Raw genomic sequence first — 57671 nt, 5'->3', positions numbered from 1 at the left:
TTTGCGCGCCTTTTTGCTCGGCGAAAGGGTTTTCTGCGGCTGCTGAACCATCAGGGTTCAACCTCAGAATCGATCCCGCATGGGTACTTAAGTCCTGTCCATTATCTCGTTCTCCGCGATCGCCAACACTCATGTAGAGGTACTGATCATCGAAGGTCACCCGACTACCATAGTGGCGATTGGTCGAGGAATTGGACGTTGTTGTGAGGATGTTTCTCCAGTCGAAGAGCTTACCGTCTGAAAATGTGAAGGTAGCAAGAGTGGTATCTGAACCGCTAGCGGTGCGTTTACTATAGGTCACATACGCTTTGTTCGGTTCGAAAGGGGACATCGCGATATCGAGCAACCCTCCTTGACCGTTGGCATAAAGGCCTGCGGGGTCTTCCATAAGCTGGGTACTTTTGCCTGTAGCGATATCGACCGAGAGAATATGGCCGTTACGTTCGGTGACCAGTAACGTGTTGTCGTCGGCAAACGTCATTCCCCAAGGCACCTGTAAACCTGAAGCAATTTTTTCTGTTGAGTAGTCCGCTGACAATGCCGGACTTGTCCAGCATGTAAAAGTAACAAGCGGCAAAGCTAAGTATTTGAACACGTGGCAATGTCTCTCTAGTTCAGATAAGTGCATAAAGTGTAGCACGATAACAATTCATAGTTTTTATGTATCTATCTACGAATAAATCTTTTATTTGAGTAATATATGATCTATTATGACGAAGTGTCAAAAATGACGAATCGTCATGATTGTGATTTATCGCAATATTATGATTCGTGTTACAATTAGAAAGTTAAGGAGTAACAGACGGGTACGGATCGAAATAATCATGTTTGGCTTTAGCTGTAAAAAGAGTGATAAAAAAGACGGCGTCCGTTGTGGTTTTGGGTTAACCAAAAAACAACAGGCCATTGCCGATAGAGAAATAGAGCTGATTCTACTGGCGAAAGCGCTGGTTCAAAAGGAAGGGTGGAGTAACCTGACCATGGACAAGCTAACGGCAGCAAGCCCTTACTCGAAAGGTACGATTTATAATCACTTTAGTAGTAAAGAAGACGCGATTGTTGCGCTTTGTATTCATTCTCTGAAAAGCGAAGCTGTGTTATTCGCCCGCGCTGCTGAATTTGAAGGCTGTACACGGGAAAAAATCATAGCGATGCATGTAGGCTATCGTATCTACACACGCATGGAGCCGATTTTGTCCATGTGTGCACTAATGGCGAAAAATCCTTTCGTACTTGAAAAGGCGTCGCCAGAACGTGTTAAAGCGCTAAATGAGCTGGAAGAGCAAGTGATAGAAGGTGCCGATCAACTGGTTAACTACGCCGTTGAAAGTGGTGACCTCAAGTTCTCATCAGGTATCAGCTCAGATGCGATAGTGTTTGCCAATTGGTCGATTGCTTTTGGGTCAAATGCCCTTACGCAAAATGCGTCCAATAGCCATTGTATTAATCGCCTACAGGACCCGTTCTCTGTGCTCCATAATGCGAATATGCTGTTGGATGGTTTGAACTGGAAGCCTCTCTCTAGTGAGTGGGATTACAAGAAAACCTGGCGCCGAGTAGAGCAGGAGCTATTTAGTCAAGAGATTGAATATCTCAACTCAGTCGGACGCTAATCTGTTTCAGCCTAGAATAAAGCCCGTTATGGGTTTTATTTGACTCTCTAAATGACGAATCGTCAAAAAAGACACTCGATAAGGTTTGAATCATTCAAACACGAGCTTTGTTACTTAAGTGCCAGCGTTAGCTGGTTTTTAAATAACAACTTTTGACGAAACGTCACAAACGGAGAGTGTGATGAAATCAGCCAACTCTAGTCCAAATCAACCACATCTGTGGTTAACCTTACCCACCCGATTTAGCGGTTGGGTACTCCTACTGACATTAGCACTGGTCACCGCTGCCACGTTTGGAGGAAAGAATCTCTATTTCCGTGGTGACTACAACATCTTTTTTGACGGAAAAAACCAACAACTGCTCGCCTATGAGGAAATACAAACCACTTTCGCCAAGTCCGATAACATCGCAATCATCATTTCCCCCCAAAGCGGCAACGTTTTTGAGCCAAAAACTCTAGAACTGATTCAACGGCTTACCCGAGATGCCTGGCTAGTACCTTATTCAAGCCGAGTCGACTCCATAGCCAATTATCAGCATACCGAAGCCATTGAAGATGACCTGATTGTCGAGGATCTTCTGTTGGAAGAGTATCCTCTGACGCCAGAACGTATCGAAAAGGTTAAGACGATTGCTTTGTCTGAACCTGTGGTCAAGCATGCCCTAATCTCTGAAAAAGGCGATGTAACAGTAGTGAATGTCACCGTTCAGCTACCTGAAATTGATGAAACGACGGAAGCTCTTGAGGTGGTTGCTGGAGTCGATCAACTGTTAAGTAAATATGGTGCGTTGTACCCTCATGTTGAATTCCATAAAGCAGGGATCATTGCTATGAACCATGCTTTCATGGTCGCCGCTCAGGATGACAGCTCAACATTAGTGCCAGCCATGTTGCTGGTAATACTGGTGTTTTTGACCTTTATGCTGCGTTCTTTCCTGAGTGTGATAGCCACGCTTGTGGTGATTATCGGCTCAGTCGCCGCAACCATGGGGTTATCGGGTTGGGCTGGTATGTTCCTTAGTACAGCTACGGTCAATATTCCCACCTTAGTGATGACGTTGGCTGTCGCGGACTGCGTTCACGTTATCGCAACGATGCGTCAGAGCATGCAAAAAGGCCATTCTAAGCAGTATGCGATCGACCACAGCGTTTCGATTAACTTCATGCCGATCCTCATTACCTCAGTGACTACAGCGATTGGTTTCCTGATGATGAATATGTCGGATTCGCCAGTATTGAGAGATTTCGGTAACTTGGCAGCGCTCGGTGTGATGTTGGCGTGTTTTCTATCAGTCAGCTTGTTGCCAGCGCTACTCAAATTGCTGCCAATTAAAGTGAAGCGAAAAAAGACCGATAATGGGAAAACCAGCGACTCGATGGATAAGCTTGGCGATTGGGTAGTGAATAACCGCAAAGCCTTGCTGCCTATTTCTGTCGTTGTGATTGCGGTATCAGCAGCAATGATTCCGCTGAATAAGGTGAACGATGAATCGGTGAAGTATTTTGATTCGCGCAATGAGTTTCGCCGCGCTGCGGATTTCATGGAAGAGCGCATCAGTGGCATGACAACCATCAGTATTGCGGTGAAAACCCATGAGTCCCAAGGGATTGCTGAGCCTATTTTTCTCCAGACGATTAGCAATTTTACTGACTGGCTTCGTATGCAGCCAGAAACGGATCACGTCGCCACGCTTTCCGATGTCTATAAACGCCTGAACAAGAACATGCATGGCGATGATGACAGTTACTACAAGCTGCCTTTGCAAAGAGAACTCGCTGCCCAATATTTGTTGTTGTATGAAATGTCACTGCCATATGGCCTTGATCTTAATAACCAGATTAATGTTGATAAATCGTCGATCAAACTGGTGGTGACAATCGACAACTTGGGCAGTGTTGAACTGGTTGATTTAGAGAATCGAATTTACGACTGGTTTAAGGCGAACGGCTCGCAGTACGACGTGTTGGCTTCAAGCCCATCTCTGATGTTTGCACACATTGGTGAGACCAACATGGCTAGCATGCTGTCGACACTACCTATCACTCTGATCTTGATTTCAGCTTTGATGATTTTTGCACTGAGATCAATGCGACTTGGTGTGATCAGCATTGTACCTAACATGGCTCCGGCAATTATTGGCTTTGGTTTATGGGCCTTGCTCTCTGGTGAGATAAACCTAGGCCTGTCTGTCGTTGTCACTCTGACACTGGGTATCGTTGTTGATGATGCGGTCCACTTTCTCTCGAAATATCAACGTGCACGTAAGCAAGGGCAAAACGCGGAGCAAGCCGTTCGCTACGCCTTTCACACTGTAGGCCGAGCTCTTTGGATTACCACCATTGTATTGGTTGCAGGGTTCACTGTGCTGGCGATGTCCACGTTCAGACTTAATGCAGATATGGGCCAGTTAAGCGCCATGGTGATCTTTATTGCTCTTGTTGTTGATTTTGTTTTCCTACCAGCGCTGTTGATGCGCTTTGATACCGCAAACTACGCGCAGGAAAACGAATCACTGATATCAACTACCAATTCGACTCAGCCAACAACGGCTCCTCAGACACAAAGTTAAAGGAATACTCTATGAAACATTCAAATTATTCATTGATAACATCGGTCGCGCTGTCTGCTTTGTTGACAATCGGCGCTCAGTCTACGGCGTTTGCTGATGCTGAAAAAGGATTGGAAATTGCAACTGAACGCAAAGCACGAGATGAAGGCTGGGGTGACTCAATCGCAACCATGCAAATGGTACTGAAAAATGCACAAGGAGAGAGTAGTACTCGCGAAATGCGCATGAAGTCATTTGAAGTGGCTAATGATGGCGATAAAGGTTTGACGATTTTTGACCAGCCAAGAGACGTCAAAGGAACGGCATTTCTCAATCACTCGCACACAGTCGATGCTGATGACCAATGGCTATATCTACCAGCGCTCAAACGAGTTAAACGGATTTCATCACGTAATAAATCTGGCCCGTTTATGGGCAGTGAATTTGCTTACGAAGACTTGAGCTCGTTTGAGTTGGAGAAATACACCTTTACTTACCTCCGTGATGAAGAGTTCGGAGGAAGTAACACTTTCGTTGTCGAGCAGATACCAACAGACAAAAATTCGGGTTACACCAAACAGCAAGTTTGGCTGGATAAAGAACATTACCGACCAATGCAGGTTGAATTCTATGACCGAAAAGGTGCACTGCTTAAAACGCTCAAATTCGATGATTATCAGCTTTATCTAGATAAATACTGGCGTGCCCACACCATGGCTATGACGAACCATCAAACAGGCAAGAGCACGTTGCTTACTACTAGTGGTCTCCAGTTTCAGACTGGTTTGAGAGCAAGAGATTTTGAGAAGAATATCCTCAAACGGGTGAAATAAGGATCGCTATGAGAAAAATATCGAGTAAGACAGGTCGCCTCGCGGCCTGTGTATCGCTGACGCTAGCTGCCTTACATTGCCATGGTGTCGAGCTCTCAGGTCAGGTCAATCTTGAGCATCGACAGTTCATTTCCGACGGACTCCAGGGGCAAGGTAAAGGTCAAAGTTCAATAGTCTTACAGCCTGAATTTTATTGGGAGATTGATGATAATTCAGATTTTACCTTCACGCCTTTTTATCGTTTAGACAGCGAAGATGATGAGCGAAGTCACGGCGACATTCGAGAAGCGCTTTATTTAACTTACTGGGATGACTACGAACTGCGTGCCGGGATCGGAAAGGTTTTTTGGGGTGTTACTGAGTCCGCACATCTGGTCGATGTGGTGAATCAAACCGATGCGATTGAAGCGCTAGACGGCGAAGACAAGCTAGGGCAACCCATGTTGCACCTGACTTCAGTCAAAGATTGGGGCATTCTTGACGTCATGCTTCTTCCTTACTTCCGTGAACGTACCTTTGCTGGGCAAGATGGGCGTCTGAGGACGACATTGCCAGTCTCAGAAGATGCGATTTATGAATCTTCTCATGAGGAACAGCACGTTGATTATGCGCTGAGATACACCCAGATGTTTGGAGATTGGGATTTAGGGTTGAGCTATTTTCAAGGAACCAATCGCGATCCGTATTTCCGTCTTCAAGGGACTGACTTAAAGCCTTACTACGCGCAGGCGAAGCAAGTCGGTGCTGATGTTCAGGGCATTGTCGGCGACTGGCTATGGAAACTCGAGAGCATCTATCGTGACAGTTTTGATCACCACATTGGGTTGGTTTCAGGGTTTGAATACACCATAGTTGGTGCATTGCAAAGTATTTGGGATGTCGGGCTGATCGCAGAGTATCTCTATGATAGTCGAGGCAACAATACTCAAAGTACCGGTCAAAACGATGTATTCATAGGTTCACGTTTCGAGTTGAACGATGAGGATGGGACCGAAATATTACTCGGATTCACTCAGGATCTGGATAACAGTGATGTGTTCATTGCTAAGTTGGAAGCGTCCAGTCGATTGACCAATCACCTTAAATGGCGAGTCGATGGTTGGTGGTTTGAGAATGAAACACCTGACGACTTATTGTACTTCGCGCGCAAGGATGACTTCATTGAAGTGTCGCTAGAGTATTATTTTTAAGTGACAACTCAGTAGTACATTTTTCAATGGGTCTTTGTGGTCATTCTTAGGGGGCGACTGTGCTCCCTTTGTTGTATTTAAGTCTTTAGCATCGCGGTATTCCTCTGTACTGTGAGGTATCACGTTTGTCTCTAAAACACTCAGTTTTAGGCTTAAATGGCTGAGCGTGATGAAAGTGAACAATCATTAAGCTGATTTTTTACCCAAAGAGAGGTCGAATCCCGATTTCAGATTGGATTTAAACCTCGCTTTCGTTACTATGTACAGCTATCTTAAAATACCAAAAATCCCTCGCGGGAACCCTTATGGAAACTACCTAAAGGTAGATGAGGAAACGATGCAACATCTAGAAGAGATCATTGCTAACGCGAACGCCGCTATTGAAGCAGCAGATTCGTTAGTTGCACTTGATGAAGTGCGTGTTCAGTATCTAGGTAAGAAAGGTGAGCTAACGGCTCAACTTCAAAGCCTAGGTAAACTACCACCAGAAGAGCGCCGTGAAGCTGGTCAAGAGATCAACAAAGCGAAAGGCGTTGTTCAACAAGCGATCGCAGCTCGTAAAGATGCGCTACAACGTGCAGAGCTAGAAGCGAAGCTAGCAGCAGAAACTATCGACGTGACTCTACCGGGTCGTCGTATCGAGAACGGTGGTCTACACCCTGTTACTCGTACTGTTGAGCGTATTGAACAGTTCTTTGGTGAGCTAGGCTTTAACACTGAGTCTGGTCCTGAGATTGAAGATGCATTCCACAACTTTGATGCACTAAACATCGCAGAAGATCACCCAGCGCGTACTGACCACGACACGTTCTTCTTTAACCCAGACCTAATGCTACGTACCCACACGTCTGGCGTTCAGATCCGTACGATGGAAAATGGCAAACCACCATTCCGCTTCATCGCACCGGGACGTGTTTACCGTAACGACTACGACCAAACGCACACGCCAATGTTCCACCAAGTGGAAGGCATGCTAGTAGACGAGAACGTAAACTTCGCACAGCTTAAAGGCATCCTGCACGATTTCCTATGTAACTTCTTTGAAGAAGAAGTGGAAGTTCGTTTCCGTCCTTCTTACTTCCCGTTCACAGAGCCTTCAGCAGAAGTAGACGTGAAAGGTAAGAACGGCAAATGGCTTGAAGTTCTAGGTTGTGGCATGGTTCACCCTAACGTACTTCGCAGCGTTGGCATCGACCCTGAGAAATACTCTGGCTTCGCATTTGGTATGGGCGTTGAGCGTCTAACTATGCTTCGTTACGGCGTAAACGATCTTCGTGCGTTCTTCGAGAACGACCTTCGTTTCCTAAAACAGTTCAAGTAATCCAGGGGAACCATCACTATGAAATTTAGCGAATTTTGGCTTCGTGAGTGGGTAAACCCTGCGGTATCGACTGACGAACTTACACACCAAATCACAATGGCGGGTCTAGAAGTAGACGACGTACTACCTGTTGCTGGTTCTTTCACTGGCGTTAAAGTAGGTAAAGTGGTTGAGTGTGGTCAACACCCAGACGCTGACAAACTACGTGTAACTAAAGTAGATGTTGGCGCTGAAGAACTTCTAGACATCGTTTGTGGCGCATCTAACTGTCGCCTAGGTATCAAAGTTGCTGTAGCGACTGTTGGTGCTGTTCTACCAGGCGATTTCAAAATCAAAAAAGCGAAACTACGTGGTCAACCATCACACGGCATGCTGTGTTCATTCTCTGAGCTAGGTATCGACGTAGAATCTGATGGCATCATGGAACTAGCAGAAGACGCAGCAATCGGTACTGATTTCCGCGAGTTCCTAGGTCTTGACGACGTAACAGTAGACGTAGACCTTACAGCTAACCGCGCGGACTGTTTCAGCATCCGTGGTATGGCGCGTGAAGTTGGCGTTCTAAACCGTGCTGACGTAACTGCGCCTGCAGTTGACCCTGTTGCTCCAGCGATTGATGACACAGTGTCTATCGAAGTGAAAGCGACAGCTGCATGTCCACGTTACCTTGGCCGTGTGGTTAAGAACGTAAACGTTCAAGCTGAAACACCACTATGGATGCAAGAAAAACTGCGCCGTTGTGGTATCCGCTCTATCGACCCAGTTGTAGACATCACTAACTTTATTCTTCTAGAGCAAGGCCAGCCGATGCACGCATTTGATCTTGCTAAGATTGAAGGCGGCATCGTCGTTCGTATGGCAGAGCAGGGCGAGAAGCTAACTCTTCTAGACGGTAATGAAGCTGAGCTAAACGCTGATACTCTAGTAGTAGCAGACCACAACAAAGCACTTGCTATCGCAGGTATCTTTGGCGGTGAAGAGTCTGGTGTAACCACTGAGACTAAAGACGTACTACTTGAGTGTGCATTCTTCGCACCAGACCACATCCGTGGCCGCGCACGTAGCTACGGTCTACACACAGATTCTTCAATGCGTTTTGAGCGTGGTGTCGATTTCGCACTACAAACAAGCGCAATGGAGCGTGCAACAGAACTTCTCGTTGAGATCTGTGGCGGTGAAGTAGCCCCTGTTGTTGCAGTAGAGTCAGCAGCTGACCTACCAAAAGCAAATACAGTATCACTACGTCGCACTAAGCTAGACAGCCTACTAGGTCACCACATTGCTGATAGCGATGTTGTTGAAATTCTAGAGCGTCTTGGCCTAGCAGTATCAACAACTGACACTGGTTGGACAGCAACAGCACCAACATGGCGTTTTGATATCGCAATCGAGCAAGACCTAATTGAAGAAGTAGGTCGTATCTACGGTTACGATAACATTCCTAACCAAAACCCAGCTGCAGCACTTAAGATGCACGACCACGTTGAAGCGAACATCCCGCTAAAACGCGTTCGTAACCTACTTGTTGACCGTGGTTACCAAGAAGCGATCACTTACAGCTTCGTTGAGCCAGAGCAGCAAAAGCTTGTTGTTCCAGGTGTTGAGCCGCTAATCCTGCCATTCCCAATCTCTGCGGATATGTCAGCAATGCGTCTAGGCCTAATCCAAGGTTTACTAAACACTGTGGTTCACAACCAGAAACGTCAACAGCCACGTGTTCGTCTATTCGAATACGGCCTACGTTTCATCCCATGTGAATCTGCTGAAAACGGTATGCGCCAAGAGCCTATGCTTGCAGGTGTTATCGCAGGTACTCGCAGCGAAGAGCACTGGGACATCGAAACCAACACAGTTGATTTCTTTGACCTTAAAGGCGATCTAGAAGCGGTTCTTGAGCTAACAGCTAACGAAGCAGCTTACTCTTTCGCTGCGCTTTCTGCTGAAGACAAAGCAGCGAACCCAGCACTTCACCCAGGTCAATCTGCAGCTATCATCGTTGATGGCAAGCAGGTAGGTGTGATTGGTACGGTTCACCCAGAACTAGAGCGTAAGTTTGGTCTAAACGGCCGCACTATCGTATTCGAAGTGGAATGGTCTGCAATCAACACTAAAGTGATTCCAGAAGCAGTACAGCTTTCTAAGTTCCCATCAAACCGTCGTGACATCGCGGTAGTTGTTGACGAAGCAGTCGCTTCTGGCGACATCGTTGCAGCATGTCTTGAGCAAGGTGGCGAGTTCCTGAAAGATGCGAAACTGTTCGACGTTTACGTTGGTAAAGGCGTTGAAGAAGGTAAGAAGAGCCTAGCAATCGCGCTAACGCTACAATCTGTAGAGCGCACGCTTGAAGATGCTGATATTGCTGGTGCGGTTGACGCTATCGTAGCTCACGTATCTGAGAAGTTTGGTGCGTCACTGCGTGACTAATCACTTCTGATTAGATAGAAAAAACCCTGCTCAATCAGCAGGGTTTTTTATTGCTATTAGTAATGAACTAGTCGTTATTTGGTCTTGGCATCAGGACATAAATCAACGTCAGAATGATAAACATAGCGAAGGTGTATGCCTTCATCTGGCCATTCCATGAGTTTGCCCACATTGAGAACCACTCAGCGCCAACCACGCCGAAACCGAAATACCACACACCTAAAGCGACGGTAACACCAGCTACATAGAACGCCTGACCTTTGGAGAATCCGGCCGCTTCACGTTTGAAGAACATAATTACCGCGCCGACAACGCACAAAGCGCCTGCAAGGAATTCAAGTGCGATGATCAGATTGTAAAACACAGTATGAAGAGTTGGAGAAGTGATCGCACGCCCATACAGGTTGTCGCCTGTAAAAAATGCCTTCATTTGGTCCATAGCTAATACGTGTTGTACAAATTGGAAGTTTGTATTGTAGTCAATCACATTGTTATAGCTGACCAGCACACAGAAGATCCCCACATACATAGCGACAACGGCTTTCGAAATATCGAGAACCAAGCTTAATCTCATAGCACAACCTCATTTACAGTTATTGTTTGTTTTGAAATAGTAAATTTGTTCATTCCGATACGTTCACTTCGATTGTATTCGGCAATGGAGTGATCAAATCCATAAGCGGTTGCTGGCGCCATGTACTGCGTAACACCTTCTTTGGTGCAGGTAATATGATCATGGCCATGACCACAAATAACCTCTCTGACGCCAGATTGCTTAAGGATATTGAATATCTGTTTGTCGTTCTCAAGGCAGATGGCCTTCATCCACTCTGAACCCACACGTATGATTGGGTGATGTACGACAACAATAGGGTCTTTTTTTCTGCGAATTTGTTTTCTCAGGCGAGCTATACCGCGATTGTCTATTCTACCTGAGCCGAGAGGGTGGCGAGCATCAATTGGCTTCTGGCTTGAATCAAGGAAGATGAAATTACGTCCTGCAATCTCGCATTGATCCACCACCTGGATCAGTGAGCCTTTAAGCTCATTCTTCATTAAGACTATATCGTCGTGGTTACCTGCAATGGCATAAACATGTTTGCTACTAATGTGTTTAGAAACAAAGCTTAGTAGCTGTGTATAATCGCCTGATTTAGGGCCACAACAGATGTCACCTGTGAGTAGAATTGTGCCGCAGTTGCTATCAGAGTTTGCCACATCCAGCGCCTTCCCAAGGTTTTTGAAGCTCGACTCATCGCTCAAATGGCAATCGCTAATTTGAAACACAGTATTCATGCTTGTTCCTGATAAGATTGATAATTAAGAGAGTAGGACCCAATAGAACCAGCTGAGCGACGAGTTTTTTAATACTCGCCCAGAACATTATGTCCATTAGTAAACTGCTTTCTTTTACTCCCCAGAATGCAAGGATTAGGAATAGGTTTACGTCGGCGAGGGCGACGATCAGTGTCGCTAACGCAATTCTTATTGCGATACTCTCAATTTTCAGTGAATTAAACAGTACACCAAACAGAAACATCGAAACAAAGTAGGCGCACAGTGAGGATAAATAAATACGGTAGTTACTGAGACTGTAGATTAGGTCAAAACTCTTGTTGTAAGTCGACTCGGCGTTGACGCCGGGCAGAATCGCTGCAATGTACATCAGGCTGATAAACGACAGATAACCGAAATAGGCAAAGGTAATAGACTTGAAGTACACATCTGGAGAGCGTGTCGCCATGATGATGGAAGAGAAGAGGTAAACAAACGGATAGGTGAAGAATCCCGCAGTTAGGTGGATACCGAAGAATTCAACAGCTTTTGCTGCAGCCATGTTTGAAGCGGTTAGGAAACAGAACAGACCGAGCGTAGCAAGCATGGTCGATCTTTCGAGTACGTTCATTGATTATTGCTCCATTTGGCGATAGATAGCGACAAAGTTTTCATTACTAATATTGAGCTCTTGTCTGATTGAAGGGGTAAGCAGGCTTTTCATCGTCACAGTTACTGGAATATCAGATATTTCCATTTCGATGGTTTTGTCTTTTACATTGATCGCACGGATCCGTTTATCGGAAATCGAATACTTTCCGTTGTGAAGATCGACGTCGTGTTTATCAATATAAGCGTGGCGAAACATCTCTTTATCTATAAAACCCACCAGTCCATCGATGGAATAGAGCTGAGATCGTTTTTTTCTTATTTTGAAGAAGTTATATTTTGACATTCTTAAGCTGCATTATTGGATAATCATTATTGTGAATTATTCTATTGGAAGAGATAAATAAAAAATTATCATCTTCTTCAATGGCTTTTCTCAAGACTATTTCACCAGTTTCTGTGAGACAAATGTAGTGATTTTTATTCTTCAAAGGTGGTGTGAACTTTTCAAAAATCAATTGGCTACTTTTGGGTAAAGTATCAATAAGTTGGTTGTTTTTAATGAATATGTCGACACCTTCATGTTGAGCCAGCCTAATAATTTCAGGTTGTAACGAGTCAAAATGATGAGGTGTTTCTGCTTCATCAGAAAGATCGGAGAAAGTGATGTTGTAATAATCACAGATCTTCCCAACCGTATCTATAGTAGGGTTACTATTCTTGCCAGAATATAGACTGTACAGCGTGCTGTACTTAATGCCCATTTCTTGAGCGAGGAACTTCACACCACCTGTGTCATGCTTACTCTCTGTGATAAGCCTAATTATTTTATCTATCATTTAATTGCCAGCCAAACGTGATTTAATTCATGCTTGTAATTCATTAAAATAAATTTCTTTGATTTATTCTATTCTAATGTGTAATTTTTATATGATCCCCGAGAATCTAAATGTTTTTAGGCTATTAATCCAGAGTTAATTATAAGTTAATTGATCTGATTAAAGTCGTCACCTGTTAATCGGGACATAGTTGTATTATTGCCAATTATATTCTCCATTTTTGGAATCATAGCCCGCCTTTTGGTGGGCTTTTTTCATTCTCGCATTGAAATATCAAGTAACTGAACATTGAGAAATGCGAGTCAACAATACTCGTATTTTCGATGGGAGTTGGGCGCTAGCTGATCTCCTCATAATTCCACCAATCCACAGGTATGTGTTAGGCGCTGATATTCCACCATTGCCCAATGATATTGGGACTCTTGTATTCGCTATCTCCGATGACAACCACTTCTTTACCAAATACTTTGAGGCCAGTCGGATCGATGGCGATATGGTGTCTAGTCCCTCTGAATTTATTGCGATATCTAACCTGAACCATCTTCGCGAGTTTACTGATACAGGTGTAGCCAGGAGACGCAAGCGAAACAGTTAATAGCTTGAAAATCGAGTCGATAAAGCCTTGAAGTACTCGTAATGGAGTTAAAGAAGATGCCTATAATCATCAAGGCAGTGTCAATAGCGATACCAGAGTAATTTAAGCCTGTACCAATGGGGCTAGAGGATTCCAGAAAGATAGAATACCCCGCCTGAGGCGGGGTAGGAGTGAGCTAAAAACATGTTTTAGCTACGGGGGACTGCTTTCAGCTATGTTGTTGCAGCGTTGCCTGACTCTTGGCCGGAGCGAGCACCAAGAACTAGTGTTAGAGCAAACGCTATAACGAATGAAATAGCCATGCCTGTGACATAGTAGCCTAGCTTATCAGGCACAATCGAAATCACGCCAGGTAGACCCGCAGCACCTAATGCCTGAGCTTTGACGTTAAACAGAGTAATAAATGCACTGGCCGATGCCGCTCCGATAATCGCCGCAATAAACGGGTAACGCAGTTTAAGATTGACACCAAACATGGCTGGCTCGGTAATACCCAGTAGGGCAGTGACACCTGAAGGCATTGCAATTCCTTTAAGTTTATTGTCCTTAGTTGTAAAGCCAACGGCTAATGCTGCAGCACCTTGTGCTATGTTAGACATGGCAGCAATAGGGAAAATAAAGGTGCCACCAGTAACTGCAATATCGGCGAGCAACTGAGTTTCAATTGCGATAAAGCTATGGTGCATGCCAGTAATCACAAACGGTGCGTAGATGAAGCCGAACAGTGCGCCGCCAATGAAACCAGCAGAATCGTATAGCCAGTTGAGACCATCGCCAAGCAGGAAACCAATATCACGCGTGATTGGGCCAACCAATGTAAAGGTCAGGAAACCCGTGATAAAAATCGCCAGCATCGGCGTTAGGAGGTTATCCAGCACAGAAGGAATCACCTTGCGTAGGCCATTTTCAACCTTGGCAAGGATGAAGGCAGAAACCAATACAGGCAGAACTGAACCTTGGTAACCGACTTTTTGGATTTCGAAACCAAAGATGTTCCATGTCGGAATCGTCCCAGCTACGCTTGCTCCACCGAATCCCCAGCCGTTCAGCAGATCCGGGTGCACCATCAGCATACCCAGAGCAGCCCCGAGGAACGGGTTTCCACCAAATTTTTTACTGGCAGAAAACGCTAATAAAACAGGAAGGTAAACAAAAGGTGCGTTAGCGAATGTGTTGATCATGCTAGCGAGATCAGCAAGCCCCGGATTGGCATCAATCAGAGATTGACCGTCAATGAAGAGGCCTTTCGCTGTTAGCACGTTGAACAGACCCATCAACAGACCACCAGCGACAATTGCAGGGATGATAGGTACAAAAATGTCGGATAAACCTTTCACTGCACGCTGAATGATATTCTGTTTCTGTGCACCTGCACTGGCCACATCGTTGGTCGACATGTCTGCCATGCCCGTCAGCTTCGCCATTTCAGCGTGTACCTGATTAACGATGCCTGAACCAAAAATGATTTGATATTGTCCAGCAACTTTGAATTGGCCTTTGACGCCATCTAACTTGCTGATCGCTTCTTCATTAATGATTGAATCGTCTTTCAGTGCAAGGCGCAGTCGCGTCGCGCAGTGGGCGAGCGCTTGAAGGTTACTTTTACCCCCAAGCAACTCCAGCAGCTGTTTAGCAATTTTTGGATAATTCATTCCAAACCCCGATTATTATTTTGCTAATAATTTATAGTTCAAAAAGGCAGTAAATTTATTGGGAACGTTTGCAAAAATAAATTTTTCTCGATCTGTTAGTGTCAGTCAAAGGGTAATCAAAGGTAATGTGAGTTAGATCGGCTAAACTTTTTTGCTAAACCGATTGGGCGAAGTGGCAATTCCGTCAGATTCTGGTAACTTTTGCAAACATTCCCAATAACTTAATGAAGGCATAGACATGGCAAGCCTGCACGATGTCGCCAGACTGGCCGGAGTATCTAAATCCACAGTCTCTCGTGTGATCAACAACGAGTATGGTGTAAAAGAAGCGACCAAGTTGAAAGTCATGAAAGCTGTCGACGAAGTGGGCTATGTGGTCAATCAAGTGGCGAAAGATCTCAAATCACAGAAAACCAATTTGGTGGGTGTTATTGTGCCGCGAGTCTCATCTAATGCCACGTCTCAAGGTGTTGATGGCCTAAGCCGCATATTCGAAAAGGCAGGAAAGCATGTTTTGCTGGCCAGCACTCAGCAATCCGATTCGAAAGAGATCGAGTTCATTCGCTTATTCAATCAAAAGCGAGTGGAGGGTATTGTTCTGTATGCGACACACATTGACACTCAGTTGGTTGAGGCCATTGCTCAGTCAAGAGCTCCTATTGTTCTGATTGGGCAGGATGGTTCACTGTTTAATATCCCGAGTATTGTCCATGATGATTTGCGTGTCGGGTACGAAGCAGGAAAGCGCTTGCTCAATGCTGGATGCGAAAATATCGGATTTATTGGGGTAGCGGACTCAGACCTCGCCGTAGATAAATTGCGCTCTGATGGATTGAGGCAAGCGCTTACGATGCATAGTGAACAAGAGTTATTGTTCCATTGTCACGGAGAGTTCAGCATTGAATCTGGCTATGCCAATATGCGGCGTCTTATCAAAGAATATCCTCAGATTGATGGTGTTTTTTGTGCCACTGACCGAATTGCCATAGGTGCAATTAAAGCACTGCAGGAAGAAAACATAGTGGTTGGTGAGCAAGTTAAAATACTGGGAGTAGGTAATGATGAGCTTGGTTTTGTTGTTTCTCCAAGTTTGTCGACGTTTAGTTATCCATTTGATAAAGCAGGAGAAAGTGGTGCATCTGTGCTGCTTGAATTGATTGAGGGTAAACCTCAGGTGATGAGTAAAGTGGTACTCACTTTTCAGAATATACAGCGCGCTACCTGCTAACCTTTCCACGCCTGAACTTCGTTTCAGGCGTTTTTATTCCCCATATGAAAATCCTCTCATCATATAAGATCACACTTCTATAGATATTCGTGATGAGTATTCTAATTTTATAATTATTTTCGGGAACGTTACCGAAAATATATTTATAGTCCAATCACTATCACTGAGGTGAAGTGAATAAATCAAGAACGAGTATTGAGGTTTATAGACCTAAAAATCGACGGTTCGCATTGGTTGTGAATTAACTGGGAAGGTTTGCTGATGAATCCAAGTTATTTACTCAATGGAGAATTAGAATGAACAATATGAAGTCTTTACTTACGTGTGCTGTCACTCTGGCAATCACTCCTAATGCCTTTTCTCAAAACGATATGGCTTCTCTTGAAGCAAGGATCTCGGAACTTGAAAGCCGCCTAGCTCACACAGAACAGGTAGCGAAAGAGGCTGAAAAATCCGCAGGAAGCTTTGAGTTCCGAGGTTATGCGCGAGCAGGATTGTTGATTAATGATAGCCTGAATGGTGCGACAGGAAGTGGCCCATACATGACGGCGGCAGGAACCTTAGGTGCTCCGGTTGGACGCCTTGGTCTTGAAGATGATAACTATCTCGAAGCAAACCTTGTTCATCATCGCGTGGCCGAAGATGGTTCAAAAGCGTATTACAAAATCATGTTGGCGGACAGTGTCGAGACTAACAATGAATGGACAGCAAGCGATAGTCAGCTAAACGTTCGACAGGTGTACACAGAGTTCTCTGATTTAACCTGGTTTAGCGGTGCGTTTGAAGATGCGAAGATCTGGGCAGGTAAGAGATTTGATAGAGACAATTTCGATATCCATTTCTTTGATTCTGACATCGTATTTCTCTCTGGTACGGGGGCCGGTCTGTATGACGTGAAACTAGGTGAGGACTGGAAAGCAAACTTCTCTCTTTATGGCCGCGATTTTGGCGAAATCGATAGTTCAAGTACTGATGTGGAGAACTATGTTGCGACTATGAACAACTACTTTGGCTCATGGCAGTTAATGCTCAACGCGATGAAATCAAACGATAATGCAGACCGCTCAACCAGCTCATCGTCACCCACAGAGCGAGCAGAAGACGGCCTACATGCAATGTTAGTCTACCATGGCAATGACTTTTTCGGTGTCAGCGAGGGCTTCTCGAAGTCTGGTGTATTGATTGGCCAGGGCCTTGGTGCATCACTCAAAGGTATTGGCTCTGATGGTGATCTGAATGATGATGCTCAGGCAGTTCGAATCTTTAGTTATGGCGTCACTAAATTCTCGGATAACTGGCGCATCGCGCCCGCATTTATGGCTGAGATGAGCAAAGATCGTGTTAAAGATAACGATGAATTCCTATGGGCATCTGTTAACGTTCGATTGGCTCAAGAGCTAAATTCGAACTTTGGGATGGTTTATGAAGGCTCCTACCAGTACATGGATCTAGATAACAGCGTGGAAAAAGCAGACGGTAGCTTCTACAAGTTAACGGTGGCTCCGACTGTGAAGCTGGCGACGTCAGCTGGATTCTTTGACCGCCCTGAAATTCGCTTTGCTGTAAGTTACGTTGACTGGAGTGAAGATCTGGACAACTACTCAGTAAGCTTGGATTCAGGTGCCAGCACAATGGGACAAGGTGGTGAAACCTTGTTTGCCCTGCAAATGGAAACTTGGTTCTAGCCCTGAGTTTTCAAAGAATCATTGCTCGATTAAAAGGCTTCCGGTCAGATGCTAGCTTAGTGTTGGAAGCCATTTTCAATTTCTGAATCTCCCCGGATTCGGGGTATTTATTTTCGTTTCTATACACTCTGCCACCATCTGAATAGTCAAGGCGAGTATCTGCTGATCTTGTTCAAATCGAACAAATAGTGTATTTTGCAAACGTTCCCAATTTTTAGGTTTTAAAGATGTCGATTGAAAGCCTGATCTCCCAGTGTGGTGGTGAGACAAACATAACAAGAGTTCTGATGCCGCAAGGTCGATTGATATTTGCAATCAGAGATTGTTCGCGAGTGGCGAGCATAGTCTCAGGTTCTCAAATCAAAATTGTACTAGGTGAATATCAAGTAGAGTTCCCAATTCCAGACTCAATTAGCCCCGCGGATCTAATGTCTATAGGACAGCAGATCGGCGAAAAACAAAGATTGGAGCTTGAACACGCGCTCGACGCGGTTAACTGTCCATTTCGACCCGATTGGCATATTTCTCCACCACAGGGGTTACTCAACGATCCTAACGGTTTTGTTTATCATGACGGACAATATCACTTGTTTTATCAATGGTATCCCCATGGCTGTACCCACAAAGACAAATACTGGGCACATTTAACCAGCAAAAACTTGATTGAATGGCAGTGGCAACCAGTTGCGCTCACACCATCTGATTGGTTTGATAGCCATGGTGTCTTTTCTGGGCACGCACTCAGTCATGGCTCTGAGTTGATGCTGTTCTATACGGGTAATGTTCGTATTGGCGAGAGTCGCGAACGTCACACAACTCAGTGCCTTGCCACATCCAAAGATGGTGTGAATTTCGATAAACATGGGCCGGTTATTTGTGAGTTACCCGATGGAGTTACCGCACACATTCGCGATCCTAAAATCGTCCGACATCAAAACCAATGGTTTATGTTGTTAGGTGCACAAACTACGGTTCTAAAAGGACGCCTAGCTGTTTACACCTCAACAGATCTTAGGACCTGGCAGTTTGATGCGCTTTATGGTGAAGAGCTGGGGGATTTTGGCTACATGTGGGAGTGTCCTGACATGTTTGAACTCGATGGGCAGATGTTTGTCGTCATCGGGCCACAAGGGATTGAATCTTTCTCAAAGCACAATACGATTCCTCACCACAACGGGATTGCTAAAGCTTGTTTGGAAAATGGTTTATCTTTTTCGCAGTTTGAACATCTGGATTACGGCTTCGATTTTTACGCTCCCCAGACACTTGAAACACCGGATGGTCGGCGGGTCATGTGTGGCTGGATGGGATTACCTGATGAAGTTGATCAACCAAGCAGTGAAAATGGTTGGGTGCATCAGCTTACTTGTATGCGTGAGCTGAGTTACCAAAACGGACGGCTTAAACAATGGCCTGTTAAGGAGCTCGAAGAACTCGTTCAAAGCCAACGCCACATCGAGCTAAGCGACGAGCCGTATCGCTTGGAGCGTAATTCGTTCGATCTTGAAGTTGAGCTGGAGTGGGGGCAGAGCCTGAATTTATTTGAAAGTAGCCAGCACAAAGTTGTCTTGTACGCAGATGAAGATCGCCAAACACTGATACTGGACCGCAGCCAGACATTGAATCGAGCGGTAGATTCTCAAAGAGAACTCAAGATCGATACAGATAAGATTCAACTGCGCATTCTTGCCGATATTTCCTCAATAGAAGTTTTTGTCAACCACGGCCTAGCAGTGATGACATCACGAGTTTTCGTTGAGCAGGCAGCGACAGGTATTTCACTGTTGCATGGCTGTCAGACCGCCAGATTAAAAACACTCAAAGCAGCACGACCGCCATTTGCTTGATTAGGTAACGGACTACAGCAGTGAGTTATTTAATCGATGTTTAATTTTGAACGTCCTGACGGCTTATGATGAGTATCGTAGCAAATCTCTCTAAAACGAAGCGCATAGGAAGGCCATAAAAAGGTAGAGTGTGTCTTCAGTTGCTAAAGGAGCTCCTTCCAACCTTTGTTTGAGTAAAAGTTATGCTTTGTTGTTTCTAACGTTGATCAGTAAGCGCCTTTGTTTGCAATACTCAACTTTGTTTACGCAATAACCTTCATCATTTTTTGTATCTAATGCACACATCCCGAATGTTGATCTGTGTCACAATTGTTTATTTTAACAATTGCTTCTATATGTCTTGATTATTAGTTTGCGCTCTCTTAATAATCAAGAGAATAACTCAATGAGAATTGTAAAGCTGATCAGTTGTCTGTTTTTTGTTCTATTCCTTTCGGGATGTGTATCCAATAAAGCTATGGATATACCAACAAACTTCTGGGAGACGGGGGGAGAGAAAAATATCGCAATTGCATTTGTTCAGCCTCCAGAGATGAACGCGCACCGCAAGGGTGGGGAAGGTTTACTTGATATGGCAATCAATGAGATTGTCACTGATGGTGTTGAATCGCATATTCATACCTTATCCCATGACAAATTTGAGTTAAGTAAATCGGCGATAGCGCAAAAAATCGAACTGCGAGGTGGTACAAGTGAAGTACTTCCAGAATATTACAAAACCTCTGACGCTGATAAACTTCCAAAAGCTCAGCAAAAGGATGGTTTTTTCGGTTATGATTTAGCCGAATTGAAAGAGCAATACTCTGCAAGTCATTTGCTTGTTATTCAGGTTTTGGCATCCGGTACTATTCGGGACTATTACGGTTTCATACCGCTTAGTAAACCGAGAGGTTATGTCTCTGCGCATGTAAAGCTGGTGGACTTATCGGACAACAAGATTGTTATGGATCACCAAATTAATGAACAGGTTACTTTGCCTGAAAATGTTGACTGGGATGATCCTGATAACGGGTACCCTGAAATAACAAAGGTTGTACACCTTGCTTTAGAACGAGCTGGTGAAAGATTAACTGAATATCTATAAGTAAAAAGAAACGACGTTAGCTCGTTTACATAGATACAGTCGGAGTTTTCTAGAAGCTAATAAATCAGAACACTCTATTTTCAGACTAGCCTACTTTGCTAATTTTTAGCGGTTATGACTGATACACCAAAAAGGCAGATTTCTCTGCCTTTTTTTATCCAGAATTTCCTTCCAATTACCTCTTAATATATTCCTCAAGAGCCTGATAGGAAGGTAGAGCAGTCATAGCGCCTTTCTGTGTAGTAGCAAGTGCCCCACAGCCGTTAGCCCATTTTACCGCAGACTGAATGACTTCAAGCTGCTGCCAGTCATTATATTGAGACAACTTAGCGAGCAAGCCTCCGACAAAAGCATCGCCTGCACCTGTAGTATCAACGGGTGATACTGCTTGGCTGGCAATAAGCTGTTGTGTTTTTTCAAACAGGACTAACGCACCTTTCGCCCCCTGAGTGATTAAGACTAGTGTATTTTTAAACGGTTCCAGTGCTTCCACACCTTGTTCAAGAGTATCGCTGCCTGTCAAAAACAGCAGTTCATCATCGGAAAACTTGACGACATCGGCTAGCGCAATAGCTTCACGTACGATAGGTTTGAGCTCTTCTGGGTTTGCCCACACTTCTTCTCTTAAGTTAGGGTCAAAACTTACATATCCACCTGCGGCTTTAATCTGACGCATCGCTTCCAGTGTGCTGCTGCGACTTGGCTCGTTCGCTAGCGCAATTGAGCATACGTGCAGCCACTGACCCTGGGTGAAGGTCGGCAGGTCACTGGTTTCAAGGAATTGGTCTGCACTGGGCTTGACCATAAAGGTAAAACTTCGCTCGCCAGAATCATCAAGATCAACTATGACGGTTGAAGTGCGCTGTGCTTCGTCGAGTATCATCATCTGCGTATCGACTTGCTCTTGCTTGAGTGTTTGTTGCATAAAACGGCCAAGGGGATCTTGCCCGACACGACCAATAAAAGCGGCGTCACCTTCCAATCTGGCGATGGCGACTGCCACATTAGCAGGCGCGCCACCTGGGCATTTCAAGTAGCTGGACTCGCTATCTGGAATCAGGTCTACAACCGCATCTCCTGTTACCCAAACTCTGTTCTTCATCATTGCATCTCTTACTTAACTAAATTAAGCTAATTGTATAGCTAAAACGGTTTAGCGATCTAGGTTTGCAGATATCATTTATCACGATAAAGATCAAATTGTGATCATTATCAGAGTCTAAACATGAGAGCGCAGTGTCGTTGATTGAGCTAGCAGCAAGGCAGGCTGATAAAGACACCGAGTAGGAAAAGAGAATAATGGCAGGTAAAAAACTGAAATTGGCAGACATCGCTGCATTAGCGGGTGTTTCCAAGTCAACAGTGAGCTTTGTGCTCAATGGACACGCAAAAAAGCACCGTATTCATGAAGACACAGTGGAGAAAGTACAGGCTATTGCTGAACAGTATCATTACAAGCCAAGTATCTACGCCAGAGCGCTCAAGTCTAAGCAGACCTATACCGTAGGCTTAGTCATTCCGGATTTAGCGAACATGGGTTTTGCGAACATTGCTAAACGGTTGGAAATACTGTGTCGGAATAATGGTTATCAGCTACTTATCGCCTCGTCCGACGATGATCACGAACAGGAACAACAGGCAGTAAAGAGCCTGATTGAACGGCAGGTGGATGTCCTGCTAGTGGCAACTTGCATGATGGATGACAACTTCTATCAACCTATCAGTCCAAGCACTCCAGTCATTTTCTTTGACCGTATATTAGAAGATAGCCATTTCATCAATATCAAAACCAATGCTGAAAAAGCGACAAAGGAAGTGGTGGCTCAATTAGCCTTAAGTGGTGAAGAGTGCGTGTATATCGGTGGTCAGCTTAACTTATCTACGAGCCGAGATCGTTTTAAGGGCTATCAGCTCGGGCTTAAGGATGCAGGTGTGCGTTTTGATGATCGCTACGTGTATACCAAGGATTATCAACCTGAGTCAGGCTACGAGCTCATGGCACTGGCTGTAGAAGATCTAGGGCGTCTACCTAAAGCCGTGTATACCGCCTCGTATTCGTTGTTGGAAGGGGTTTTGCGTTTTTTGACCGAGAAGAACATGCTGGATGAAGATATTCGCTTGGCGACCTTCGATAACTACGACATTCTGGATTGCTTACCTGTGAAAATTGACTCGGTTGAACAGGACTGTGAGCTGATTGCTCAGACACTATTTGATTACGGACAAGCCATTCTAAAGCAGCCGGAGATGAAAACAGGAATTACGGTGTTGCCCGCCAGAGTTTGTTATCGTCGAAAATTTGACAATAATTTTTGTAACTAATGTATATGCGCTTATATTTGCATCGATATAATAAGAGATGTGTGATGTGTGATGTGTGATGTGTGATGTGTGATGTGTGATGTGTGATGTGTATGTTTTAATTAAATGTAATCTTTGACATATATAAAAAATTCTTATAAAAACCTCAGCTCACTAAAATCAACATTTTTATAAGTGCTTAGAATAATGATTAATAAATATAAAAAATACACATTGTTAGGTTGTCTAGGTTTGTCACTCTTTGGCTGTGGAGGTTCCAGTGGAGGAGGTAGCACAGATACAAACACCGTAAATGAACAGACAGTATATACCAATGATTTTGATGTCACATCAGTGACAAACTGGTTTGAAGTTCAGGTATATCTCAACAATAACTGGCTAACTAGTATTGGTCAATCCTCCTTGGTTGCGACATTTGATATTAATAACAGTGGGGCATACGATGACGGTGATATTCGTTTTCTGATAGGGAATGGTGCTGGCTTCGCTACCTATGGGGCTTGGGAATCTAATGCTGATTTTTTTGTCGAATACACTAAGCTCGGCACTACCTATCGTGTTCGTAAACGTACTGGAATAATAATTGCCAGTAGTGTAGTTAATATTTTTGCCAACAATATAGGTGGAGTAAGAACTTACAATTTAACTAAGGATAATGTTGTAACAGAGAGATCACTAGGTTTTAGGCTTAACAAAGACTTAAGTGTCAAAAATCACAGTAGTATATGGGCTGAGATGCAACAACAAATTCAATCCATTACATCTTCAACGCCTGTAAATATAACGATAAATGATGCTGAAACATCGCCAAGTCTAGATTATGTTCCTGATAATGGCGTATTTAGTCAACAGACAAGTGGCATTTTAGCTGATCCAAAGGATGACTATGTTGGCAGCCAAAATTGGGTTGATGTTACGCAAATTAAATTTTCTCATGGCTCACTTTAGTCGTTTTAATTATTGAAACGCAATACAGATATTCAGAGTTTCAAATCTTAAGTTTACGTTTTTTGCTTGATTAGCATACCAACAAGCAGGCATTGCGTTGAGAAAGCCTGCTTGTTTTAAGGCGTTCTTTTCTGCTTTGGTAATGGTCACATAATCCAGAAGGCTGTCGAGAATACGGCGTAATGCTCTTGGTGTGAGTATACCATCACGCCAGTAACGTTTGATTTCTCCGGTGATCACTTCGTGTGGAACCAGCGGCTCAAGCTCAGCGTGCTTAATGATAGTGAGAGAGCGGGAACGAGGGCACTGCTTGCGGGCGAGTTCCCAGTCTGGTTTACCTTTCTTGGTGAGGTAATTTTCCCGGAAGCAAAAGTAGCTGAAATAGAAGCGCTCGATGCTGTGCCAGCGTTCGGCTTTTACTTCCAGAAAAATATGTTCAAATTCAATATCGAGGTCTGTCATCGCTTCTCTCATTCATGGTCGAAGCGATATTACCGATTAACCCATGGCTACGGCAAGAGAATCTGTATGGCGTTGCTTCTTAATCGCTAGCAGAAGCTGGACAAGTAGCAACACACCTGTGACACCTAGACCAATGCCGATACCACCCCAGATGCCGCCTAAAGCAAAGTCTGGCAGTAGCAGCCATGCAGCAGGTAGGCCAAACACCCAGTAGCCAACAGCCGTCACTACAGTCGGCCCAACAACAATCTTCATGCCGCGAAGCAGGTTAATCGCCAGTAGCTGCCATGCATCAACAATGAAAGAGAGTGCGACTACCCAGAGAACGGCGACGAGCAGTGTTGAAAGCTCAGCATCCAGATTGAAAATGGAGCCGATCAGCTCAGGCCATAACATGAACACACCTGCCAGCATTACGCTGATCACTGTCGTCAGGCCAAAGCTGCGTAAGGCGGTACGCTTAATACCGTCATAATCTTCCGCACCGTAGTCCTGGCCGACTAAAATTGCTGCGGCTTGCGAGAAACCAAAGTTGATGTTCCAGGTGAAGCTCAGGCATTGCAGCAAAATTTGGTGCAATGCGAGCGCGGCGATACTGATGGTGCCTGCCATCAAGGTGCCACCGTAAATCAGGCCGTGTTCAAGCAGCGCAGCCAGTGCAATAGGCAATCCCATCGCCAGTAAAGGTTTAAGCAATGATAGCGAGTATTCTTCTGTATTTATCCACGGCGCAAACGGCTTGTATTCAGGGCGTTTAAACACCCAGTAGCCGTAGCCCATCATTACAATGAACGCTGCTAAAGCGGTACCCGCGCCAAGTCCTGCCAAGCCAAGCTCTAGCTGGAAAGCAAGCAAATAGCTGATAGGTACGTTGAGCACAACGGTAAGTAATGACATCACCATGATCGAGCGAACATTACCAAGCGCACTGGTTAAGCCGCGCAACACCAGTAGCATCAGAGACGGCAACATGGCCCATTTTAATGCGTCTAGGTATTCCATAGCTGGGCCAGCGAGCTCTTGAGGCTGCTTCGCCAGTGCCAGTAGTTGCGGTGCATATGCAAAACACAAGGTTAAGATCGCAGACAGGATCACCGTCAGTAGTACAGCCCCTTTTACGGCTAAGCGGATTTGCTGATTGCCGTATTCCGGTCTCGCAATACGTTGACCATAAGCAATGGCAATTAAATTCGCCACACAACCTACGGTGCTGCTCGCTACAATAAAGACGAAACTGTAGATAGACGCACCCAATCCTCCGGCTGCCAGCGCAGACACACTGAGTCGCGACATCATCCAGACATCAGTCAGAACCAGTGCCATTGCGATGAGCTGCGAAATTATCAGTGGAAATGCCAGAGAGAGAATTTTTTTCATTGTGTGCCTCGTGATCGTTATCACAATAAGGTACGAGTTTGCTGGCTAGCCTTCAAATGACATTTATGCCACTCTTACATGAGTTCAGATCATGCGAGTGAATTATGTCCCCTTATAACCGTCTCCCTTATTCACACAACGGATTGAAAGTCTTTGAATCTGTTGCGCGCCTTATGAGCTTTACCAAAGCAGCAGATGAGCTTAATGTTACCCAAAGTGCAGTCAGTCGTCAGATAAAACAACTTGAAGATGAGCTAAAAGCATCTCTAGTGATCCGAAAACACCGAGCGATTGAGTTAACCACGCAAGGGAAAGACCTCTATGAAGTGCTGCGTAAAAACTACATTGCATTGGATGGTTTGATTGCTCAGTGGGCGTTACCGAATAAGAAGCGTATTGTGATAAAAAGTGCACTCAGTTATGCCACGCGTATTCTGATGCCTAAGGTTGCGATGCTCAACGAGCGATACCCTGAACATGAGATTGTCATCATCCCATCGATTGAAGAAGATCCTCCGCTTGATTCTGAAGACTGCGATCTGTTGATCGTGAACACGCGAAAGCGTGAGCGATACCAGAATCGCTCAGATGTGACCTTCCTGCGCGATGAGTTTATGGCGCCGGTTTACGCTGAATCCCTCTCTAAGCAGCATATTCAGTTAAGTGACGTTCTGACGTTGCCACATTTGCATGCCACTCTCGATCACCAGGACTGGAAAAACTGGTTAAACAACGCTGATTTGCAAGGGGCGAAAAAGGGTAGGGATACCGTATTTTTCAGCTTGGATTTAGCGCTAAGTGCCTGCTTGTCCGGTCAGGGAGTAACAGTGACAGACCTGCTGTTGGTATTACCTGAGCTCAAGCGTGAGTTTCTTAAATGCCCTGAACAGCTTTCACTTCAACATAGTGACTGGCAGTACTACTGCTACCAACGTAATCACTCTCCCATGATCAGTGAGATTCTTAACTGGTTGGTCGAACAGACTCAAGATGAGCTTAATCAGCTTAAAGTGCTGTGCGACAAATTTGGCTGGAGCCAGAATAACGTAGCTTTGGGATAATGCAGCAGAGTGAGAAGGCCTCTGAGCTCTTTGAGTTGAGAACTGAAAAAGCTCAGAGTGAGTCTTATTTTAAATAAGCCCGTTAACCGCCACAGCAACTGCAGTTACGTTTGTACTTACTCATCTTGCCAATACCTGGATTAAAGGTATTGGTAGGATCCAACGAGTGGTAGAACTCCTGAAGCTGTTTTTCTGCTTCATAAAGGTGGCCAACGTTATGCTCTGCTGGGTATTTAGCGCCTTTGTGAGTTAAAAGCTCAAGCATTTTCTGTTTGATCTTTTTCGTATCTGCGCCTTTTTTGAAGATGTAATCCTGATGGAAGACATGACACATAAAGTGACCGTAGTAGAGACCCATAACTAAGTCTTTGCTGATCTCTTCAGGTAGCTGTTCCACCCAGTCAATGTCGTTTCGGCGCAGAGCAATATCCAGCGCCAGAATGTCTTCCACTTCATTGGAGTGAATGGTTTCATAGCGAATCGCAGCACCCGCAGCCGCAAAGCGGTGAAGCAGAGCTTTCTTGCCTTCATCTGCATCACAAACAAAGTACTCACATCCGTCCTGCTTAGACCAGACGTTCTCCAGGTACTCTTTCGCTTCATCGATACCACCATCACTCATTTTTAAGATCAGATGGTGTTGGTACTTGTCTCTGAACTCCAGCATGCGCTTAGGAAGGTGCTGTGGAAACAGCTTGCTGAGCCAGTAAAGCGTAATATCTGGCAAATCTTTAGATACAAACGGTATGCGCTTGAGAATCGACTCAACTTTTGCTTTTAGCGCAAAGAACTTAGGCAATTTGTCAGTGCCTAGGTGATGAATCGACAGGAAAACATCTTTACCGTAAGTTTCTGCCAAATTGAAGATGTCGCGATGCATGTATTCGCCCATTTCTGGCAAATGTTTAAAGCCACTGAGCATGTCGCGGCGCAGCATCGTCATCTTCGCTGGATCGCTACAGCCGATGTAGAAAAGCTGTTCTTTTTCAGCGACAGGGTTAGTATCGACACGGACTGCAAACACTGCCAGCTTACCTGCACAGCCACTGGCTTCAAACAGGCGTCTGGAATCAGCATTAAAACGGGAAGGGGTTTCAGCATCGACGTCACGAACGCGAGCTTCGTACTCTTTGTCTGATGCCATCGCCTCATTGTGGACAATCTTAGAAGAGTCAAAATTGCCTTGTTCAACATTGCTCAGAATCTCTTCTGGCGTATCACCAAGGCCGTCTATACCCAAATGATTCACAAGTTCTAGTTTGCCTTCTTTGGTGACCTGGCCAAATAGCGCTAATTCCGTGTACGCTGGGCCGCGTTTGACTAAAGCACCACCGGAGTTGTTGGCAATACCACCAACAACTGTTGCGCCAATTGAAGAAGAGCCAATCACGGAATGAGGCGCACGGTTGACGGACTTAAGCTTCTTCTCAAGTTGATGAAGGCTTACACCCGGTAAACTGATGATCTGTTTGCCGTTTTCAACCAAATGCAGCGAATTGATGCGCATGATATTGATCACCACAACTTCGCGGTCGTAATCGTCACCACTTGGTGCAGACCCTTCAGTTAGACCGGTTTTGGCGGCCTGCATGATCACAATGCAGTTCGCTTCTACCGCGGCCTGAAGCAGGCGCCACTGTTCAACTAATGAACCGGGAAACAAAACCGCCAGCGCTTTGCCTTTACCCGAGCGGAAGCCTGAGCGGTAATATTCGGTTTTTTTGTTATCGGTTAACACATGGTCTTGACCGACAATGTCGATGAATGTCTGAATTAGCGCTTGATTACTCATGGCGTCCCTTTTGCTTCCTTTGTGACGTGCTTGTTATTTTCTGGTTTTGCATATTTTAAATTCGAAACTCAATTCGAACCAGAAGCAGAAATTCACACTTGTGTGGTTTCTTGGTCAATAAAACACGCTTTGGAAGCTGAATCACCAAATATCAATCACTTAAGTTAGTTTTATTCTTCGATTATTGGAAGAAGTATCATTGTCTTTTTCCAAAATTGACACAATAGGTGAGGAGCTAGAGGCGTTGAGTTGTAAAAAATAAGTGATCAAACCCTCACTTGGCCCAATGATGAGTCGCGAGAGTAAGGCAAACAGTTACGAGCGAACATGACCGAATTGCCCCACCTGTTTGAGTCGTATTCATTACTTAGACTCATTTAGTCAAGGAAGACATTAGCATTTTTTTCATTACTTTTCTTACCTCCGCACCTCCAATGATGGCAAGAAACAACAGACCGCCAGGGATCAAAATTGACATCAGTATTGGTCTTAAAACGTAAGAGAAGCAAAACAAGATCGGTATGAACACTAACCACTGAACCAAAAGGGTGATGGCTTTCTTAAAAGATTCTTTCATTAGAATTTCCATATTTAATAATTGAGCGTGATCAATTATTAAATGAGCACGCTCAATTTGTCAACTCATCTGGGGACAGGTATGATCTAACAGCAATATTTGGGATGAAGAAATCATGGGAAAGAGAGAACAAACGCGACAACGGATCCTTAGCGCTGCGTGGGAACTTTTTGAAGCACAGGGCTATCAGGAAACGTCGACACGTCAAATAGCAAAGCATGCAAGAGTGGCCGATGGCACTGTCTTTAGCCATTTTGAAAATAAGCTCGCGATATTGCGTGAAGGTATGCTAGCTCAGCTTACTGAGATGGCTGAACAGGGAATATCCAACTCTGATAACGACGTAATGGCTATTGGGCTGAGGTTTGCAACAACCTATTATGGTTATTATTTTGCTAACGTGAACTTAAGTCGAGCGCTGCTCAAAGAAGTTATTTGGGATATGGATTACTACCAATCTTACAATGATGCTGTATTTGCAAACTCAAACTTGTCGACCAAGGGAGCTGAAAAAATACCGCTAATTATGGACTGTTATTTTATGACTCTGATTGCTCACCTCAGTCGACCAGAGCCGAACTTAACAGCAGCCTTGCAAGAACTTGAGGATAAGTATCGTAAAATTCTCAGTATCCTCTAGTCGAAGCGTGTATCAATGACCACACCTTTTAATACAATGCTCTGACAAAGGCTTACAAAGATTATGTACAACTTATTGAAAGTTTGCTTTATTTTCCAGCTTTATGAGATGTTTATGATGAGTACTCAACGATGAAAAAAATGCTTTTACTATTGCCATTATTGCTATCTTCAGCCGCGTTTGCAGGTAATCATCAAATCGGCTTTGGGATAGGGGGTGGTAGTACGGATGGGCCGAATGATTGGAGTGACTCGGGTTTTGCGGGCAAGATTGATTACGCGTATCAATTCCACCCCAACTTTGCCGCAGAGATCGGTTATGCTGCAGTTGATGGTATGACAAGCAACATCGTCACATCTGTTTTTGGGACGACCAAGCAAGAAGTGACTTACTCTACTGGTTTTGCTGGCTTGAAAGCGGGCGTATCTCCTGTTTCTTTCCTCAATTTGTATGTTGTCGGTGGCGCGAATTATTCTGATGTTGAGAAAACTTATACCCCTTCGGGGGGAACAGAAAGAACTGATACTCACACCGGACTACACCCATACTACGGAGCCGGCACTGAGCTGATATTTTTTAGTACCCTTGGTTTAAACTTGGAATACAGAAAGTTCTTGTTGGCTGATGACTTTGAATCCGATGTGATCTTTGCTGGTATGAACATTAAGTTCTGAACTTCGGTTAACTCAATAGCAAAAACAAAAGGGAATAGCATCAATTTACTACTCCCTTTCTGTTGGCTTTTGAACTACTTATACGGCTATGGTTAAGCAAATTCGCCTAAACTCTTTTTATGAGCGATTTTCCAGTCGCTTTTTGGACAAAAACCGTGCATAGTTCTAACCTCATTCTCTGTAAATTCAATTAACTCTTGATCAGATAATTCTAGATTAATAGGGAACTTACATGGCTGATTTACATGCCATGGTGTATCTGTGAAAACTTCAAATCTATTGTTTTCAGGATCACGAAAATATAGAGACCAAGTGGTGCCGTGAGATACAGTTTGCAAATTGATGCCAGAGACTGACTTTAATGATGAATTGAAAAGCTTTAGATCACCAATACTTTTCACTCTAAAAGAAATATGATCAAGTGGGCTTTCATCAAGCCTAGACGAGTGTATGGGACTGAGTACAATCTGGTGATGTTCTTCAGGACTGCGACTCAAAAAAACCAGACCATTTTCCCCTTCGCCTCTGTCAGTGACAACAAAACCTAACTTCCTCGTATAAAAGTCTTCCATCTTTACTATATCTTTGACATATATTTCAATATGACTTAACTGAATATTTGGAAAGATTGTTTCATCCATAATTTATAGTTTCATCCTTATACTGCCATGTTGAGATCATGTTTTCATTTCGAGTAACAAAAGCAATAAGAGCATATCCACCTATTTATTAGCAACTAGCCTCTAACATCATTGGAATATCAATCATACCTTGGCGATTTCTGATACCTTTAGTGCGCTTAAAACCAAAACGTAAATATACGCATTCCGCATTTATCGCTGAATTGACTGTAAATATCCCCTTATTGCCGTTATTTAGCGCATTTTCCTTAACCACTTCCCACAATTGACGAGATAGTCCATGGCCTTGAAAGCGATCGTTTACGAATAAATGATACAGATGTGAGTTGTCTCTAATCCCTGCTACGCCAATGACTTCATCATTTGCAGTCACCGCAACAACGTAGTGATAATTTGTCGAAAGATAATGCTCTACCTTTTCTTCTGACATGGATTTGAGCAAAACACCTTGTACTGAGGGATCACACGTTGGACAAACATACTTTTTTGCTAAAGGTAAAATCAACTCACTGATTGCCTTCGCATCACAAATTTTTGCATTTCTGAACGTTATACTCATTGCTTCTCCTAATAGCCAACATTTGAATTTCGAGTCTGCGTCACTTATCTATTAAGTATGCTTTGTGAGCAATATAACATGATAAATATTCACTAATAGATACCTTGAGTCTAATCCTCAAAATCTGAGAGTTAAGGCGTCTTAGGCCTTACTGTCTAGCCATTGTGGCGAAACAGTTCGAGTGGTTATCTTTTCTTGCTATTATCTCCTGTGCGATATTGCAACTTTTAAATAAAGCTGGTTATAATCTGCACATCACTTTACTAGGAGCCAATGCCTAAATGAACAGCTAACTTCCTGACATCCAATATAAACAACACTTTGGACACTCGGGGTTAGTGGGCGTTGCCGCAATCTTAGTACATTTCTAAAATCCATCAATGGTGGTTCTTGCCAGTTTATCTGGATTATCTCGGCATTTTATACGCTCGGCCATATCACCGCACAATGGCGACCCCTTTTTGAATTAAAAAGGAGGCGATATGCCTGCATTAATTGCATCTCAAATTTCACATCAGCTCGAAACGGGGGAATGGTTATTCCGTTCGATCAATTTATCGTTAAATCATCATATTACTGGCCTAACTGGAAAAAATGGTAGCGGTAAGTCGGTGTTGCTTTCCATCTTGACGGGGGAGTGCTTGCCTGACGCTGGTAATGTCGAACGTCAAGGGAGGGTTGCTACGTACTCGCAGCTACCTTCAGAGTTGTTAATCAGTGATATGACCATTGCGCAATACCTTGGTATCGATGACAAACGTCAGGCTCTTAGGGCTATAGAACAAGGAAGCACTCGTCTGGAGGACTTTGACCGCCTTAGCGATGACTGGGAGGTAGAGCAGCGAGCAATCGAGCTTATGGCTCAGTTGAGCATTGCGCTGTCATTGGATGACTTTTGTTGCCACCTAAGTGGAGGGCAATTGGCTAAGCTTCAGCTCTATTATTTGTTTGAGCAAAGTCCGGATATTTTGTTGCTTGATGAGCCCAGTAATCATCTCGATACCCAAGGAAAACAGTGGTTGATAAATAAACTCAAAGCATTCCCCGGTAAGATTCTATTGGTCAGTCATGATAGAGCGTTACTACGTTGTGCGGATGTTATCTGTCACCTCTCATCATTAGGTTTGAAAAGCTATCGAGGTGGCTATGATGAATTCCAGCGCCAATATAACGTAGAGAAACAGGCTTTAAGCAGCAAGATTGACAACCTCAAATCAGAAAAGAAGAAGATTGAGCGTCAGATCCAGCTCAATGCCGAAAAAGCCCAGCAGCGAGAGGCGATGGGTAATCGCGCAAGAAGATCAGGCAGTCAGCCAAAAATTCTAATGGACGCAATGAAAGACAGCGCGCAGGTCACTCGCTCTGCTGCTATCACCAATCAAAACAATCAGTTGAAGCGCAACCAGCACAAGCTGGAGACCTTAAGAAAACAACAAGAAGAAGTGAACAAACAGAGCTTTTATCTGGCTCAACCTCACAAGGTAACACGAGCTAATCTGGCTTCCATCACTGACTTCTGCGTAGATACACGTCGTTGGCAGCCTGTTAGCTTAAGGATAGGGAAGACAGACCGTATACATCTATCAGGTATTAATGGTTGCGGTAAATCGACGCTATTAAAAGCGCTGAACTCTCCCACGGGAAATCTTCACCAAGGAGTGAAACGCAAAACAAAAACGGTCTATCTTGATCAACATTTTAGTTCGCTTTGTCCGAATATGAGTATGTTGGATACGTTACGCAATTCTTGCCCCAAGCTAGCAGAGAGCGATGCTCGAACTTTGTTAGCTGGGGTTGGCTTTCGCAGAGACAGTGTTTACAACATGGTCTCAGCGCTAAGTGGTGGAGAAAAAATGAAGCTAGCGGTATTAACTGTGAGCCACCAATCTTGTTCGCCGTTACTTTTGCTTGACGAACCAGACAATCATCTCGATATCGATTCAAAGCAACGGCTGGCAAAAGCATTATCTACGTACCCAGGCCCTTTTATTTTGGTCAGTCATGATCAAGATTTTGTCGATGAAACCGGAATCAACAAAACGTTAGAAATTAAAGCCGTGTAAGGCAAATAGGGGCACACTGTGGCCCCTAACCATTTCCAACACTTTGGCCATTTGATTGAGAGGAAGTCTCCATTGCAGCATACAGCGAATCTTTTTTAACGGGTTTAAGCAGTACTTCTTTCGCTCCGTACTGATAGAACTGCTGCCTTGCGGTGTTAGTTGTGTCAGCCGTACAGGCAATTATTGTGGTTGAAATGTTGTGAAATTCAATAATCAGTTTGGTCGCTTCCAATCCAGTGAGTCGTGGCATGTGACTATCCATAAAGATGTATTCATAATTGCCCACTAGTGCCATCTCTACGGCTTCCTGCCCGTCTTTTGCTCGATCAATATTATAATAACCCAACCCTTTGAGGAATTTCGACAAAATCAGTGCATTCACTTGGTTATCTTCTGCGATCAAAATACGAGTACCGTTCGAAACCTTATCTGTATCGACATTTCGTGAAGGTCCATTTCATAACGTTGCTTTACCTTAGCCAGTCTTGTTGTGCGGATTCAATCGGGTTATCAATCGGCTGGCTTCGTGGCTATTCACCATCAGTCGGTTGACTAGTTTTTGCAGCAGTTCGATTTCAGGAATTTCCCCTTGTCTTGCAATGTCTTCTGTCTTTTTCGTCAACAGTAGAACTTCTCCCATCGAGAACTCGAGAGCGATACCTTTGATGGCGTGCAGAATAGCGTGAAGTTCGGTTGGCGTTGTATTGGAATGTAGTTCGATCAGAGAGTCGGTTTTAGTATCCAACTCAAATATTAATGATTCGAGCAATTCAACTTTTTCTCTATCCTGAAGCTCAAGCTGATTGATCAGCGGGCTCTGTGAGACTTCCTCTTCTGTAAGCGGCAACTTATTAACGGGGAAGCGGATGAGAGTCGAAATGTTGTTGCTGGCGTTTTGAGGTAACTGTTTCACGGCTTCAGCCACTTCCCGGTGGGTGGAAAACTGACGTGAAAACTGACTTAATGCGTTCTGTAGGCTGCTCTTTTGTAGAGGTTTAGTCAGGACAAAATTGGCGCCTCGGGCGATGAATTCATCGTGTGCTTCTTTGAAAACGTCGGCAGTACAAGCAAAAATGACGGTGCTGAGTCTGAGTTTGGTGCGTATATGTTCAATCGCATCCAGACCATTCATGTTTGGCATGTGGTTATCCATAATGATCAGATCATAATTGGAATGCTTGAGACGGCTGATTGCCTCCAGCCCGTCATTTGCATGATCAACCAATAGCCCCATAGATTCGCAGAACTTCCTCGCTACCATAGCATTAACACGGTTGTCTTCGACCAGTAGGACGGTGAAGTTGTCAAGTAAGGAAAGCTCATCTGAGGACTGTACTTGAGCTTCGCTTATTTCCAACTCTTTGAGTTCAAATGGGATAGTGAGGGTGAATTGTGTCCCCACATTTGGCTGGCTGAAAACGGACACTTTGCCGCCCATTATTTCGACCAACCGCTTAACAATAGATAAACCGAGTCCTGTACCGCCAAATTTACGCGTCGTGGAGAGCTCTGCTTGCTCAAATGGAGTAAAAATAGTGTCGAGCTTCTCGCGTTCTATTCCTATGCCGCTATCTGTGACGGACATACAGACATTGGGTGTTATTGAAGTGTCGAGCGCGAATTCGACCTCGATTTTGCCAGTTTGGGTAAATTTAATCGCGTTGCCGACCAAGTTAAATAGAATCTGTCGGGTTCGAGCAGGATCACCATGCAGTTCAATATTGGCTGGCACTTTATTTTGGATGACAAACTTCAAACCTTTGTTTGCCGCTTGAGGGCCTAATGTTTTTTCCAGACTGAGTACTAATTCGCCTATGGAGAATGGATGAATCTCAAGTTCCAGTTTGCCTTGTTCGACCTTAGAGAAATCGAGTATGTCATTGAGTATCGTCATCAGATGTTGACCGGAGTCGATAAGGATCTGAGCTTGCTCCTTGGTTTCCAGCTCTTGAGATTCATCTTTGATTATTTGGGCAATACCTAATACGCCGTTCATGGGCGTCCGCAGTTCGTGGCTCATGGTGGCGAGGAATATAGATTTTGCTTCATTAGCTTTTTCAGCGTTCTCAGTAGCAACTTGATAAGCTAGGTTGTTGCGCTTTAATTCTGAAATCCGACTCACAAAACCAAGCCCAGAGAGAACGACTAGCAACAACGCAATGGCATACAACACTTGGGAAATGGTATCTCTGAGCTGAGCTGAGGCGGCCGAGAGCCCACGTTCGGTTTGTTCTACAAACATCGCACTTTCATGCGAAAGAATGCGAGACAGTAGCTTTTGTCGTTGTGTGTTGAGCTGGATAAACGTCTGTGCGAAACGGGTCAATTCTTCATCTGCGCCAATAGCATTTTGATCGAGTATGTGGGTAATAAGCTGGTCCAGTGACCGATTATCTTGGCCAAATTCGCCATTTTTTGTCAGGTTGTTTTTTAGTGAGTGCAGGACAAATTCTCTGGCGACGATTAAGCCGATGGTCTGATCAAGCGCCTTAGCGAGTTCAAGAGCGGACTGGCGAAACTGTAAAAGTAGAGTTTCAGTCGGTAGATGTTGGAATAACGGGCTGTGAATTGAATCTATTTGTTGCTGTTGATGGAACGCCTGTATCTCCTTTTCGATACTGACCAGATGACTCGTCAACTCATAAGGTGAGGTCAGACCGCGAATAGAAGCACCCACGACTTTATCTTTTAGCTCAACCACTTCATGGCCCAAATTACGAACCAGATCATCATACTTCGCGAGTTTAGTTAGCTCAGAATACGCCAGGTAGACGTAGCCACACATTGATAGGAAAAGGAGAAAAAACACCACGAAGGTCAGTTTGATTTTATTCATTTTCAAACTCCTGCAAGATGGCTGGTCTATCTCCACTTAACGAATTCAGGAAAGCTTCGAGATGGGCGATGGTTTCGTCGTCAAACGTTTTTCCTAACTGGCTTTCACCCATGATTTGAATTGCTTCTGAAAGGTGTTGTGTTTTCCCATCGTGGAAGTAGGGTGGCGTCAGGGCGACGTTTCTCAAGCTGGCGACACGAAAGAGATAAAGATCGTTCTCGTCCTGAGTGGTGTTGAACCGTCCTTTATCAGAGCTGCGGTTTTCTCCAGTGGTCGACTGGCCAAAGTAGCCAAATCGCATGACCATACCGCCGCCGATGTTGCTGCCCTGATGACAACGAACACACCCTTCTTTCTGAAAGGTTTGCCATCCGAGTTTCGCTTCAGGGCTGAGTGCGTTTTCATCGCCTGCTAAATATTGATCAAACGGGGAGTTTGGTGTGCTGAGGGCATTCATAAACTCAACCAGCACCGTCTTGATGTTATGCTCTGTAATAGGAAGCTCTGCCTGCAAAAAATACTGTTGGTAGATAGGAGACTGGCTGACGTATTCGGTAATTTTTGACCAATTTGAGTCCATCTCAACTGGGTCATGAATCGGGCCATCAAGCTGCTCATGGAGGCTATTTACCCGACCATCCCAGAAAAAACGGTAATTTAGGCTCGCATTAAATACGGTAGGGGAGTTACGGGTTCCAAGGCCTTCTACTCCAGTAGAAACCGCCGTCGTTTCAGCGCCGTTAGTGCGCAGATTATGGCAGCTCTCACAACTGACTTTTCTGTTTGAGGAAAGATTAGGGTCGCGAAAAAGCACCCAACCGATCTTGGCTTGAGTTCGGTCAAACTCTGGGTTTTCTGGGATGGGTGAGACCAAGCCGTAGCGTTTGTCTTGTTCTGTTTCACTGTGTTTATGGTCGTGCTGGTGTGAGTCATGGTGATCGGGTTCTGAGGCGTGATCATGCTCTGCGTCATTGTGTTTTGAATGTGATGAGCTGAAGCCTTCATAGAGTAGAAGGCCAATAGAGGCAGCCGTAATAAAGAGTCCTATCCACAATAACGTTTTCTTTTCCATATTATGTCCACTTTTACAGGCACTTAGCACCTTCCGTGAGATCATTCTTTTTATAAATCTAGTTGCACATTATTTTCGAAGCAATGTCAAAGCAAAAAGAAGTATAGAATACTACTTTAGGGGTATCATAAATGTCTTAACCCTGCCTTAACCCCCCTGTTTGTTACATTTCTCGTACAATAGCGGGAGAAAACAACGATGACATTGCGATATTCCATTCTTGCTCTGACGCTGGTAGGCGTTATGGGCTGTGCGACGGGGACCGATGCCGACTTTGCCACACAGGCTGAGCAGAATAGTGCTCAGTCTGTTGAGCAATTACTGGCGCAGGTGGTAGTCGAGCGACAACTTTCACTTGAAGCTGGTGACATCAGCCAACCGACTCAACTGACGGATTTGATCTCTGTCGCTGAGCTTGAGCAATACTTACACGCCGCGTTTGCTCATAGCCCTAGTTTGCAGCAAAGCGTGATCGCGCTGAAAATTGTTTATGCCCAGCAAGGAGTAACGGTGGCAGATCAGCTGCCTACTGCAAGTGCCAGTTTTACCAGTCAATCCAAACAAGACACTGATGACAGCTATACTGGCGACGTGACCGTAAGTTGGGAGCTGGATCTGTGGCAAAAACTGGCAGATAGCAGCGAAGCAGCACGAAAAGATGTTGCGGCCTCTCAGGCAAGCCTGCAATCAGCAAAAGATTTGTTGGCAGCCAATATCATGCGCAATTGGTTAGAAATCAGCGTCAATCAGCAATTACTTGATATTGAGCTGAGAAGACTGGATGTATTGGAAAACAACGAGGTGTTGGTTTTAGAGCGTTATCAAGTGGGGCTAGGTAGTCTGGAAGACTTGGACAACGCCAAAACGAGTACGTCGTCGACGCGCTCAACGGTCGCTGAATATGCGGAAAACCTAGAACAGAGTAAGCGCAGCCTCCAACTCTTGACGGGGCAATGGCAACCCGAGTTGCAGCAACCTGAGGTAGCGATGACGTTTCCACAGGTCTTGAATCCTCTCGATTCCCTTGCTCAACAAAACATGGCAGGCAGACCAGACCTGCAGCAAGCTTTCTACAATATCGAAGCTGAAGCTCTTCGTACCGACGCTGCTTACAAAGCTATGCTGCCATCCTTCAGCTTGACGGCAAGTTTCACGGATATTGCGCAGTCACCCAGCGAGGCCTTGCTAACCGATCCGTTGTGGAGCCTACTCGGAAAACTATCCGCACCACTTTTTCAGGGTGGGAAGCTTAAATCTCAGGCTGACATTGCTCAACTCACTACAGAGCAAAGCTATTGGGCTTATCAGGAAACATTGTTGACGGCGATTAATGAAGTGGAAAACGCTATTGGGCAGGAGTATTCGCTTGAAAAGCAGCAACTGCATCTTAATCAAGCCTTTACTAGTTCGAAGCGTAGCTTTGTCAGCTACGAAGAAAAGTATCGAAAAGGTCTGGTCGACATCTTTGATTTACTGACCGTTCAACAGCAGACCTACGACACTGAAGCACAACTGGTTAACGCCACTTATCAACGTTTATTAAACCGAATCGATTTAGGCCTAGCTTTGGGCTTGGGAGTCTCATCATGAAGAAAAATGCCATCACTCTAGCTGTGACACTTGTCGCTGCCGGAAGCATCTTTGCCGCCATTGGCTATAACGGTAGTCACATGGCTCAGGCGGGTGAGAATAGCCAGTCTGAGCAACAAGCAACGAAGACCTTGCAGCAACCATTGGTGCAAGAAAGCTTAAACCTCCAGCAAGTCGCGGTGCAGATGACTACCAGTGCCAGTTATCAAGCTCAGGTTGTGGGTTATGGAGAAACTCGATCTCGTTATCAACTTAACTATGCCAGTGAAGTCAGTGGCCGAGTGATCACCTTGTCTGATGACTTCGAGACAGGCAAAGTAGTTACTGAGGGCACCATACTAGCAAAGCTGGATGATACGTCGTATCAGCAGGCGTTAGCTCAGGCTAAATCTGACGTCGCGACGGCAGAACTTGAGTTGTTAGAAGAGCAGCGAGAAGGTGAGCAAGCCAAATCTGAATGGCAACGTTCTGGCTTAGATGGTGAGCCGAATTCGCCTCTAGTTCTTAGAAAGCCTCAACTTGCCAGCGCTGAGGCAAACTTAGCCAATGCAAAGCAGGCATTAAAGAAAGCAGAAAAAGACCTCAAAGACACAGAGATACGTGCACCGTTCACGGCGTTAGTTGTAAGTAGAGAAGTGCAGCCGGGTAGCTATTTGAGTGCGGGCAGTATAGTCGCCACTCTTTACAGTATCGAACGTGTTGAAGTGGAAGTTTCGTTGTCAGAGCAGCAATGGTCAAATCTGCCCACATCCATCGACATCAAGAACTGGCAGGTGACACTGACAGACACCAGTGATGCCCACCAATGGACTGGAAGGGTTGAGAGAAAGTATCAACACGTGACTCAGGACACGCGCCAGCGTTCACTGGTTGTGGTGGTAGATAAACCTCTTGAGGCAGACTCACCCCTCTACCCGGGGACTTTTGTAAAAGCAACGCTGAGTGGAGCTGAAGTGAATGGCCTGTGGGAAGTGCCGGCTTCAGCCATATCTCAGCAGGGCGAAATCTGGACGGTAGATGAACAAGGTTTGCTGAACAAATCGAACGCCAGCAAAAGGTTTAGTCGTGATGGAAAAGTATATGTTACTCCGAGTTTGGCTGAAGAAAGGGCTCAAGTGGTTGTCAGACCGCTGAGTAACTTTAAGCCGGGTATGAAAGTCACGCCAAGTGAGGAGGGGTAGCATGGCGCATCAATCTAAAACACCAAAAGGCATGATCGCTTGGTTCGCGCAAAATCCGGTTGCCGCTAACCTGCTCATGTTAGGAGTCATTACTATCGGCTTATTGTCGGTTAATTCATTGCGTAAGGAAGCATTCCCAAGTTTGGAGCCGGACATCGTGACCGTGTCGGTCAATTATGACAGTGGTGATCCTATTCAGGCAGAAGAGGGGATATCGATAAAGATTGAAGAATCTTTAGAGACGGTCGCAGGAATAAAGCGCATTACGTCGACTTCAAGCGCATCGGGTAGCCATGTTTCTATCGAAAAAGAGACCAACTATAGTCTCGATGCTTTACTGACTGACGTGAAGACTAAAGTAGATGCCATCAACAATCTACCAGCTGAAGCTGACAATCCAGTAATTGATAAGGCTCGGATGCAGGATCACGCCATATGGGTTCAACTTTATGGCGACGCGGACCGCGCTACATTACAGGACTTAGCAGAGCAGCTTAAAGCCGACTTGCTTGCTGAAAGTGCGATTCGTGATCTGGAAATCAAAGCGGAAATCGATCCTATGATTTCAGTTGAGGTCAATGAGAGTCAATTGCAAGCGTATGGTTTAACGCTTACCGATGTATCTGATGCGATTAATGCTGAATCATCCACTAGTATTTCAACCAGCTTGCGTAATGACCAGAAAACTGTTCGTCTTAAGGTCTCTGAGCAGGCTTACGAGATTGAAGACTTTAAAGCGATCCCTGTTCTCACCCATTCCGACGGCAGCCAAATTACGCTAGGCGATATTGCTCGTATCACGGATACCTTTGAGGAAGACACTTTTAGCTTGTCACGATACAATCGAAGTAACTCGATGGGCATTCAGATTGTCATGGATGAGTACAGCGATGTTGTACAAATCGTAGAACAAGCTAAACAAGTAGTAGAACAATGGCGTAGCAGCAATTTGCTACCTGACAACGTCGATGTTGAGACTTGGTACGACAAAAGTACGTTGATCAAAGAGCGATTATCTCTATTGGCCAAAAATGCCCTTACAGGTATCGCTCTGGTGTTTATTGTACTGGCACTGTTTTTAAACATTCGTGTCGCATTTTGGGTTGCGGCGAGCTTACCGTTCGTCTTCTTTGGCACATTATTTTTTATGACCGACTCCTTTGTTGGTTTAACCATCAATGAGATGACCACGTTTGGTTTTATCATGGCGCTGGGAATCGTCGTTGATGATGCTGTGGTCGTCGGGGAAAGTATTTATTCGACGCGACGAAAAGATGGGGATTCGCTCAACAGCACGATTATTGGAACATTAAAGGTAGCAGCACCGACAGTTTTTGGTGTGCTGACAACCGTCGTGGCGTTTCTTTCAATTGCAGCGGTTGATGGAAAAATGGGTCAGATTTACGCTCAGTTTGCCACTGTGGTTACCATCTGTCTGTTGCTATCCTTGGTTGAATCAAAATTTATTCTGCCGTCGCATCTTGCCCATATCAATACCCATCGAAGTGAGAAGAAAGGTATCTGGAGCCACATCCAACAAGGTGCAGACAATGGCCTGGAATGGTTCAATCACAAAGTGTACAAGCAGGTAATTAAGCAGGCGTTAAAGTTCCGTTATGCTGTGGTCATGGCCTTTATCGCTTTGTTTATTCTCGTAATTGGTATGCCATTGACTGGAGCAGTGAGAATCGCTTTCTTCCCTGACATTGCCGGCGATACGGTCAGTGCTGAAATCAGCATGTACAACGATTCCAGCTTTGGTCAGACTCAAACAAATCTTCTTGAGCTGGAAGCCAATGCGGTTAAGGCCGATCAACAGCTGAGAGCGAGTAGCGAGAGCCAAGATCAGAGTACATCATACATTACCAGCCTTCAGGTCATCGCCGATGAAGACCGCACTGGAACCGTACAGGTAGAGCTTTCTGCGGATGCTACTTACAGTTCGGGTGAGTTTGCTGACTTGTGGTTGCAGATGTCGGGGAAGATGGAAGGGATGAAGAAGCTTAAAGTGCTCTCGTCAATGGAAATGGTCGATAATTTTAAAGTGGAGCTTAAAGCTAGCGATAACACAATTCTTACCCAAGCAGGCAATACATTTAAACAGGCTCTGGAACAAACACCCGGTGTGAGCGGCATTGATGACAATTTAGATCTCGGCGAACCGCAATACCGCTTTGAGCTAACCGAGCAGGGACGTGCGCTAGGTGTGGATACTTCGAGTCTCGCGAAGCAGGTATTACAATCCTTCGGCGGTGATATTGTTCAGCGCTTCCAGCGTGGCAAAGATGAAGTGAAAGTTCGAGTTCGCTATCCAGAAGGTGATCGCCAAACGCTGGCCGATATACAGCGATCGAGTGTTCGTACTCCTGATGGTACTGTGGTTCCTATGTTGTCTGTCGCGAATGTCTATTCGGATTACCAGCAAGCAGAAATTACACGTATAGACAACTTACGCGCTGTTTATTTAACCGCAGTAGTGGATAAAGACGTGGTGTCGTCTAATGAGCTGGTGGCTCAGTTGGAGAAAACATTGCTTCCAAAGCTCAAATCTGAATATCCAACGCTAAAAATTGACTTTACTGGGGAAGCGGAACAGCAGCAAGAGTCGACAGACTCAATGCAATCGACCTTTCTTATGGCGTTGATAGTGATCTTTGCATTGTTGGCGATACCGCTAAAGTCTTACGTTCAACCGCTCATCATTATGGTAGCGATTCCGTTTGGTATAGTTGGAGCAATCTTAGGTCATTGGCTGAATGATCTGACGATCAGTATCCTGTCGCTAAATGGTATCCTCGCCCTGAGTGGTGTTGTGGTCAATGACAGCTTATTGTTGGTATCACGCTTCAATGAACTGACACGCAAGCATAAGGTTCCGGTGAGTGAAGCGATTGTTGAGTCATGTAGCAGCAGACTGAGGGCAGTGTTGTTAACATCAGTCACGACCTTTGCAGGTTTGGCACCATTATTGAGCGAAACCTCAATGCAAGCACAGTTCCTCATTCCAGCTGCCGCTGCATTAGGCTACGGAATTTTGTTCGCGACGATGATTACACTAGTGCTGACCCCATCACTATTATTGATCCAATGTGATATTCACAATGGCTTCAATAAAGTGAAGGTAGCGGTGTTGGGTGATAAACATCTCGCTCAAAGTGTTTAACGTCTAAATTAATAGTAGTTTCATAGAGTAAGAGGTAGCCATGGAAAACTTGCAGCTGTTACTGGTCGAAGATGATCTGGATTTAGCTAAGGCTATCGTTGACTACCTCGCTCTGGAAGATATTCAGTGTGATCACGCTGCAAATGGATTGTCCGGATTCAACTTGATTCAACAAGGCCAGTACGACACCGTGATTCTGGATTTGAACTTGCCAAAAATGAATGGCCTGGAAGTGTGTGCAAGGCTCAGAGAGCAAGGGATTGACGTGCCTGTTCTGATGTTGACGGCAAAAGATACCCTTGATGATAAGTTAACGGGCTTTTCGAAAGGAGCGGATGACTATTTAGTGAAGCCATTTGCTATGGAAGAGCTGATTATTCGTGCGCAGGTATTGTCTCGTCGACGCAGCGGACAAGTTACTAAGCTCTCCGTATCCGATCTCGAAGTGGACCTGCAAACTCAGACAGCGACCCGATCTAATACGTCATTAAAGCTCTCGCCAATTGGCTTCAAGTTACTTGAAACTTTGGTCAGGGCGAGCCCTAATACCGTTTCTCGTGAAAAATTGATGCAGAGTGTGTGGGGAGATGAACAACCAGACAGTAATAGCCTAAAAGTGCACATGTTTAATCTGAGGAAAGCCGTGGATAGCCGTTTTGAAACCAAATTGATTCATACGATAACTGGACGCGGCTTTGCATTGAAACAAGAGGCTTCTCAATGAAAATAAGACGTAGTCTGCGGCTCTACTTTTTATTTGCCATGCTATTGACCGGTTCGTTGACGATTATCGCGATGTCTGGTGTTGCGGTAAGTTACTTCTTTTCTGGTTTGGATCTGGCTATGACAGGGTTCATGCGAACGCAGGCGTACCAAGTTGAATTGACGGATAACACTCCTGTGAAAATCAATGACCTCACGGTTGCGAGACGATGGCAAGACTTACCACAGCCAATTCAAGACAATCTGAACCAAAACGAACTGGTCCTTAATGAAGTCCTCAAAAACGTCGTCGGTATTCCTCTTATTGAACCGCCTAAAGAGGGCTATTTCGCCATGAAAATGGAGCACAAAGGAGACGTCAGATACGCTTCGGTGTTGTTTCTTGATAATGAATTTTCTCCAGGTGAGATGCCACAGTTTGTCTACATTGTTTTGGTTGCTATCGCTGCAATCTTCGCGTTTTCTTTGATACTTGTTGCCTTTATTCGCAGTGTCTCAACTCCCGTTGAGGGGCTTAAAAACTGGGCAAAATCCTTGGATAAAGAAAAGCTCAGCCAACCGATTCCGGAATTTGACTACAGTGAGCTAAACACATTGGCAGAAATCATTAGATCCAGTTTGAGCTGCGTGCAGGAGGGCCTTGAACGAGAGCAGCGCTTTTTGGGCTATGCCAGCCATGAATTAAGAACGCCGATTGCCGTCACTCGTACCAACACGGAGCTACTGAAAAAGATGATCCTTAAGAAGTTGGGTGAGGACAAGCAGCTTGAAGTCTTGGAGCGTATCGAGCGGGCAGGTTACACAATGACAGATCTAACTGAAACTCTATTGTGGCTCAATCGACAAGAAGACAAGACACTGCCATTCAGTGACTTTGCTATGGGTGATCTCGTTAATCAGATCGGTCATGAACTCGAATACTTATTGCTAGGAAAAGAGGTCAAAGTGAGTATCAAAGCAGATACTACACAGCACTCATTGCCGCATAGTCTGTGCCGGATCATATTGACAAATTTGGTTCGCAATGCGTTTCAGCATACCTATCAGGGGGAAGTGATTATCGAGCAATCTGGAAGTCGACTTATTATTACCAATGACAACGTTTCCCAAGGTGACGGAGAAAAAGAGCTGGGGTTTGGTCTGGGTCTGGAGCTCACTGAGCGATTGATCAAACAATACAGTTGGTACTATAACAATACCCCAACAGCGTCAGGTCGACTTGTTGAAATTCATTTTTCTCAGCCTGATATCACGGACTTAAATCAGCCCGATGTAAACAAGTAGGACAATTCCAGCGGTAGAGGTAAGGGCTGAAATAACCGTCGTCATGGCAATAATATTAGCGGCCAGTACCGAGTTTCCGCCCATTGAACGGGTCATGACATAGCTTGCTGCTGCCACGGGCGAGACATTCATAAAAAACAGAATCGCAAGCTCTACTCCTCTAAACCCATACCAATAGGCGGCACTGGTGACAAGCAAAGGCGCTAGGAGTAGCTTGTAGCAACTGGCAAACCATGCCGGCCCCTTTTCTTTTCTCATTTTACTCAAATCCAGTGAACCCCCGGTGCATAACAAAGCCAGTGGCAAGGTCATTTTCGCTAGGTAGCTACCTGCGTCGACAGCGACCTTAGGGACAGGTATTGAAAGCAGATTGAAGACCACTGCGGACACGATTGCAATGATTAGTGGATTCTTGGTTAACGTCCTTAGCATGACTTTCGCCGCTTCGGTGGGTGATGTGCCCCCTTTGGGAGACAGGCATATCACTGCTTGAACGTTGTAGATAAAGGTGGTGATAGCGACATACAGGGCCGCGAGTGCGATGCCTTGTCCTCCAAACGCATTGGCAACATAGGCTATACCAATGATACCAGTGTTGGCGCGATATCCGCCTTGAGTAATGACACCTTTATCGGGGGATGTTTTAAACAGCAGGTTTACGGACAACGTAGTGAAAATGAAAAATGCAATGTTTGCTATGGCGGCGAATCCAAGAAAGCGGCTGGCGGCGGAGAAATCATGTTCAGATACCACAATGCTCAGAAACAACATAGTTGGTAGCGTAACCTGAAAAACCAGTTTTGAAGCCACCTCGATGAAATTGTCATTTATCAACCCAATACGTTTGAAAAACACCCCCAATAACAACATAAGGCAAATTGGACCGGTAATTGATAGTGAGAAACTCAATTGCTGAAATAGTGTGTCCATACATGCCCTGTAAGTAAATGAATGAAGTAACGTTGCCAGTACATACTGTGTTTTACAATAGATTCTTTGATGCTTAGTAGACCGTTCACGCAGTTCGTTGACTGGTACCGTCAGTTTGGACAATTTGATGTTGTGGGTGCCAATTTTGTCTACGACAATGTTAACACTTTCTCCTGCCTGAATATTGTCAACGGACAACACAGACTAAGGGCAGCGTATGTCAAATCATCACATCCCCGGTTTTTGATCACAACTGAGAAACCGTGAACAAAGCGGACAAACATGGTATTCACCCTACGGGTTTTATATCAGATAAGTCACCTCTGACTATTGTCTCCTTGATACTTCAAGTACTCGATACATAAATTATGAAAGGCTTGTGCCTGAGGAGAAATGGTTCGGTCGCTGAGCGTGAAGATACCGATTTGTCTTTCCAATGGCGGATCGATAAGCGGTATCCACACCAATCTGGTTTCATTGGTCGGGAAGGCCAATTTCGGCAGGGTTGTAACACCGATGCCAAGTTCTAATACAGAAAATAGCGAAGTGATGTTCTCTACCGAGTAAAGTGCTTGCTGACTTAGGGCGCGAGCAGGCGTCGGATCAAGTAAAGTGCAGGTCCCGTTACGAATAAACGGCTGCTTGAGCAGCGTTTGCCACTCAATACCTTCTCGGCGAGTCGCAATCGGATTATCACTCAAACACACCACACCAATCGGATCGGACAATAATGGCGTGAACGTCATGTTGTCGTCATCGAGATGAGACGGGTTTCCCAACGCTAAATCAACCTCGCCAGAGAGCAATCTCGCTTCGACCCCTGCGGCATTGTCATCAATCAAACTGACTTCTACGTTTGGGTGTTGTTCGCAGAATGCACCTAAAACGCTGGGAATGAGTTTAGCGGCAACAGAAGGTACACTGGCAATTTTTACTCGCCCTTGCTGGCCGGCTGCGGCAGCACGCAAATCATTGTCTAGTGCTGTATAGATATTGAGAAACTGAATGATCTTCGGCAAACAGATTTCGCCAAATGGGGTTAATTTGGCTTTGTTTCCCGCTTCGAATAATGCTTGTCCCAATATCTTTTCCAGCTCTTTTATTGATGTGGATAATGCGGCCTGAGAGCGGTTGGCGCGATGTGACGCCGCGCGAAAACCGCCTTCTTCGACCACCATCACAAAATGCTTTAATTGTTGAAATTTGATGCTCAACTTGGACTCCTTACCATCCCTTTATTCACCATAGTCCCAGTAAAGTGATAAGTTTTTTTTATCGAATGTAAGAAATTTACCGTTCGATTTATCGTCTGTCAAAGTGCAAGATTTAACTACTGAGAAACAATTTGGTTACAAAAGGTTGAAAGCACGTGATTACTCACACTCAAAAACACCCAGTCAAAACATCACTGTTCGCCTCAAAGGCTCCTCTGGAATGGGCGATTGTTAACAATGGCACGCTGTACACCGCGCAAATCCCGATTGATGCCACTGGTGCTGTAGTGGAAGGGGGTATTGAAGCGCAAACCCGTCAGACATTTAACAACTTGGTGCACACCTTGGAATGCGCAGGCGAGTCTCTGAACTCTGTCCTACAAGTGCTGATTTACGTGACTGACCGCGAATACCTCAAAACGGTTAACCAAGTTTACGCCGAGTACTTTGACGCGCCATACCCAAATCGCGCTGCCATGGTCGTTGCTGGCCTGGCAAGAGAAGAGATGTTGGTGGAGTTTGTAGTTTACGCTTCAGCGAGCCAAGCCCAGTAACCCCTTATTTACGAATAACAGCCTGATGGCGAGTAAAGCCGTCAGCAAGAACAAAGGAAGCCATCATGACATCATTAAACAACGTTCAGGCCGAAAAATCGCTCTACATTGGTGGCGAATGGCAGTCAGGCATCAATACCGTTGCCAACATTAACCCATCCGACATCAGCGAGAGTCTGGGTGATTTTGCTCAGGCGAGTGAAGCTCAGGTTCAACAAGCTATTCAGTCGGCCAAGCAGGCTCAACCTGAGTGGGAAAAAACACCCATCGAGCGCAAGCAGGCGGTACTGCAAGCGATTGGTGATGAACTGATTGCCCGTTGCGATGAGCTAGGAAAGTTACTGTCGAGTGAAGAAGGCAAGCCGTTTGCTGAAGGTCGCGGTGAAATCTACCGTGCAGGCCAATTCTTCCAATATTTCGCTGCCGAAGTGTTGCGCCAGATCGGCGATAACGCTGCCTCCGTCCGTCCAGGGGTCTCTGTTGAAGTGACTCGCGAAGCCGTGGGCGTTATCGCCATTATTTCTCCTTGGAACTTCCCGACTGCAACCGCTGCTTGGAAGATTGCGCCAGCGCTGGCATTTGGTAACAGCGTTGTTTGGAAACCTGCCAACTTGACGCCAGCCAGTGCCGTGGCACTGACTGAAATTATTCATCGCCAAGGGTTGCCAGCAGGCACATTTAACTTGGTATTGGGTAGCGGTTCTCAAGTTGGTAACACACTGATTAATTCCACAGACGTGAATGGTGTGAGTTTTACTGGCTCCGTCGATACAGGGCGTAAAGTGGCAGCGGCAACAGCACCAAACTTTGTTCGCTGCCAGCTTGAAATGGGCAGCAAAAACGCCCTAGTGGTTGCCGATGATGCAGACATTCAAATTGCAGTCGAAGCAACCATCGCGGGTTCATTCTCCGGTGCGGGTCAGAAGTGTACTGCGTCTTCACGTTTAGTGGTTATGGACGGGATCCATGACGCTTACGTAGAAGCACTGATCAAACGCATGAGCGAACTTAAGGTAGGCCATGCGTTAGAAGAGGGCATCTTTATGGGGCCTGTCGTTGATGGCAATCAGCTAGAGGCAAACTTCGAGTGGATTGATAAAGCACGTCAAAGCGGTGCTGAGCTAGCGTTTGGTGGCGAGCGTTTGAACCTCAAACATGATGGCTACTATATGTCTCCAACGTTATTCCTCAACACGCAAAACAGCTGGGAAGTGAATCAGGAGGAAGTGTTTGCGCCAATGGCGAGCGTGATTCGAGTTGCTGACTTAGATGAAGCGATTGCTGTCACCAACGATACTCGCTTTGGTCTGACTGGCGGGATTGTGACGCAAAGCCTGCGCACGAGTGCCATCTTCAAGCAACAAGCGCAAACCGGCTGTGTGATGGTCAACCTACCAACTGCAGGGACAGACTACCACGTTCCATTTGGTGGCCGTAAAGAGTCTAGTTTTGGTCCTCGTGAGCAGGGGCAATACGCCAAAGAGTTCTACACCGTAGTGAAAACGGCTTACCAACGTCCGTACTAAGTCTGCATTGGGCAGCCGCTGCGCTGCCCGACATAGATCGGTTCTAAGAATTATTGAGGAATGGTTATGTACCCACAACGAATCATCATTGATGGACTGCAGTACTGCAACTGGGACAGAGAGTATTTCCAAACTCTCAAGGCCAGTGGAATCACCGCAGTCCATGCGACCATTGTTTATCACGAAAATGCACGTGAAACCCTGAGCCGATTTGCTGAGTGGAATTTACGTTTTGAACAAAACTCCGATCTCATCATGCCCATCTACTCAATGGTCGATGTGGAAACCGCTAAGCAACAAGGCAAGGTCGGCATCTTCTTTGGTGCGCAAAATTGCTCGCCAATTGACGATGAGATTGGCCTGATTGAGGTGATGCGCCGCCAAGGTCTGCTGATTATGCAGCTGACCTACAACAACCAAAGCTTGCTTGCGACCGGATGCTACGAGGCAAACGATACGGGCATTACTCGCTTTGGTAAGCAAGCCATCGCAGAAATGAACCGAGTGGGGATGATTATTGATATGTCCCACAGCGCAGAACGTTCGACGCTGGAAGCGATTGACCTTTCTTCTCGCCCGATTTGCATTAGCCATGCGAACCCGAGCTTTGCTCACGATGCGCTTCGTAACAAATCCAACACAGTGATTAAAGCGCTGACCGAGCGTGGTGGCCTAATTGGTTTCAGTCTCTACCCATTTCACTTGCCAAACGGCAGCCAATGTTCACTAGAGGATTTCTGCCAGATGGTGGCGAAGACGGCTGAGCTATTCGGTGTTGAACATCTTGGCATTGGTAGCGATCTATGCCTTAACCAACCACAACAAGTGCTGGAGTGGATGCGCAATGGGCGCTGGTCTAAGGCGATGGATTATGGCGAAGGTTCCGCAAGCAATTCGGGTTGGCCAGATGCGCTGCCGTGGTTTAGCGGAAGTAAAGGGATGGAGAACATCTACAACGGATTAATTCGCCATGGATTCAGTGAGTCCGAGGCGGGACAGATACTGGGTGATAACTGGTTTAACTTCCTGAAAGAAGGACTTGAGCCTATTTCATAAACCTTAACCCAAACATGGAGCAGCCCACCACTACAACTAAAACAAGGTGGGTCGTTGAATACACTCGTGTAGCTGGCCTGATGGCCACTACCGAAAAACTTCTGGAGTCAGCATATGTCTGATTTAACCAATAGCATGAAAGCTGCCGCAATGAACATGGCATCTGACAAATCACAGGCTAAGCACAATACGTCTGCCAATGAAAATTCGCCTGACAAGCTTGGACTGAGCAATCCCGCTTTCTGGTATAGCGGTGGGTTCATCGCTTTGTTTGTTGCTTTAGCGCTCTATGATGGCGAGCTGCTGTCTAATCTGGTCAATGCAGGATTTGGCTGGTCAGTGAAAGTGTTTGGTCCATACTGGCAGTTGCTACTGCTTCTCACCTTTCTTATTGGCCTTGGGCTCGCTGCAGGGCGAACAGGTAAGGTGATACTCGGTGGCACAACCAAGCCCGAAATGGATACTTTCCGCTGGACGGCGATCATTTTCTGTACCTTACTCGCTGGTGGCGGTGTGTTCTGGGCTGCGGCAGAGCCAATTGCTCATTACGTCAGCCCACCACCACTCTACGGCCCACAGGATAACCCTCAACAGTTAGCCGTCAATTCACTCTCGCAATCCTTTATGCACTGGGGGTTCCTTGCATGGGCAATTGTTGGCAGCCTGACAGCTATTGTGGTGATGCATCTTCATTACGATAAAGGTCTGCCGCTGAAACCTCGTATTCTTCTCTATCCGATTCTTGGTGAACGTGCATTAAAAGGTCATACGGGTGCGATCATTGATGCGTGCTGCATCATCGCGGTTGCAGCAGGGACGATAGGTCCAATTGGCTTCCTAGGTCTACAGGTTAGCTACGCGTTAAACGCATTGTTTGATATTCCCGACGGCTTTACCACTCAGCTGATCATTATTCTGTTTGCCATCGCACTTTATACTTTGTCTGCTCTGAGTGGTCTGAATCGTGGAATGCAGATGCTTAGCCGTTACAACGTAATTTTGGCTATCGCTCTGATGATCTACATTCTGCTATTTGGCCCAACGAACTTTATCTTCAACGGCTACATTCAGGGTGTGGGCAGCATGCTCGATAACTTCATCCCAATGGCGACTTATCGTGGGGATGAAGGCTGGCTTAGCTGGTGGACGGTCTTTTTCTGGGGCTGGTTCCTTGGCTATGGACCTATGATGGCGATCTTTATCGCGCGCATTTCTCGCGGTCGCAGTATCCGCCAGTTAATCTCGACCATTAGCATAGTGGCACCACTGGCGACCTGCTTTTGGTTCACCATTGTTGGTGGGACAGGCTTGGCATTTGAAATTACCGAGCCGGGCAGTGTTAGTAAAGCCTTCGAAGGTTTCAATCTGCCGGGCGCGCTTTTGGCGGTCACTCAACAACTACCGTTACCTATGGTGGTGTCGGTACTGTTCCTTATCCTGACGACGATCTTCATTGTCACCACTGGTGACTCCATGACGTACACCATCAGCGTGGTGATTAGTGGCGAAACCGAGCCTAATGCCATCGTTCGTACATTTTGGGGTGTCGCCATGGGTGTAACGGCACTGATTCTGATTTCATTGGGTGCTGGAGGAATCTCTGCATTGCAGTCTTTTATTGTGATCACCGCGGTTCCGGTGTCATTGATACTGCTGCCATCACTTTGGAATGCGCCACAAATCGCGATCAAGATGGCGAAGGCACAAGGGTACTAGTGACTACTTATTAACGACAAATAACGTGAACAGTGTGCGGAAATTATCCGCACACTCCAACCATTCTTACAATAACAACAAGTGGTGAGCAAAATGGATGCACATCGTTCTACTTACACTGAAACATCGCTGCGCAATGCAGAGGTGGTCATGGCGCCAGAAAGGCTAGGAGCTATGCACCAAAATCGAATCAGTTTTGTACGCAGTCTGATTCGTAAAATGGCTAGACAACAATGGCAGGTGAGCCGTCATGATTGGCAACTTTGCCCGCAAGGGTTTGGCCATGTCATTTACCGACTTAACACCCCACACCATGTTTATCATCTCGTGGTGTTTTGTGACCAGATTGCAGACGAAGAGCGCAATGACAGAGTCATCGCGGAAAGGTGGGATGTCACGTTTGCTTTGGTTTACGGCGATGTTGATGTGAGTTTGCTTGAACAGCTGCGTACCAATGTTCCGCTTCAGGAAGCTGGGCGCAATCCAAACAATGTGTTGGTGCTGGCAAGAGCAAACAAAAGTGTACGAGTGTTTGGGCATATTGTCTCGGCGCTGGCTAAAGGCCTTCAACCACAAGGCGAAGAGCTGGCACAGGTAGGTTATATTCTCAGAACAACAGCCGTGTATGGCAACGGTAAGTTTGGGATTGCGGACTTCAAGCTACTGGAGAACAATCCGGACTTCAGTCTGTCCTTCAGTGCGCAGATGTGTGCTGTGTACCTGCTACGTGGGTTCAGTCTCGATTGGGTGCATTATCTTGCACGTCAGCAAGGCGGTGAAAATGCAGTTGAGCTAGACCGAGGGCTGCAACGCTATCTTGGCGTCGGCAATGCCACTGGGCTGGGAATGGCGCCTTATTTGATTAATCACCCATGTATCGTTGATCAATGGATGACGGCGCGTGAAAGTGCTTTGGCGCAGGTTCTAGCAAAGCCATGCGATTCAGAGATGCATGGGCCATTGAATCAGTTATTGATTAAAGCCATCAAACATTTAGAGCAGGTCGTGACCATCAATCCACATCAGGATACGTTGAATCAACAGGCGATTGCTGAGCTGACTCTTATTCATAAAGATCTGGCGAACATCACCTCACAGCAGCCCAACTGGCAGAGTGTGATGGAGGGTTTGACGACCTACAATTTGGAAACTCAAGAGATTGTCACTTCTTGTTTGATTGAGCTTTACCCAGAACTGGTTAACCATTTTGAAGAGCAGATGAACACCGACGAAACTTTGTCTGTTGCTACTGGGAAAAGTGTTGGTGACTTGCTTAGTGTGTTAAACGATAAATATCGCTGGGCGATTGACGCCGATTACTCGCTGGCAGAGAACAACTATTGGTTTTGGTATCGCTCTCAGGATAAAGAAGAACCGAGACTTGGGGTCCGCGGGGAGGAGTCCGGTGAAGACCGAGAACTTCCGCTTGATGTCGGTCGTCAGGTCAACCGCCTGTTCAACGCAGTCTCTCAACAGCCGTGTGAGATGTCACTGGCTCAGTTTCTATTACAACATCCTCAATATCGTTCTATTGCGCGTCGAGTCTGGACCTTGGGACATCGCCAGATGGGCGACATTCAGATGAATGTGTTGCGCCAGGATGCACTGCCTGTGCACTTGCTGCGCTGTAAGCTGTCTTTCTTTGGTGCGACGAAATTTGATCCCCGCTCAGATCGCTGGGTACGGGTGACCTTCTTTCAAGGTGCGCCTTTGCTGGACGAAATCGGCTCAGACCAGCACAACGATAATTGGATTTTCCCTTTGATGCCAACCGAAAGCGAGGTTCTTAATCGTCATTCGAACACGCTGCAAGGAGGGCTCGCATTATGATCGTGTCTCACAATGAGCTGGTTTCAGCAGTCAATAAAGCGTTTTTAGGTACACGTCGTTTGTGTGGTGAAGCGGATGTTATTGCCAATATGGTGGCTGATTTACAAATGGCTGGGTTACATGGTGTCCGTCATTTCAATAATGCCAGTCGTTTTCTCGGTTTAGACTCTGATTGCGCGGCGTCTATTTCGCAACGCTCTGATGAGACTCTAGAGGTGGATTTACACCATAGCAGTGTGGCGTGTCACTTACCTGCTGTGTTGGATTTTGCGCTTGAAAAAATGGTCAAGTCCAAAAGCATTACTATTGAGCTTAAGCAGTGCCATAACCGTTGGCTGGCGTACAGCGAGTTGTTGAAGCTGGCAGCCAAAGGTATCGCGTGTCGTGCAAACTGGTCAAATGGCACTAACCCCAAAAATGTATTGTATGTGCTCAATCGAGGCCAAGTTGCACCCGAACTGTATTTCTCTGAAGAGAGCTGTGGTTCGATAGAAAGTGAGCACTCGATGACGATTGAACTAGCGGTAAGTGACTTTGATGTCAGTGCCATTTCTCAAGGCTACAACACATATGTTGACGCCAAGGAGCTCGTCGATGCACAGCAGTCCTCTTGGCGAGAGGGTATTTTCGTTGAAGATGAGGAATGGGAATTACTAAAGCAGACCGCGACAGTGTTTCTGGTTGAGAATAGTGAACGTTCTCGGCAAGGTGCCGGAGAACTGGTCTAATACTGAAAAAGCCAAGGTTAATCCCTTGGCTTTTTATGAATCACACATCCAACGGTGGCATACCATGCAGGGATGCAAGCTGTGATAGTGAAAGGTTGCTTTTCGCCAACGAACGACGAGAGGCTACTGCTGGTTTCACTGTGGCAGGTTTCACTGCGAATTCGTGTCCATCCAATATACCTTTACCCTTTTTGAGTTCATTGAGTCGAGCGTTAACGACACCATCAGTGCTAGAAAAATCAATTTTGTAGCTGCCAACATATTCCTGAACGTAGTCAGTTGAGAGTGCCTTAAGTTTGTCGATGTAAACCACCGCTTTATCAAACTCGCCTTGGGACACTGCATCCAACTTGGGCGTAAGCAACTGCGCAAACTTCATCGGGTGGCCGACAAAACCGCTGCCCATAACCAGTGCAGCGACAATCGGGGTAGTGACCACCGCGTTCTGAAACCACTCAGAGAACCTCTTGTGATCACTGACCAAGCTGCCGTTAGCACTACGGTTGTGCCATTCTCTTCTAGCTCTTTTGAGTACTTTGTCAAGCAGAGCACGCTGAACAAAGAAGTCGACCAACTTAATGATGCGTTCCAACACAGAGATGATAAGGCTGATAATAGAGCCAATACCTGCGGCAGTTGCTCCCGCGATTCCAGCGACGCTAAGCGCAACACTTTTGATGCCACCGAGAGCGCCAGTAGCAGAGTGGCGCGCCAGCGCTTTGGATATAATGCTTGGATGGCCACCCAGCAGTTCGACACCACGGCCTTTATAAATCTGAGTGATGAGATCTTTAGACTTTAGAACAGACTTTTTGACTGCAGAATAAAGAGAAGAAGCACTCCTTACGTGACCCCAACCAGGAATTATATCGGCAAATGTGCCAGCAAACTTACTGATTAACCAAGTTCCTACTTCAGCTAGCCATTCAAGGCCATGAAGCAAGTCGCCGTAAACATGGCGTACTTTATCGAGTAAAGTGCGGAAAAAATCAGACAGTAGATCCTTGATGCCATTTTTCATCGAAGTGGTCACTTTTGCGACTTTAGAGGCGGCCTTCGAAATCTTCTTCGCAGCTTTACTGTTTTTCAGTTTAGCCATGGTTTCTGTGTTACTGAGTAACCCTGCTGCTGCTTGTTTAAAGTCACTGAAAGGCTCAGTCCCGACCACAAAAGCACTAAAAAAATGTGCGTTTGAAATCTTTGCTACCTTGGTAATTTCAGTACTGGCGAGCATATACATCGCACCCATGCGAGCATCGGCCATTTGAGCTACCTGAACCCCACGAGTTGTGTCAGAAGTATTGCCAAAGATTTTGTCTTTGATGAGACGCTTCAGTAGTTTGAATTGCATAGGAACCTCCACTTAACGATATAGAACGCATTGGCCATCTGGGAATCAGCTTCAAGTGAGGCTGGAGGATGTCCTTAGATACTAATACATCTCGGGCTGATGATCTTCGGAGTTTGAGGGAAACTTTGATGTTAGAGGTCCGACCACTTTATTTTTAACCAATAAATAACGAGCCTGTAAGCACTTAAAGGCTGCGTGTGGATGAAAAGTCAGGTTAGCGATGCTCAAACTATGGCTGATTTTTCCTCTAAGTGGTTTAACGAGTATGGAAGTCGGTGGCGTTGCAGCAACATCGTTACGATAGTGATTGACAGATGGAGGTGAAACCGAAGCCTGCAAGTAGTATGATTTCAGCCGTTTAGCACAGGGGTTGTAAGAGAAAAGAGTACCAATGTTTTTACCCACAAAGTACGCCATTACCAGCAATGACAAAAGCTTGGATGAGTTAGCGCAATTACTTGCTTTGAAAAGCGCTGGCGGTTTATGTCAGCTCAGAGCGAAGTCGCACAGTTTGTCACCTCTAAAGCAAGTAATTGGCCCCTATGTGAAAGGGATTGTTTTGGTCAATTCTGCTTCCTACGACGGCACGGACTTAGCGCCTTTTCATGGCGTGCACCTTACCTCGAAAGACCTCTCAGATAAGGCTTTGATTCAGTCGGTTCGTCACAGCGGCGCGCAATATCTGGCGGCATCCTGCCACAATGAGCAGGAAGTTGAGCTAGCGAATCAGGCGGGGTGTGACTTCATTACTATTTCTCCAGTAGAATCGACGAACTCTCATCCTGATGCCATTCCGATTGGTTGGCAGCGCTTTGCGGAGCTATCCAAATTGGCGAACATGCCAGCCTTTGCCCTCGGTGGGCAAAATACTCATAACGTAGAACATGCCCAAAGCTACGGTGCGCACGGTGTGGCTGGGATTTCAGATTTTTGGCAGGTTGCGCAATGAAAAAGGCTGGTGAATTCACCAGCCTTTGTATTTAACCCAAGTAACGGTTCTTGAGGTGATCTTTAAAGAATTGCGCGTTGAGTGTGTCACCTGTTGCTTGCTTCAC

The 57671-nt window shown here is 45.5% G+C and carries 48 protein-coding genes and 1 pseudogene (2 of these 49 only partly in view); 28 read left to right on the top strand and 21 right to left on the bottom strand.

Annotated features, from left to right (window positions below):
• Positions 1 to 628 carry the 5' portion of a PQQ-dependent sugar dehydrogenase gene (locus TW84_RS03375; RefSeq protein ID WP_420806538.1) on the bottom strand. It extends 497 nt beyond the left edge of the window, so 628 of the gene's 1125 nt are visible here — the first part of the coding sequence; the start codon lies at positions 626 to 628; its stop codon lies beyond the left edge, outside the window.
• A gap of 196 nt (positions 629 to 824) precedes the next feature.
• Between TW84_RS03375 and TW84_RS03370 the strand changes: the two genes are divergently transcribed.
• The 6 genes from TW84_RS03370 to pheT all read left to right on the top strand — a co-directional run bounded on the left by TW84_RS03370 (position 825) and on the right by pheT (position 9932).
• The gene (locus TW84_RS03370) at positions 825 to 1613 is read left to right on the top strand and encodes a TetR/AcrR family transcriptional regulator (RefSeq protein WP_045974265.1); all 789 of its coding nucleotides are present in this window, start codon (positions 825 to 827) and stop codon (positions 1611 to 1613) included.
• Positions 1614 to 1794: 181 nt separating this feature from the next.
• On the top strand, positions 1795 to 4185 hold the full coding sequence (locus TW84_RS03365; RefSeq protein WP_045974264.1) for an efflux RND transporter permease subunit: 2391 nt from the start codon (positions 1795 to 1797) through the stop codon (positions 4183 to 4185).
• Positions 4186 to 4196: 11 nt separating this feature from the next.
• Positions 4197 to 4997, top strand: a complete 801-nt coding sequence (locus TW84_RS03360) for an outer membrane lipoprotein-sorting protein (protein WP_045974263.1) — start codon at positions 4197 to 4199, stop codon at positions 4995 to 4997.
• Between the two features lie 8 nt (positions 4998 to 5005).
• Positions 5006 to 6187, top strand: a complete 1182-nt coding sequence (locus tag TW84_RS03355; RefSeq protein WP_045974262.1) for a hypothetical protein — start codon at positions 5006 to 5008, stop codon at positions 6185 to 6187.
• A 337-nt stretch (positions 6188 to 6524) separates the two neighbouring features.
• On the top strand, positions 6525 to 7508 hold the full coding sequence (gene pheS / locus TW84_RS03350; protein ID WP_004413586.1) for a phenylalanine--tRNA ligase subunit alpha: 984 nt from the start codon (positions 6525 to 6527) through the stop codon (positions 7506 to 7508).
• An 18-nt stretch (positions 7509 to 7526) separates the two neighbouring features.
• A complete protein-coding gene (gene pheT, locus TW84_RS03345) occupies positions 7527 to 9932 on the top strand; it encodes a phenylalanine--tRNA ligase subunit beta (protein ID WP_045974261.1) in 2406 nt (801 codons plus the stop codon).
• 67 nt (positions 9933 to 9999) lie between these two features.
• On the opposite strand, the gene TW84_RS03340 is transcribed toward pheT, so the two are convergent.
• The 7 genes and pseudogenes from TW84_RS03340 to TW84_RS03310 all read right to left on the bottom strand — a co-directional run bounded on the left by TW84_RS03340 (position 10000) and on the right by TW84_RS03310 (position 14902).
• Positions 10000 to 10506, bottom strand: a complete 507-nt coding sequence (locus TW84_RS03340) for a DUF2165 family protein (RefSeq protein ID WP_045974260.1) — start codon at positions 10504 to 10506, stop codon at positions 10000 to 10002.
• Positions 10503 to 11228, bottom strand: a complete 726-nt coding sequence (locus tag TW84_RS03335; protein ID WP_045974259.1) for a metallophosphoesterase family protein — start codon at positions 11226 to 11228, stop codon at positions 10503 to 10505. The genes TW84_RS03340 and TW84_RS03335 overlap by 4 nt, the downstream gene beginning before the upstream one ends.
• Entirely contained in the window at positions 11206 to 11838 is a 633-nt protein-coding gene (locus TW84_RS03330; RefSeq protein WP_045974258.1) for a queuosine precursor transporter, read from the bottom strand. The genes TW84_RS03335 and TW84_RS03330 overlap by 23 nt, the downstream gene beginning before the upstream one ends.
• A gap of 3 nt (positions 11839 to 11841) precedes the next feature.
• Positions 11842 to 12162 carry a hypothetical protein gene (locus tag TW84_RS03325; protein ID WP_045974257.1) on the bottom strand — a complete coding sequence of 107 codons (321 nt, stop codon included), beginning with the start codon at positions 12160 to 12162 and terminating at the stop codon, positions 11842 to 11844.
• Positions 12149 to 12655 (bottom strand): helix-turn-helix domain-containing protein, encoded by a 507-nt coding sequence (locus TW84_RS03320; RefSeq protein WP_045974256.1) that lies wholly within the window; start codon positions 12653 to 12655, stop codon positions 12149 to 12151. Before TW84_RS03320 ends, TW84_RS03325 begins: the two co-directional genes overlap by 14 nt.
• A 454-nt stretch (positions 12656 to 13109) precedes the next feature.
• Positions 13110 to 13365: pseudogene (locus TW84_RS23940) on the bottom strand (transposase); the annotation flags it as partial.
• A 97-nt stretch (positions 13366 to 13462) separates the two neighbouring features.
• Positions 13463 to 14902 carry a sucrose-specific PTS transporter subunit IIBC gene (locus TW84_RS03310; protein ID WP_045974254.1) on the bottom strand — a complete coding sequence of 480 codons (1440 nt, stop codon included), beginning with the start codon at positions 14900 to 14902 and terminating at the stop codon, positions 13463 to 13465.
• 238 nt (positions 14903 to 15140) lie between these two features.
• Here TW84_RS03310 and TW84_RS03305 point away from each other — a divergent pair, with 238 nt between their 5' ends.
• The 4 genes from TW84_RS03305 (at position 15141) to TW84_RS03290 (ending at position 20746) form a co-directional block, all read left to right on the top strand.
• The gene (locus TW84_RS03305; RefSeq protein WP_045974253.1) at positions 15141 to 16130 is read left to right on the top strand and encodes a LacI family DNA-binding transcriptional regulator; all 990 of its coding nucleotides are present in this window, start codon (positions 15141 to 15143) and stop codon (positions 16128 to 16130) included.
• A gap of 296 nt (positions 16131 to 16426) precedes the next feature.
• Positions 16427 to 17815: a carbohydrate porin gene (locus tag TW84_RS03300; protein WP_084720183.1), complete on the top strand. Its 1389-nt coding sequence runs from the start codon at positions 16427 to 16429 to the stop codon at positions 17813 to 17815.
• Positions 17816 to 18042: 227 nt separating this feature from the next.
• On the top strand, positions 18043 to 19662 hold the full coding sequence (locus TW84_RS03295) for a glycoside hydrolase family 32 protein (protein WP_045974252.1): 1620 nt from the start codon (positions 18043 to 18045) through the stop codon (positions 19660 to 19662).
• A gap of 385 nt (positions 19663 to 20047) precedes the next feature.
• Positions 20048 to 20746 carry a hypothetical protein gene (locus TW84_RS03290; RefSeq protein ID WP_045974251.1) on the top strand — a complete coding sequence of 233 codons (699 nt, stop codon included), beginning with the start codon at positions 20048 to 20050 and terminating at the stop codon, positions 20744 to 20746.
• 175 nt (positions 20747 to 20921) lie between these two features.
• On the opposite strand, the gene TW84_RS03285 is transcribed toward TW84_RS03290, so the two are convergent.
• Entirely contained in the window at positions 20922 to 21851 is a 930-nt protein-coding gene (locus TW84_RS03285) for an aminoimidazole riboside kinase (protein ID WP_045974250.1), read from the bottom strand.
• Positions 21852 to 22045: 194 nt separating this feature from the next.
• On the opposite strand from TW84_RS03285, the gene TW84_RS03280 reads away from it, so the two are divergent.
• A complete protein-coding gene (locus TW84_RS03280) occupies positions 22046 to 23068 on the top strand; it encodes a LacI family DNA-binding transcriptional regulator (RefSeq protein WP_045974249.1) in 1023 nt (340 codons plus the stop codon).
• Between the two features lie 186 nt (positions 23069 to 23254).
• Positions 23255 to 24016, top strand: coding sequence for a hypothetical protein (locus TW84_RS03275; protein ID WP_045974248.1), 762 nt, complete (start codon positions 23255 to 23257; stop codon positions 24014 to 24016).
• 9 nt (positions 24017 to 24025) lie between these two features.
• On the opposite strand, the gene TW84_RS03270 is transcribed toward TW84_RS03275, so the two are convergent.
• Together TW84_RS03270 and TW84_RS03265 are read right to left on the bottom strand one after the other, a co-directional pair.
• Positions 24026 to 24478: a hypothetical protein gene (locus TW84_RS03270; protein WP_045974247.1), complete on the bottom strand. Its 453-nt coding sequence runs from the start codon at positions 24476 to 24478 to the stop codon at positions 24026 to 24028.
• Positions 24479 to 24514: 36 nt separating this feature from the next.
• A complete protein-coding gene (locus tag TW84_RS03265) occupies positions 24515 to 25855 on the bottom strand; it encodes an MATE family efflux transporter (RefSeq protein ID WP_045974246.1) in 1341 nt (446 codons plus the stop codon).
• A 104-nt stretch (positions 25856 to 25959) separates the two neighbouring features.
• Between TW84_RS03265 and TW84_RS03260 the strand changes: the two genes are divergently transcribed.
• Positions 25960 to 26916 carry a LysR family transcriptional regulator gene (locus tag TW84_RS03260; RefSeq protein ID WP_084720182.1) on the top strand — a complete coding sequence of 319 codons (957 nt, stop codon included), beginning with the start codon at positions 25960 to 25962 and terminating at the stop codon, positions 26914 to 26916.
• Between the two features lie 82 nt (positions 26917 to 26998).
• Here TW84_RS03260 and dld read toward each other — a convergent pair whose 3' ends face one another.
• Positions 26999 to 28708, bottom strand: a complete 1710-nt coding sequence (dld, locus tag TW84_RS03255; protein WP_045974245.1) for a D-lactate dehydrogenase — start codon at positions 28706 to 28708, stop codon at positions 26999 to 27001.
• Between the two features lie 692 nt (positions 28709 to 29400).
• On the opposite strand from dld, the gene TW84_RS03245 reads away from it, so the two are divergent.
• Together TW84_RS03245 and TW84_RS03240 are read left to right on the top strand one after the other, a co-directional pair.
• Positions 29401 to 29925 (top strand): TetR/AcrR family transcriptional regulator, encoded by a 525-nt coding sequence (locus tag TW84_RS03245; protein ID WP_084720181.1) that lies wholly within the window; start codon positions 29401 to 29403, stop codon positions 29923 to 29925.
• 131 nt (positions 29926 to 30056) lie between these two features.
• The gene (locus TW84_RS03240; RefSeq protein WP_045974243.1) at positions 30057 to 30599 is read left to right on the top strand and encodes an outer membrane beta-barrel protein; all 543 of its coding nucleotides are present in this window, start codon (positions 30057 to 30059) and stop codon (positions 30597 to 30599) included.
• Between the two features lie 92 nt (positions 30600 to 30691).
• Here TW84_RS03240 and TW84_RS03235 read toward each other — a convergent pair whose 3' ends face one another.
• Together TW84_RS03235 and TW84_RS03230 are read right to left on the bottom strand one after the other, a co-directional pair.
• The gene (locus tag TW84_RS03235; RefSeq protein WP_045974242.1) at positions 30692 to 31240 is read right to left on the bottom strand and encodes a VOC family protein; all 549 of its coding nucleotides are present in this window, start codon (positions 31238 to 31240) and stop codon (positions 30692 to 30694) included.
• An 88-nt stretch (positions 31241 to 31328) separates the two neighbouring features.
• Entirely contained in the window at positions 31329 to 31799 is a 471-nt protein-coding gene (locus TW84_RS03230; protein ID WP_045974241.1) for a GNAT family N-acetyltransferase, read from the bottom strand.
• A 482-nt stretch (positions 31800 to 32281) separates the two neighbouring features.
• On the opposite strand from TW84_RS03230, the gene TW84_RS03225 reads away from it, so the two are divergent.
• Complete coding sequence (locus tag TW84_RS03225) at positions 32282 to 33862, top strand: ATP-binding cassette domain-containing protein (RefSeq protein ID WP_045974240.1); 1581 nt, start codon at positions 32282 to 32284, stop codon at positions 33860 to 33862.
• Positions 33863 to 33887: 25 nt separating this feature from the next.
• Here TW84_RS03225 and TW84_RS03220 read toward each other — a convergent pair whose 3' ends face one another.
• From TW84_RS03220 to TW84_RS03210, 3 genes are all read right to left on the bottom strand, one after another.
• Positions 33888 to 34265, bottom strand: a complete 378-nt coding sequence (locus tag TW84_RS03220) for a response regulator (RefSeq protein WP_045974239.1) — start codon at positions 34263 to 34265, stop codon at positions 33888 to 33890.
• A 72-nt stretch (positions 34266 to 34337) separates the two neighbouring features.
• Positions 34338 to 36698 (bottom strand): ATP-binding protein, encoded by a 2361-nt coding sequence (locus tag TW84_RS03215; RefSeq protein WP_045974238.1) that lies wholly within the window; start codon positions 36696 to 36698, stop codon positions 34338 to 34340.
• Positions 36691 to 37770, bottom strand: a complete 1080-nt coding sequence (locus TW84_RS03210) for a cytochrome-c peroxidase (protein ID WP_045974237.1) — start codon at positions 37768 to 37770, stop codon at positions 36691 to 36693. Before TW84_RS03210 ends, TW84_RS03215 begins: the two co-directional genes overlap by 8 nt.
• A gap of 198 nt (positions 37771 to 37968) precedes the next feature.
• Here TW84_RS03210 and TW84_RS03205 point away from each other — a divergent pair, with 198 nt between their 5' ends.
• Genes TW84_RS03205 through TW84_RS03185 form a run of 5 tightly spaced genes read left to right on the top strand, consistent with a single transcriptional unit; the run spans position 37969 to position 45711 of the window.
• On the top strand, positions 37969 to 39360 hold the full coding sequence (locus TW84_RS03205; protein ID WP_045974236.1) for a TolC family protein: 1392 nt from the start codon (positions 37969 to 37971) through the stop codon (positions 39358 to 39360).
• Positions 39357 to 40541, top strand: a complete 1185-nt coding sequence (locus TW84_RS03200; RefSeq protein WP_045974235.1) for an efflux RND transporter periplasmic adaptor subunit — start codon at positions 39357 to 39359, stop codon at positions 40539 to 40541. The genes TW84_RS03205 and TW84_RS03200 overlap by 4 nt, the downstream gene beginning before the upstream one ends.
• 1 nt (position 40542) lies before the next feature.
• Entirely contained in the window at positions 40543 to 43704 is a 3162-nt protein-coding gene (locus TW84_RS03195; RefSeq protein WP_045974234.1) for an efflux RND transporter permease subunit, read from the top strand.
• Positions 43705 to 43744: 40 nt separating this feature from the next.
• Positions 43745 to 44428 carry a response regulator transcription factor gene (locus tag TW84_RS03190; RefSeq protein ID WP_045974233.1) on the top strand — a complete coding sequence of 228 codons (684 nt, stop codon included), beginning with the start codon at positions 43745 to 43747 and terminating at the stop codon, positions 44426 to 44428.
• Complete coding sequence (locus TW84_RS03185) at positions 44425 to 45711, top strand: sensor histidine kinase (protein WP_045974232.1); 1287 nt, start codon at positions 44425 to 44427, stop codon at positions 45709 to 45711. Before TW84_RS03190 ends, TW84_RS03185 begins: the two co-directional genes overlap by 4 nt.
• On the opposite strand, the gene TW84_RS03180 is transcribed toward TW84_RS03185, so the two are convergent.
• Both TW84_RS03180 and TW84_RS03175 read right to left on the bottom strand, forming a co-directional pair.
• On the bottom strand, positions 45685 to 46641 hold the full coding sequence (locus tag TW84_RS03180; protein ID WP_045974275.1) for an AEC family transporter: 957 nt from the start codon (positions 46639 to 46641) through the stop codon (positions 45685 to 45687). The genes TW84_RS03185 and TW84_RS03180 overlap by 27 nt on opposite strands.
• Before the next feature lie 317 nt (positions 46642 to 46958).
• On the bottom strand, positions 46959 to 47855 hold the full coding sequence (locus TW84_RS03175; RefSeq protein ID WP_045974231.1) for a LysR family transcriptional regulator: 897 nt from the start codon (positions 47853 to 47855) through the stop codon (positions 46959 to 46961).
• A 155-nt stretch (positions 47856 to 48010) separates the two neighbouring features.
• Here TW84_RS03175 and TW84_RS03170 point away from each other — a divergent pair, with 155 nt between their 5' ends.
• The 6 genes from TW84_RS03170 to TW84_RS03145 all read left to right on the top strand — a co-directional run bounded on the left by TW84_RS03170 (position 48011) and on the right by TW84_RS03145 (position 55265).
• A complete protein-coding gene (locus TW84_RS03170) occupies positions 48011 to 48409 on the top strand; it encodes a RidA family protein (RefSeq protein WP_045974230.1) in 399 nt (132 codons plus the stop codon).
• Positions 48410 to 48474: 65 nt separating this feature from the next.
• A complete protein-coding gene (locus tag TW84_RS03165) occupies positions 48475 to 49935 on the top strand; it encodes an aldehyde dehydrogenase family protein (RefSeq protein ID WP_045974229.1) in 1461 nt (486 codons plus the stop codon).
• A 66-nt stretch (positions 49936 to 50001) separates the two neighbouring features.
• Positions 50002 to 50991, top strand: a complete 990-nt coding sequence (locus tag TW84_RS03160; RefSeq protein WP_045974228.1) for a membrane dipeptidase — start codon at positions 50002 to 50004, stop codon at positions 50989 to 50991.
• 114 nt (positions 50992 to 51105) lie between these two features.
• Complete coding sequence (locus tag TW84_RS03155) at positions 51106 to 52707, top strand: BCCT family transporter (protein ID WP_045974227.1); 1602 nt, start codon at positions 51106 to 51108, stop codon at positions 52705 to 52707.
• Positions 52708 to 52800: 93 nt separating this feature from the next.
• The gene (locus tag TW84_RS03150) at positions 52801 to 54537 is read left to right on the top strand and encodes a hypothetical protein (RefSeq protein WP_045974226.1); all 1737 of its coding nucleotides are present in this window, start codon (positions 52801 to 52803) and stop codon (positions 54535 to 54537) included.
• On the top strand, positions 54534 to 55265 hold the full coding sequence (locus TW84_RS03145) for a DUF3726 domain-containing protein (RefSeq protein ID WP_045974225.1): 732 nt from the start codon (positions 54534 to 54536) through the stop codon (positions 55263 to 55265). Before TW84_RS03150 ends, TW84_RS03145 begins: the two co-directional genes overlap by 4 nt.
• A gap of 40 nt (positions 55266 to 55305) precedes the next feature.
• Here the strand turns inward: TW84_RS03145 and TW84_RS03140 are convergent, their stop codons facing one another.
• The gene (locus tag TW84_RS03140; protein WP_045974224.1) at positions 55306 to 56616 is read right to left on the bottom strand and encodes a hypothetical protein; all 1311 of its coding nucleotides are present in this window, start codon (positions 56614 to 56616) and stop codon (positions 55306 to 55308) included.
• 391 nt (positions 56617 to 57007) lie between these two features.
• On the opposite strand from TW84_RS03140, the gene TW84_RS03130 reads away from it, so the two are divergent.
• Positions 57008 to 57565: a thiamine phosphate synthase gene (locus TW84_RS03130; protein ID WP_084720180.1), complete on the top strand. Its 558-nt coding sequence runs from the start codon at positions 57008 to 57010 to the stop codon at positions 57563 to 57565.
• Positions 57566 to 57596: 31 nt separating this feature from the next.
• Here the strand turns inward: TW84_RS03130 and TW84_RS03125 are convergent, their stop codons facing one another.
• On the bottom strand, positions 57597 to 57671 hold the 3' portion of the coding sequence (locus tag TW84_RS03125; protein ID WP_045974222.1) for a carboxypeptidase M32. The gene runs 1410 nt beyond the window's last position; the window shows 75 of its 1485 coding nt (coding positions 1411-1485); its start codon lies beyond the right edge, outside the window — the gene reads right to left on this strand; the stop codon is at positions 57597 to 57599.

The sequence above is a fragment of the Vibrio neptunius genome, assembly GCF_000967495.1.
GTDB classification, from domain to species: domain Bacteria; phylum Pseudomonadota; class Gammaproteobacteria; order Enterobacterales; family Vibrionaceae; genus Vibrio; species Vibrio neptunius.
This window is presented reverse-complemented; position numbering and strand designations above follow the sequence as displayed.

What these genes read in the sequence shown, in the direction of transcription:
- TW84_RS03225 (WP_045974240.1), top strand. Translation starts at nt 32,282, where the DNA reads ATGCCTGCATTAATTGCATCTCAAATTTCACATCAGCTCGAAACGGGG.
- TW84_RS03180 (WP_045974275.1), bottom strand. Translation starts at nt 46,641, where the DNA reads ATGGACACACTATTTCAGCAATTGAGTTTCTCACTATCAATTACCGGT.
- TW84_RS03130 (WP_084720180.1), top strand. Translation starts at nt 57,008, where the DNA reads ATGTTTTTACCCACAAAGTACGCCATTACCAGCAATGACAAAAGCTTG.
- TW84_RS03325 (WP_045974257.1), bottom strand. Translation starts at nt 12,162, where the DNA reads ATGTCAAAATATAACTTCTTCAAAATAAGAAAAAAACGATCTCAGCTC.
- TW84_RS03290 (WP_045974251.1), top strand. Translation starts at nt 20,048, where the DNA reads ATGAGAATTGTAAAGCTGATCAGTTGTCTGTTTTTTGTTCTATTCCTT.
- TW84_RS03330 (WP_045974258.1), bottom strand. Translation starts at nt 11,838, where the DNA reads ATGAACGTACTCGAAAGATCGACCATGCTTGCTACGCTCGGTCTGTTC.
- TW84_RS03370 (WP_045974265.1), top strand. Translation starts at nt 825, where the DNA reads ATGTTTGGCTTTAGCTGTAAAAAGAGTGATAAAAAAGACGGCGTCCGT.
- TW84_RS03300 (WP_084720183.1), top strand. Translation starts at nt 16,427, where the DNA reads ATGAACAATATGAAGTCTTTACTTACGTGTGCTGTCACTCTGGCAATC.
- TW84_RS03340 (WP_045974260.1), bottom strand. Translation starts at nt 10,506, where the DNA reads ATGAGATTAAGCTTGGTTCTCGATATTTCGAAAGCCGTTGTCGCTATG.
- TW84_RS03200 (WP_045974235.1), top strand. Translation starts at nt 39,357, where the DNA reads ATGAAGAAAAATGCCATCACTCTAGCTGTGACACTTGTCGCTGCCGGA.
- TW84_RS03335 (WP_045974259.1), bottom strand. Translation starts at nt 11,228, where the DNA reads ATGAATACTGTGTTTCAAATTAGCGATTGCCATTTGAGCGATGAGTCG.
- TW84_RS03140 (WP_045974224.1), bottom strand. Translation starts at nt 56,616, where the DNA reads ATGCAATTCAAACTACTGAAGCGTCTCATCAAAGACAAAATCTTTGGC.
- TW84_RS03185 (WP_045974232.1), top strand. Translation starts at nt 44,425, where the DNA reads ATGAAAATAAGACGTAGTCTGCGGCTCTACTTTTTATTTGCCATGCTA.
- pheS (WP_004413586.1), top strand. Translation starts at nt 6,525, where the DNA reads ATGCAACATCTAGAAGAGATCATTGCTAACGCGAACGCCGCTATTGAA.
- TW84_RS03275 (WP_045974248.1), top strand. Translation starts at nt 23,255, where the DNA reads ATGATTAATAAATATAAAAAATACACATTGTTAGGTTGTCTAGGTTTG.
- TW84_RS03365 (WP_045974264.1), top strand. Translation starts at nt 1,795, where the DNA reads ATGAAATCAGCCAACTCTAGTCCAAATCAACCACATCTGTGGTTAACC.
- TW84_RS03235 (WP_045974242.1), bottom strand. Translation starts at nt 31,240, where the DNA reads ATGGATGAAACAATCTTTCCAAATATTCAGTTAAGTCATATTGAAATA.
- TW84_RS03295 (WP_045974252.1), top strand. Translation starts at nt 18,043, where the DNA reads ATGTCGATTGAAAGCCTGATCTCCCAGTGTGGTGGTGAGACAAACATA.
- TW84_RS03285 (WP_045974250.1), bottom strand. Translation starts at nt 21,851, where the DNA reads ATGATGAAGAACAGAGTTTGGGTAACAGGAGATGCGGTTGTAGACCTG.
- pheT (WP_045974261.1), top strand. Translation starts at nt 7,527, where the DNA reads ATGAAATTTAGCGAATTTTGGCTTCGTGAGTGGGTAAACCCTGCGGTA.
- TW84_RS03230 (WP_045974241.1), bottom strand. Translation starts at nt 31,799, where the DNA reads ATGAGTATAACGTTCAGAAATGCAAAAATTTGTGATGCGAAGGCAATC.
- TW84_RS03265 (WP_045974246.1), bottom strand. Translation starts at nt 25,855, where the DNA reads ATGAAAAAAATTCTCTCTCTGGCATTTCCACTGATAATTTCGCAGCTC.
- TW84_RS03240 (WP_045974243.1), top strand. Translation starts at nt 30,057, where the DNA reads ATGAAAAAAATGCTTTTACTATTGCCATTATTGCTATCTTCAGCCGCG.
- TW84_RS03190 (WP_045974233.1), top strand. Translation starts at nt 43,745, where the DNA reads ATGGAAAACTTGCAGCTGTTACTGGTCGAAGATGATCTGGATTTAGCT.
- TW84_RS03205 (WP_045974236.1), top strand. Translation starts at nt 37,969, where the DNA reads ATGACATTGCGATATTCCATTCTTGCTCTGACGCTGGTAGGCGTTATG.
- dld (WP_045974245.1), bottom strand. Translation starts at nt 28,708, where the DNA reads ATGAGTAATCAAGCGCTAATTCAGACATTCATCGACATTGTCGGTCAA.
- TW84_RS03195 (WP_045974234.1), top strand. Translation starts at nt 40,543, where the DNA reads ATGGCGCATCAATCTAAAACACCAAAAGGCATGATCGCTTGGTTCGCG.
- TW84_RS03245 (WP_084720181.1), top strand. Translation starts at nt 29,401, where the DNA reads ATGGGAAAGAGAGAACAAACGCGACAACGGATCCTTAGCGCTGCGTGG.
- TW84_RS03310 (WP_045974254.1), bottom strand. Translation starts at nt 14,902, where the DNA reads ATGAATTATCCAAAAATTGCTAAACAGCTGCTGGAGTTGCTTGGGGGT.
- TW84_RS03360 (WP_045974263.1), top strand. Translation starts at nt 4,197, where the DNA reads ATGAAACATTCAAATTATTCATTGATAACATCGGTCGCGCTGTCTGCT.
- TW84_RS03165 (WP_045974229.1), top strand. Translation starts at nt 48,475, where the DNA reads ATGACATCATTAAACAACGTTCAGGCCGAAAAATCGCTCTACATTGGT.
- TW84_RS03260 (WP_084720182.1), top strand. Translation starts at nt 25,960, where the DNA reads ATGTCCCCTTATAACCGTCTCCCTTATTCACACAACGGATTGAAAGTC.
- TW84_RS03280 (WP_045974249.1), top strand. Translation starts at nt 22,046, where the DNA reads ATGGCAGGTAAAAAACTGAAATTGGCAGACATCGCTGCATTAGCGGGT.
- TW84_RS03215 (WP_045974238.1), bottom strand. Translation starts at nt 36,698, where the DNA reads ATGAATAAAATCAAACTGACCTTCGTGGTGTTTTTTCTCCTTTTCCTA.
- TW84_RS03270 (WP_045974247.1), bottom strand. Translation starts at nt 24,478, where the DNA reads ATGACAGACCTCGATATTGAATTTGAACATATTTTTCTGGAAGTAAAA.
- TW84_RS03355 (WP_045974262.1), top strand. Translation starts at nt 5,006, where the DNA reads ATGAGAAAAATATCGAGTAAGACAGGTCGCCTCGCGGCCTGTGTATCG.
- TW84_RS03320 (WP_045974256.1), bottom strand. Translation starts at nt 12,655, where the DNA reads ATGATAGATAAAATAATTAGGCTTATCACAGAGAGTAAGCATGACACA.
- TW84_RS03150 (WP_045974226.1), top strand. Translation starts at nt 52,801, where the DNA reads ATGGATGCACATCGTTCTACTTACACTGAAACATCGCTGCGCAATGCA.
- TW84_RS03155 (WP_045974227.1), top strand. Translation starts at nt 51,106, where the DNA reads ATGTCTGATTTAACCAATAGCATGAAAGCTGCCGCAATGAACATGGCA.
- TW84_RS03305 (WP_045974253.1), top strand. Translation starts at nt 15,141, where the DNA reads ATGGCAAGCCTGCACGATGTCGCCAGACTGGCCGGAGTATCTAAATCC.
- TW84_RS03210 (WP_045974237.1), bottom strand. Translation starts at nt 37,770, where the DNA reads ATGGAAAAGAAAACGTTATTGTGGATAGGACTCTTTATTACGGCTGCC.
- TW84_RS03160 (WP_045974228.1), top strand. Translation starts at nt 50,002, where the DNA reads ATGTACCCACAACGAATCATCATTGATGGACTGCAGTACTGCAACTGG.
- TW84_RS03145 (WP_045974225.1), top strand. Translation starts at nt 54,534, where the DNA reads ATGATCGTGTCTCACAATGAGCTGGTTTCAGCAGTCAATAAAGCGTTT.